Annotated in this window: 54 protein-coding genes and 1 rRNA gene (1 of these 55 only partly in view); 20 read left to right on the top strand and 35 right to left on the bottom strand. The window is 54.5% G+C overall.

The features are described from left to right. The 5 genes from AC6T8Q_RS04620 to fliW all read right to left on the bottom strand — a co-directional run. On the bottom strand, nt 1-443 hold the 5' portion of the coding sequence (locus tag AC6T8Q_RS04620; protein WP_500677963.1) for a flagellar export chaperone FliS. It extends 16 nt beyond the left edge of the window; the window shows 443 of its 459 coding nt (coding positions 1-443); it begins with the start codon at nt 441-443; its stop codon lies beyond the left edge, outside the window. Between the two features lie 33 nt (nt 444-476). Further along, the gene (fliD, locus tag AC6T8Q_RS04615) at nt 477-3,242 is read right to left on the bottom strand and encodes a flagellar filament capping protein FliD (protein WP_500677962.1); all 2,766 of its coding nucleotides are present in this window, start codon (nt 3,240-3,242) and stop codon (nt 477-479) included. A 162-nt stretch (nt 3,243-3,404) separates the two neighbouring features. Continuing rightward, nucleotides 3,405-5,528 (bottom strand): flagellin N-terminal helical domain-containing protein, encoded by a 2,124-nt coding sequence (locus AC6T8Q_RS04610; protein ID WP_500677961.1) that lies wholly within the window; start codon nt 5,526-5,528, stop codon nt 3,405-3,407. Between the two features lie 545 nt (nt 5,529-6,073). Then, entirely contained in the window at nt 6,074-6,313 is a 240-nt protein-coding gene (csrA, locus tag AC6T8Q_RS04605; RefSeq protein ID WP_496919229.1) for a carbon storage regulator CsrA, read from the bottom strand. 169 nt (nt 6,314-6,482) lie between these two features. Continuing rightward, nucleotides 6,483-6,923, bottom strand: coding sequence for a flagellar assembly protein FliW (gene fliW / locus AC6T8Q_RS04600; RefSeq protein WP_500677960.1), 441 nt, complete (start codon nt 6,921-6,923; stop codon nt 6,483-6,485). Between the two features lie 430 nt (nt 6,924-7,353). Between fliW and AC6T8Q_RS04595 the strand changes: the two genes are divergently transcribed. From AC6T8Q_RS04595 to AC6T8Q_RS04565, 7 genes are all read left to right on the top strand, one after another. Further along, entirely contained in the window at nt 7,354-8,466 is a 1,113-nt protein-coding gene (locus AC6T8Q_RS04595; protein WP_500677959.1) for a BBP7 family outer membrane beta-barrel protein, read from the top strand. 167 nt (nt 8,467-8,633) lie between these two features. Continuing rightward, nucleotides 8,634-8,960: an ArsR/SmtB family transcription factor gene (locus AC6T8Q_RS04590; RefSeq protein ID WP_500677958.1), complete on the top strand. Its 327-nt coding sequence runs from the start codon at nt 8,634-8,636 to the stop codon at nt 8,958-8,960. Between the two features lie 202 nt (nt 8,961-9,162). Further along, the gene (locus AC6T8Q_RS04585) at nt 9,163-10,467 is read left to right on the top strand and encodes a permease (protein WP_500677957.1); all 1,305 of its coding nucleotides are present in this window, start codon (nt 9,163-9,165) and stop codon (nt 10,465-10,467) included. A gap of 18 nt (nt 10,468-10,485) precedes the next feature. Further along, nucleotides 10,486-10,722 carry a thioredoxin family protein gene (locus AC6T8Q_RS04580; protein ID WP_500677956.1) on the top strand — a complete coding sequence of 79 codons (237 nt, stop codon included), beginning with the start codon at nt 10,486-10,488 and terminating at the stop codon, nt 10,720-10,722. Nucleotides 10,723-10,771: 49 nt separating this feature from the next. After that, nucleotides 10,772-11,245 carry a nitrophenyl compound nitroreductase subunit ArsF family protein gene (locus AC6T8Q_RS04575; RefSeq protein ID WP_500677955.1) on the top strand — a complete coding sequence of 158 codons (474 nt, stop codon included), beginning with the start codon at nt 10,772-10,774 and terminating at the stop codon, nt 11,243-11,245. Nucleotides 11,246-11,284: 39 nt separating this feature from the next. Next, nucleotides 11,285-11,737 (top strand): nitrophenyl compound nitroreductase subunit ArsF family protein, encoded by a 453-nt coding sequence (locus tag AC6T8Q_RS04570; RefSeq protein ID WP_500677954.1) that lies wholly within the window; start codon nt 11,285-11,287, stop codon nt 11,735-11,737. Then, nucleotides 11,734-12,414 (top strand): aromatic aminobenezylarsenical efflux permease ArsG family transporter, encoded by a 681-nt coding sequence (locus AC6T8Q_RS04565; RefSeq protein WP_500677953.1) that lies wholly within the window; start codon nt 11,734-11,736, stop codon nt 12,412-12,414. Before AC6T8Q_RS04570 ends, AC6T8Q_RS04565 begins: the two co-directional genes overlap by 4 nt. A 39-nt stretch (nt 12,415-12,453) precedes the next feature. On the opposite strand, the gene AC6T8Q_RS04560 is transcribed toward AC6T8Q_RS04565, so the two are convergent. From AC6T8Q_RS04560 to AC6T8Q_RS04500, 13 genes are all read right to left on the bottom strand, one after another. Then, nucleotides 12,454-15,396 carry a flagellin N-terminal helical domain-containing protein gene (locus AC6T8Q_RS04560; protein WP_500677952.1) on the bottom strand — a complete coding sequence of 981 codons (2,943 nt, stop codon included), beginning with the start codon at nt 15,394-15,396 and terminating at the stop codon, nt 12,454-12,456. 17 nt (nt 15,397-15,413) lie between these two features. Further along, the gene (flgK, locus tag AC6T8Q_RS04555) at nt 15,414-17,132 is read right to left on the bottom strand and encodes a flagellar hook-associated protein FlgK (protein ID WP_500677951.1); all 1,719 of its coding nucleotides are present in this window, start codon (nt 17,130-17,132) and stop codon (nt 15,414-15,416) included. A 65-nt stretch (nt 17,133-17,197) separates the two neighbouring features. After that, complete coding sequence (gene flgN, locus AC6T8Q_RS04550; protein WP_500677950.1) at nt 17,198-17,683, bottom strand: flagellar export chaperone FlgN; 486 nt, start codon at nt 17,681-17,683, stop codon at nt 17,198-17,200. Nucleotides 17,684-17,710: 27 nt separating this feature from the next. Continuing rightward, nucleotides 17,711-18,091 (bottom strand): rod-binding protein, encoded by a 381-nt coding sequence (locus tag AC6T8Q_RS04545; protein WP_500677949.1) that lies wholly within the window; start codon nt 18,089-18,091, stop codon nt 17,711-17,713. A 29-nt stretch (nt 18,092-18,120) separates the two neighbouring features. Further along, nucleotides 18,121-19,191 carry a flagellar basal body P-ring protein FlgI gene (locus tag AC6T8Q_RS04540; protein ID WP_500677948.1) on the bottom strand — a complete coding sequence of 357 codons (1,071 nt, stop codon included), beginning with the start codon at nt 19,189-19,191 and terminating at the stop codon, nt 18,121-18,123. Between the two features lie 76 nt (nt 19,192-19,267). Then, entirely contained in the window at nt 19,268-19,903 is a 636-nt protein-coding gene (locus AC6T8Q_RS04535) for a flagellar basal body L-ring protein FlgH (protein ID WP_500677947.1), read from the bottom strand. 53 nt (nt 19,904-19,956) lie between these two features. Beyond that, on the bottom strand, nt 19,957-21,021 hold the full coding sequence (gene flgA, locus AC6T8Q_RS04530; protein WP_500677946.1) for a flagellar basal body P-ring formation chaperone FlgA: 1,065 nt from the start codon (nt 21,019-21,021) through the stop codon (nt 19,957-19,959). 17 nt (nt 21,022-21,038) lie between these two features. Continuing rightward, a complete protein-coding gene (flgG, locus tag AC6T8Q_RS04525; RefSeq protein WP_496919246.1) occupies nt 21,039-21,842 on the bottom strand; it encodes a flagellar basal-body rod protein FlgG in 804 nt (267 codons plus the stop codon). Nucleotides 21,843-21,869: 27 nt separating this feature from the next. After that, nucleotides 21,870-22,625, bottom strand: coding sequence for a flagellar hook-basal body protein (locus AC6T8Q_RS04520; protein ID WP_500677945.1), 756 nt, complete (start codon nt 22,623-22,625; stop codon nt 21,870-21,872). Between the two features lie 285 nt (nt 22,626-22,910). After that, entirely contained in the window at nt 22,911-23,285 is a 375-nt protein-coding gene (locus tag AC6T8Q_RS04515; protein ID WP_500677944.1) for a hypothetical protein, read from the bottom strand. Between the two features lie 679 nt (nt 23,286-23,964). Further along, nucleotides 23,965-24,888 (bottom strand): hydroxymethylbilane synthase, encoded by a 924-nt coding sequence (hemC, locus tag AC6T8Q_RS04510; RefSeq protein ID WP_500677943.1) that lies wholly within the window; start codon nt 24,886-24,888, stop codon nt 23,965-23,967. Next, entirely contained in the window at nt 24,885-25,781 is an 897-nt protein-coding gene (locus AC6T8Q_RS04505; RefSeq protein WP_500677942.1) for a DUF502 domain-containing protein, read from the bottom strand. The genes hemC and AC6T8Q_RS04505 overlap by 4 nt, the downstream gene beginning before the upstream one ends. An 85-nt stretch (nt 25,782-25,866) precedes the next feature. Next, complete coding sequence (locus AC6T8Q_RS04500) at nt 25,867-26,655, bottom strand: ComF family protein (RefSeq protein WP_500677941.1); 789 nt, start codon at nt 26,653-26,655, stop codon at nt 25,867-25,869. Between the two features lie 98 nt (nt 26,656-26,753). Here AC6T8Q_RS04500 and AC6T8Q_RS04495 point away from each other — a divergent pair, with 98 nt between their 5' ends. Further along, nucleotides 26,754-27,887 carry an LptF/LptG family permease gene (locus tag AC6T8Q_RS04495; protein WP_500677940.1) on the top strand — a complete coding sequence of 378 codons (1,134 nt, stop codon included), beginning with the start codon at nt 26,754-26,756 and terminating at the stop codon, nt 27,885-27,887. A gap of 99 nt (nt 27,888-27,986) precedes the next feature. Then, nucleotides 27,987-28,424, top strand: a complete 438-nt coding sequence (locus AC6T8Q_RS04490; RefSeq protein ID WP_496919250.1) for a peptidylprolyl isomerase — start codon at nt 27,987-27,989, stop codon at nt 28,422-28,424. 726 nt (nt 28,425-29,150) lie between these two features. Here AC6T8Q_RS04490 and AC6T8Q_RS04485 read toward each other — a convergent pair. Together AC6T8Q_RS04485 and AC6T8Q_RS04480 are read right to left on the bottom strand one after the other, a co-directional pair. Then, the gene (locus tag AC6T8Q_RS04485; protein WP_500677939.1) at nt 29,151-29,678 is read right to left on the bottom strand and encodes a hypothetical protein; all 528 of its coding nucleotides are present in this window, start codon (nt 29,676-29,678) and stop codon (nt 29,151-29,153) included. Between the two features lie 5 nt (nt 29,679-29,683). Continuing rightward, nucleotides 29,684-31,018 carry an FG-GAP repeat domain-containing protein gene (locus AC6T8Q_RS04480; protein ID WP_500677938.1) on the bottom strand — a complete coding sequence of 445 codons (1,335 nt, stop codon included), beginning with the start codon at nt 31,016-31,018 and terminating at the stop codon, nt 29,684-29,686. 399 nt (nt 31,019-31,417) lie between these two features. Between AC6T8Q_RS04480 and AC6T8Q_RS04475 the strand changes: the two genes are divergently transcribed. Both AC6T8Q_RS04475 and AC6T8Q_RS04470 read left to right on the top strand, forming a co-directional pair. Further along, nucleotides 31,418-31,942, top strand: a complete 525-nt coding sequence (locus tag AC6T8Q_RS04475; RefSeq protein ID WP_500677937.1) for a hypothetical protein — start codon at nt 31,418-31,420, stop codon at nt 31,940-31,942. Nucleotides 31,943-32,075: 133 nt separating this feature from the next. Further along, nucleotides 32,076-33,380, top strand: coding sequence for an amidohydrolase (locus tag AC6T8Q_RS04470; RefSeq protein ID WP_500677936.1), 1,305 nt, complete (start codon nt 32,076-32,078; stop codon nt 33,378-33,380). 76 nt (nt 33,381-33,456) lie between these two features. On the opposite strand, the gene AC6T8Q_RS04465 is transcribed toward AC6T8Q_RS04470, so the two are convergent. From AC6T8Q_RS04465 to AC6T8Q_RS04410, 12 genes are all read right to left on the bottom strand, one after another. Beyond that, complete coding sequence (locus AC6T8Q_RS04465) at nt 33,457-33,636, bottom strand: hypothetical protein (protein ID WP_500677935.1); 180 nt, start codon at nt 33,634-33,636, stop codon at nt 33,457-33,459. A gap of 28 nt (nt 33,637-33,664) precedes the next feature. Then, complete coding sequence (locus AC6T8Q_RS04460; RefSeq protein WP_500677934.1) at nt 33,665-35,599, bottom strand: type II secretion system protein GspD; 1,935 nt, start codon at nt 35,597-35,599, stop codon at nt 33,665-33,667. A 98-nt stretch (nt 35,600-35,697) separates the two neighbouring features. Beyond that, nucleotides 35,698-36,225: a hypothetical protein gene (locus AC6T8Q_RS04455; protein ID WP_500677933.1), complete on the bottom strand. Its 528-nt coding sequence runs from the start codon at nt 36,223-36,225 to the stop codon at nt 35,698-35,700. After that, nucleotides 36,222-36,812 carry a type IV pilus inner membrane component PilO gene (locus AC6T8Q_RS04450; protein WP_500677932.1) on the bottom strand — a complete coding sequence of 197 codons (591 nt, stop codon included), beginning with the start codon at nt 36,810-36,812 and terminating at the stop codon, nt 36,222-36,224. The genes AC6T8Q_RS04455 and AC6T8Q_RS04450 overlap by 4 nt, the downstream gene beginning before the upstream one ends. Nucleotides 36,813-36,827: 15 nt before the next feature. Continuing rightward, nucleotides 36,828-37,400 carry a PilN domain-containing protein gene (locus AC6T8Q_RS04445; RefSeq protein ID WP_500677931.1) on the bottom strand — a complete coding sequence of 191 codons (573 nt, stop codon included), beginning with the start codon at nt 37,398-37,400 and terminating at the stop codon, nt 36,828-36,830. Further along, a complete protein-coding gene (gene pilM, locus AC6T8Q_RS04440) occupies nt 37,397-38,446 on the bottom strand; it encodes a pilus assembly protein PilM (protein WP_500677930.1) in 1,050 nt (349 codons plus the stop codon). Before pilM ends, AC6T8Q_RS04445 begins: the two co-directional genes overlap by 4 nt. 4 nt (nt 38,447-38,450) lie before the next feature. Further along, on the bottom strand, nt 38,451-39,644 hold the full coding sequence (locus AC6T8Q_RS04435; protein ID WP_500677929.1) for a type II secretion system F family protein: 1,194 nt from the start codon (nt 39,642-39,644) through the stop codon (nt 38,451-38,453). 18 nt (nt 39,645-39,662) lie between these two features. Then, entirely contained in the window at nt 39,663-41,450 is a 1,788-nt protein-coding gene (locus AC6T8Q_RS04430) for a GspE/PulE family protein (protein ID WP_500677928.1), read from the bottom strand. Then, nucleotides 41,447-41,782 carry an STAS domain-containing protein gene (locus AC6T8Q_RS04425; protein WP_496919328.1) on the bottom strand — a complete coding sequence of 112 codons (336 nt, stop codon included), beginning with the start codon at nt 41,780-41,782 and terminating at the stop codon, nt 41,447-41,449. Before AC6T8Q_RS04425 ends, AC6T8Q_RS04430 begins: the two co-directional genes overlap by 4 nt. 8 nt (nt 41,783-41,790) lie before the next feature. Then, nucleotides 41,791-43,605: a PAS domain-containing sensor histidine kinase gene (locus AC6T8Q_RS04420; protein WP_500677927.1), complete on the bottom strand. Its 1,815-nt coding sequence runs from the start codon at nt 43,603-43,605 to the stop codon at nt 41,791-41,793. 84 nt (nt 43,606-43,689) lie between these two features. After that, complete coding sequence (locus AC6T8Q_RS04415) at nt 43,690-44,067, bottom strand: response regulator (protein WP_496919326.1); 378 nt, start codon at nt 44,065-44,067, stop codon at nt 43,690-43,692. 53 nt (nt 44,068-44,120) lie between these two features. Then, on the bottom strand, nt 44,121-44,558 hold the full coding sequence (locus AC6T8Q_RS04410; RefSeq protein ID WP_496919325.1) for a type II secretion system protein: 438 nt from the start codon (nt 44,556-44,558) through the stop codon (nt 44,121-44,123). A gap of 357 nt (nt 44,559-44,915) precedes the next feature. On the opposite strand from AC6T8Q_RS04410, the gene AC6T8Q_RS04405 reads away from it, so the two are divergent. The 5 genes from AC6T8Q_RS04405 to AC6T8Q_RS04385 are packed head-to-tail and all read left to right on the top strand — an operon-like array spanning nt 44,916 to nt 50,104. After that, nucleotides 44,916-46,535, top strand: coding sequence for an HD-GYP domain-containing protein (locus tag AC6T8Q_RS04405; RefSeq protein WP_500677926.1), 1,620 nt, complete (start codon nt 44,916-44,918; stop codon nt 46,533-46,535). A 21-nt stretch (nt 46,536-46,556) separates the two neighbouring features. Next, nucleotides 46,557-47,054 carry a pilus assembly FimT family protein gene (locus AC6T8Q_RS04400; RefSeq protein WP_500677925.1) on the top strand — a complete coding sequence of 166 codons (498 nt, stop codon included), beginning with the start codon at nt 46,557-46,559 and terminating at the stop codon, nt 47,052-47,054. Nucleotides 47,055-47,105: 51 nt separating this feature from the next. Continuing rightward, a complete protein-coding gene (locus AC6T8Q_RS04395) occupies nt 47,106-48,161 on the top strand; it encodes a hypothetical protein (protein ID WP_500677924.1) in 1,056 nt (351 codons plus the stop codon). A 3-nt stretch (nt 48,162-48,164) separates the two neighbouring features. After that, nucleotides 48,165-48,809: a type IV pilus modification PilV family protein gene (locus AC6T8Q_RS04390; RefSeq protein WP_500677923.1), complete on the top strand. Its 645-nt coding sequence runs from the start codon at nt 48,165-48,167 to the stop codon at nt 48,807-48,809. 23 nt (nt 48,810-48,832) lie between these two features. Beyond that, nucleotides 48,833-50,104, top strand: coding sequence for a hypothetical protein (locus AC6T8Q_RS04385; protein WP_500677922.1), 1,272 nt, complete (start codon nt 48,833-48,835; stop codon nt 50,102-50,104). 2 nt (nt 50,105-50,106) lie between these two features. Here the strand turns inward: AC6T8Q_RS04385 and AC6T8Q_RS04380 are convergent, their stop codons facing one another. Together AC6T8Q_RS04380 and AC6T8Q_RS04375 are read right to left on the bottom strand one after the other, a co-directional pair. Next, complete coding sequence (locus AC6T8Q_RS04380) at nt 50,107-50,910, bottom strand: enoyl-CoA hydratase/isomerase family protein (RefSeq protein ID WP_500677921.1); 804 nt, start codon at nt 50,908-50,910, stop codon at nt 50,107-50,109. Between the two features lie 7 nt (nt 50,911-50,917). Beyond that, nucleotides 50,918-52,054, bottom strand: coding sequence for an acyclic terpene utilization AtuA family protein (locus tag AC6T8Q_RS04375; protein ID WP_500677920.1), 1,137 nt, complete (start codon nt 52,052-52,054; stop codon nt 50,918-50,920). Between the two features lie 62 nt (nt 52,055-52,116). Between AC6T8Q_RS04375 and AC6T8Q_RS04370 the strand changes: the two genes are divergently transcribed. The 3 genes from AC6T8Q_RS04370 (at nt 52,117) to AC6T8Q_RS04360 (ending at nt 55,315) form a co-directional block, all read left to right on the top strand. Then, nucleotides 52,117-53,235 (top strand): formylglycine-generating enzyme family protein, encoded by a 1,119-nt coding sequence (locus AC6T8Q_RS04370; protein ID WP_500677919.1) that lies wholly within the window; start codon nt 52,117-52,119, stop codon nt 53,233-53,235. Nucleotides 53,236-53,555: 320 nt separating this feature from the next. Beyond that, entirely contained in the window at nt 53,556-54,383 is an 828-nt protein-coding gene (locus AC6T8Q_RS04365; RefSeq protein WP_500677918.1) for a hypothetical protein, read from the top strand. 119 nt (nt 54,384-54,502) lie between these two features. Continuing rightward, nucleotides 54,503-55,315, top strand: a complete 813-nt coding sequence (locus AC6T8Q_RS04360) for a hypothetical protein (protein WP_500677917.1) — start codon at nt 54,503-54,505, stop codon at nt 55,313-55,315. 166 nt (nt 55,316-55,481) lie between these two features. Here AC6T8Q_RS04360 and aroH read toward each other — a convergent pair whose 3' ends face one another. After that, on the bottom strand, nt 55,482-55,907 hold the full coding sequence (aroH, locus tag AC6T8Q_RS04355; RefSeq protein WP_500677916.1) for a chorismate mutase: 426 nt from the start codon (nt 55,905-55,907) through the stop codon (nt 55,482-55,484). 548 nt (nt 55,908-56,455) lie between these two features. Between aroH and AC6T8Q_RS04350 the strand changes: the two genes are divergently transcribed. Beyond that, a 16S ribosomal RNA gene (locus tag AC6T8Q_RS04350) occupies nt 56,456-56,844 on the top strand; the annotation flags it as partial.

Here is a 56,844-nt window from a genome sequence, read left to right as displayed (position 1 = left end):
AAACTCTCACCGGAATAGGCCGTATCGAGATTCAAGTTGGGCGCAATCACCGCCTGCCGACTGACCGGCGCCAAGTTGTTTTTCTCACAGACCAGTTTCCAAGTGTCGCGCTCGAAATCGAGCAATTTCGCACAGGTCGCCAACTTTGGCAGATCGAGCGAAAATCGCGCGGCGGCCAACTCGCGATACAAAAAGGCATATTGCTCTTCGAGCTTTTCGGAAATCTCGTTTTTCGTGCTGCTGACGCTGCGGGCTAGTTCTTCGACGATATCGAGCGCCTTGTCGATTGCGGCGTAAAATTCTCCCCAATACTCGGCACGGCCCGCTTGCTCGGCAACGCGGCATTGACGCGAAGCGCCCTCTATTAGCATCAAATGTAAGCGGGGCTGTGAGGCCGTCGTGATCTTGCTTTGCAAATATTGGGCGTTTGAATGTTCAGCCATGACTTCCGACTCCATTACTCGATAACTGGTGCATTAATTATTTGATTGCGTCGCCAAAGGCGGCACAGGCGAGAACGATGCCAGCGCAGATTGGGTCGATTGAAAATCAGCCAGAATCGATTCCAGCTGAGCGTATTGCAGCAACAGACGTTCGCGTTCACGCTCTAGGAAAGAATCCAAATCGTCGATGCGGTCGTTATTGGCATCGATGGTCGACTGCAAACTCTCAGTGCGATTGGTCAGTAAGCCGCCATCCACGCCAGCGAGTCTCTTTACGGTATTATCGAACCGTGAAACTACGCCGTTGCTTTTGTCGTCGCCAAAGAATTTTTTTAACCCTTCAGGGTCTTCCGCAAAGGCATCCTGAAACACGGCTTTATCGAGAGCAAGTTTCCCATCGTCGTCGACCGTTATCCCAACTTGTGCGAGCGATTGAAACGACCCGAGCCCGAAAAACTTGTCGGTCACCAAACGCGACATTTCGGTATCGACTCGCAACGCTTCGTTCGTTCCGAAGAGCAAACCGGTTGTGAGCGCGTCGGGATCGAAGTCGGTGAGCTTTGCCAAATCGTCGCGCAACGAATTGTAAGCTTTGACAAATTCTTCGGCGGCGGCTACGAGGCCTGAATCGTTCGACGTAATGGCGACGTTCACCGCCGTGGTGCTGGCCTTTTGCACCGTGAGACTCACGCCGCTCACGACTTCGCGGAACGTGTTGCTGGCGGAGCTGACCAGAATGCCACCGCCCGACTGTTGCAGTGAACCGAATTGCAGCAGGGCATCTTGAGCGGCCGTGGTTTCTTGAAACTGGAAGTTGGCTTCGTCGAGATCGAGCAAAATGGCGTTCGCTGCACCGGTTTTGTTCACTGTAAGCGACAATCGGGCCCCTTGCCCGTCATTGAGAATCGAAGCCGTCACGCCGGCATTCATCGCGTTGATCTTGCTGACAACGTCGGCCAACGTATCGTCTGCATCGATCTCTAATTCATTGATTGTCGAGCCGTCGATCACCTGCTTGGGCGTGCCATTGATCTCGACCGCGGTACTCGTGCCGACGAGATTCAGATCCGTGCCGACCGTGCCACTGGCATCGGCCACGGTGATTTTCCCCGCGCCGCCGGCGGTATCGATGAGAATAATGCCGTCGCCGGAGTCATTGATTTTGGCTTCCACGCCTATGTTCGCAGAATTAATGCGGTCGATGACGTCCCCCACGGTCTTCGCGTGGTTGTCCTTGGGATCGAGATCGATCGTTCGCTTCACGCCCGCGGTGTCGGTGATCGTAATATCACCCAGAGTGGTGATGCCTTGACCACCCTTGATGTCCGAAAGCAGCGTTGCCCGGCTGAGCGTCTGGCGATTTAACGAACCGCTGCCGATTTGAGTTGTCGCAGCGTTGGTCGCAATTCCCAAATCTGCCGCAACGGTCGCACCACTGACACTTTCGACGATGAAGTTACTTGCCGTCCCGCCGCTGGCATCGTTCAGCACAATACCGCTGTGACTGGAATTGATCGAGGCCTTAACTTCGGTCGCTTGCGAATTGATCGCCGTAACCAATTCCTTGAGCGTTTCCACGCCCGTTAAATCGATCGCCGACAGCACACCATCGCGGTTGGTGATGTTGAGATTGCCGAAAGTTTGAATCCCAGCACCGCCATTGACCGACCGCAACAGCGTATCATTGAGTCCCGACGTTAACCGTGCCCCGGTGAGCGTGCTGCCCACGGCACTCACGGTAAGACCTAAATCGTCGGCAGCCGTGCCCAGCAGCCCATTGGCCACCGAGAGTGTTTCCGCGCCCGAGGTAAAATCGGTCAGCACCAGCCGATTGCCGTCGCTAGAAATCGCTGCAGTCACTTTGCCGGCGAGTGCCTGCGACGAGTTGATCTTATCGACAACATCGCCCAGCGTTGTCGATCCCGAGAGATCGACCCCGATGGGCCCCGAGCCATCCGCAAACTCAAAGATCAAATCGTCGATGGCCGTGGTGCTATTGTTGAAATCGACACCGTTGCCGTCGTTGAGTTTGCTGAGCTGTGTTCCCGCATGGAGCCGGAAGATATCGCTGCCCGTACCGGAAGTGGTGACCCCCGCGGCGGTGACCGACAGGATTCCCAAATCGGCGGCGGTGTTGCTGTTGTTGACTTCCTGCACCGAGAGCGTGCCGCTTTGGCCCGTGTTGTCGGTGAGCTTGATCGAATCGCCTACGACTTCGGCGGAGACGTTGATCGTGGTGTTTGTGTTGATGGCGTTGAGCACGTCATCGATGGTCGTCGCAAAGCGCAGGTCGATCACCGCGTCTTCGCCGCTCTTATCGGTGATACGAATCTCACCGAGCCGGACTCCCAAGCCACCGTTGAGATCTTCAAGAGAGATTCCCTTGTCGACAAAGCCCCCCGTACGAAATGAAAAGCTTTGCGCTCCCATGACGGAATCTTTGCTCGCGAAGCGCTGGCTGACCAGTTGCTGCGCGCTGGCCGTGCGGACGGGCGTGAAAGAATAGTTGGAATTGACGGCAGTCGTTGAGTTGGTGATCGCAGCCGTGAGAACGCTCGTGTCGCTGGAAGTCGATTTCTTGGAGGCATAAAGTGCATTGCCACCCAGCTTGCCCATTTCAAATTGAATGCTGAGCAACTTGGCCGACAGCGCACCGATGGCGGTCTGCTGCGACTGTAAATCTTTCGTGCGCGTGACGAGCGTATCGCGCGGAATCGCCGCGATGTCGATCAGTTGATCGACGATCTCGGTGATGTTCAGGCCGCTGATGAGGCCGACGCCGCTGGTGATTCTGCCCATGGTGGGGACGTTCTCGAAGCCCTGGGTTGCCTCGGGCGCATAGTGCTAGCAACGCGAGGAAAACTCTACCGGTAATATCGGTCAGAAAAGAGAACGCGAACCAACAAAAAAAGCCGGCTTGGCCGCAAGGGCCAAACCGGCTCGTTATTTTCACCGTCAGAATTAACGTTGGAGCAGAGCCAACACATTCTGCGGATTCGAGTTGGCAATCTGGAGAACCGTCGTGCCCGACTGCACCAAGATTTGAGCCCGGGTCAACGCGGCCGTTTCTGAAGCGAAGTCGGCGTCGAGGATGGCGCTTTCGGCATCGGTCAGATTGGTCAAGGTATCGCTCAAAGCGTTCTTGTTCGTTTCCAAGCTCGTGCGTTGGAAAGCACCCAACCGACCGCGAAGCGAAGTCACTTGGTTGATCGCTTCTTCGACGATCGCGGCAGCGACGTCTAGGTTGTCGGTCGACAGCGAAGCATCACCACCCGTGCCGAGTTGGTACAACTTGCCGCTGGAACCACCAAGGCGAGCGGTGTTCACGCTGCCGATGCCCAAGCGAGCTTGTTGGTTCGAGACCACGTCGGGTCCGAGTTGGAACAAGGCCCCACCACCGGTGATCGTGAAGGAAACCGTGCCTTCAAAGTCGGCGGCGACTGTGGTGCTGAGGTCCAAGGTAGCGGTGTTGATCGTGAGATTGTTACCGTCACCTGTGGCGGCCACACCATTAATCGTGGCTTCCACGTCGGCACCTTCTTCGCGAGCACCGACACCGTCCAAAGCGGTAGTGAATGTTCCGGCAGGAGTGCTGCCTGAACCTTCTCCAATGATCTTAACGTCCACGAAGGCATTCGAGCCGTAAGCGACCGAAGTCAGTTCAAGCGTCGTGCCATTGGCCGTCGCGGAGACCCCTGTGGCGTCGGACACCGAATTGATGCCGCTCACCAAGTCAGCCAGCGAAGTTCCAGCTTGGAAGGAGAGAACTTCACCCCCCGTCGCACCGGCCAGCTCGATGACCAAGTCGGCCGAGATACCACCTGTGGCCGCGGCACCGTTCGCCAAAGTCGCAGCCGTAGGTGGCGCGTCCGCAGAAGCAATGTAGTTCGTGTTACCAGAAGTTCCGCTCAGTACAGACGTATAGCCAGCCAATCCATCAATCGCACTATTGATGGCACTGTAGGCAACCGTACCGCGGACCCGAACTTCAATATTGGCACCATTGAAGGCTGCTGAAGCTGTGTTATTCGTGATCGTGTTGTCTTCGATCAATGTCACAGTCACACCATTAGCAGTTGTACCGGCCTCATCAGCCGTGACTGTAATAGTACCTGCACCTGCCGATTGGCCAATGGTAGCTTGGGTTTCGGTCGCGGTGAGAGCACCAGCGACGATCGTCTCAGCACCACCACCATTGGTTGTGACGTTGAAATCGGAACCCGCATTGATCGCGGCGGCCAAGTCGGCCACAGTGTTATCACCACCGGTGATATCCACTGTAACAGAAAGGACGCCCGTGCTGTCGTCGTAGCTTGTACCAGCAACCGCACCGTCAATTATTGTGATACCTGTAAACCCATTACCAAGGTGGCCAGCTGCATCTCCTGCCGCTTCCGCAGTGAGATCAAGATCAGCGGCAGTACCAAAAGTGAGGTTCCATTCAGCTTGGGTCACCGTGTTGCTTAGGTCGAGTGTGTCGGAAGCTGCAATCGCGTCAACAGCAACCGGGATATTCGCAACGTCGACCTGAGCTTGGGTCGCAGCGGTGCTGATGCTGATATCCACCGCCACGCTGCCGGTCGAGCCGAGGTTGGCCTGGTCGATCTTCAAGTTCGACAGGTTCGCAAAATCGTCGTCGGTCGTGGTGGTGATGAAGCCCAAGCTGCCGTCCAGCAACTTGCGACCTTGGAATGTCGTGGTTTGAGCGATACGATTCAAAGCTTCCAGCGAGGAGTCAATCTGAAGCTGGTTCGCGGCAAGCTGATCGTCACTCAGGGCACCCGTGTTGGCCGATTCGGTCACCAGACCGCGAATGTCATTGAGCAGCGAGCTTACCTGACCGAGGGCCGAGTCAGCCGTGGCAATCACCTGATTAGCACGCTCGGTGTTCGTGATCGCTTTCTTCACGCTGGTGATGTCGCTACGAAGGTTTTCGCTGGCGATCAAACCCGCGGGATCGTCCTTACCCGTGTTGATCCGCAAACCGGTGCTCAAACGGGTCAAGGCTTGGTTCAAGCTCGCATTGGAGCGACCCAATGTATTTTGGGCAACGAGCGAGCTCACGTTTGTGTTAATACGAGTCATTGCAAACACCCCTGTCTAAATAAAACCAGTTCTTTTTTTCGGAAGACCGGATCTGGGGAGTCAGACGACTCCGGCCATAACATGTCGTCGCACGGCGCCGAGGTATCCACCTCGCCATCCACACCGCTGTCAATTCTGTTGACGGTCTCGGCATCCCTATCGATTTGTCCTGTGGTATTCGCCACGGCGAATTAACCAACTCTAGGACATGTTCCGTGCAACGCGCTACTTTTTTCCTACTCGCTCCGTTGGCGGTCCGTCTAAGGAAGGGTATCGTCGTGGGAATTTTGGGCGCTTTAAGGTCAAAACCTCATTTTCTGGTTGTTTTAGAGTCAGTTCATCTCAGCGGAAGCTTCAACCAATACACGCGCTACATTCGTTAGCCGATTTCATGGAATAATTGCTACAACCCAACTAATAGGAAGAATCTGTCGTGGCGAATGCCTCGAACAGAGCTGGAACTGCACAAGAATGGAGCGCAACAAATGGACGGATTGGCTTAGGTTAATAAGCGCAAATACGACAATAGGCGTGAAATGGCGTAATTAAACGCGGTCGCTAGACATGCCCTGAGGACCCAAGAGTTGGGTGTCGTCGGGCTTGAGCAGAGTGGCTTGCCGGTTCTCGCGAAGAATGGCTTCGTAAACTTCCCGCCGGTGAACCGAGATTTCGCGGGGGGCTTCGATACCCAGTTTGACTTTATCGCCGCGCACGTCAACGACGGTAATAACGACGTTGTCGCCGATGATAATGCTTTCGTCACGTTGTCTGGACAAAACCAACATCGCACTCTCCTCGGCGTTCGCACGTCGTTCCCACACAGTTGGGAAACGATTTGACTTCCGTCAGTCTCGACTGATTCGTCATTCCCGCGCACGCGGGAATCCAGTTCTTTGCTGTCTTCCCTTAGTACGGGAATTCTGTTTCGTTTCTCGGCGTTCTCCCTGCTAGCTCTTAAGCAATGCGTCGCAATTTCAGGTTCTGCAAGTCGAGCGGATATTGCACGGGGTGCTCGTCCTTGGCAATCACCTGGCAACCGAGCCGCTTTTCGACGTTGATCACCAGCGGGGCCCGCAAGTTCAGCGTCATTCCCTCGGTCTGGCGGCTGGCAATGACCACCACTTCGGCATCGCGAATCGTCACCAATCCCAGGGTCCGCAAATCGCTGCGATCGACGCGAAGCTGATAGTTGGGCACGAACCGGCGAGGGCTCACCACGCCAACGGCGATGTGGCCTTGCTCGAGGTTTTGCAGCCAGCCGAGCGCGCCGTTGTTGGAATCGGTCAGGACGACCCAACGCTTACAATCTTCCAACCCAATGAGGCCGTTCTCGAAAACGATTTCGTCGTGGGGCTGAATGGAGAGAACTCCAAAGCGCGTGGTAAATACGTCCATTGGTCTGCCACCTTCCTTGACCAAGCCAGTTTTCGCGTCCTAAAGCAAATTGCGAGTTCGCGTTTTTTGAGTGCCGCGGGTGGCTTGCCCATCCGTGTTTCAAGGACACTGCTGGACAAGCCAGCCGTGGCACCCAGGCGCATAGCATGGCAATACGCCTGGAAGATGTATCGTCGCCGGAGGAATGGCAAAATCAGCAAAACTGGTGTCTTTGGTAAAACGGCGCAGAAATGATTTACAACAAACCTACTCAATGCTCTCTGGTGGCTGTTTGGCAAACTTTACTGTTTACACCGCGGGTGAGTAGTACAGTGAGGTTTATGCCATGGATTCTCAGCGCAATTTTTCATGTGGGTCGCCACCGATAGCAAATCTTAGTGAGAACGGCTTCTCACTTACGCAGTAAATGACACGGCGAAGGGACTCGGCAATGGCTAGCACTATGCGGGCATTCTACGTACTCACGCTTGTGAGCGTGTTAAATCATGCTGGACTTGCTGCCGCTCCCGTAAAGTCGCCGTGGTTTCAAAGTCCCGATATCGCTTGGATGGACCAGGGAACGCTCCCCAGCGTGACACACTCAGCTAAGTTCATTCACGACGAGCAGATGCAAGTCATGGGTGAACTTCCCGCCCCAACATCCTTAAGCGGTCCTGCATCGGCAGATGATTGCGAGCTTTGCTCTTTCCACTCCGGAAGCTATGCCCCACGATGGAGCGTCTCGGTCGGTGCAATCTTTTTGCATCGTGCACGCCCCGACTCCGCAGCCATCGTAACGCCACCCACTGGTACGCCAGGTGTTGTCATCAACGGCACCGATTTTGGCTTCGACTGGAATGTGGGCCCTGATCTGACCTTGATGCATCGCTCGGCCAGTGGCCTGATTTGGGAAGGTCGTTACTTTGGCGATTACGATGCCGACGCGATCACAACGATTCCCAATATCACGACGTTTCGCGTGGCTGGCATCGGAGTGACGATCCTGGGCGGCGGCTCGATCAACGGCTTTTATGACACCCAACTCAACAGTTCTGAGATTAATATTCACAAGCCGATTACCGACCGAATCACAATTCTGGGCGGCTTCCGCTGGGTCGAAGTTGAAGATAAATTGCGACTCAACATTGCCACACCCGCGACGTTTGTCTCATGGGAAGAGCAAAATCGCATGTATGGCGGGCAATTGGGAACAAATCTGGCCTTTACCGACAGCGCGAATCCATTTCGCTTGAACCTTTCCGCCAAAGCAGGAGCCTACGGCAATGTGATCGAAAACCGTATGACGTCGACAATTGTTGCCAGTGCCTCCGACGATGCGACTGAATTAGCTTTCGTAGGAGAGCTGAATCTCTCTGCCAATTACACATTGACCGAACACATCGCGATTCGCGGCGGCTATCAGGTGATGTGGCTCGACAAAGTCTCGCTCGCCAGTGACGCAGCGGCCATCACGACTCAAGTGCCGGGAGGCACATCGAGTCCAGTTTCCGAGAGCGATCTGTTTTACAATGGTGCCACGGCCGCGATTGAGTTTATGTGGTAGTGCAAGATTGATACGGCATACTCACGCATTACGGTGGAGCCGATTCCATTTCCGTGGTTGGGGTCCCGTGAGAGTGAGCCTATTTTGCGCAGAAATACGACCGCATACTTGACTTAATCGCATATTTGGCTAAACTTACAAATAAGCAAATATCGATAGAGGAATCTATGAACGCTAAAGATCGAGCCAAATACCAAGCCCGCACTAAGATCATGAAAGCCCTGGCCCATCCGGCCCGGTTGTTAATTGTGGATGTGTTGGCGGCCGAGGGAGAACGATGCGTCTGCGACCTCACGGAATTGGTGGGGAGCGATATGTCGACCGTTTCGCGGCACTTGGCTCAACTTAAAGGGGCGGGCATCGTGGAGGACGATAAGCGAGGCCAAATGGTCTTTTACAAGTTACGCGTGAAATGCCTGACGGGACTGTTCAATTGCATTGAGTCTGTCGTGAAGTGTAACGCGAATCATTCGTTGGCGGTTTTATCGAACTGAGTTGGATTGCCGGTTAATTTTTTGATGCCACCGCAGGGTGGTATTTTTCTCAAACATATATTTGCATAAATAGCCAAATACGAAAATGCGAGGCTGACTATGTCACTCGAATACAAGATTTTTGCCGCCTTTCTTGCGATCTTTCTGGTAGCGTATTTCTACGCCGCAGTTCCCAAACGACGCCGACCCGGCTGCAGCGAAGGTGACTGGGGCCATTGTCGAGGCCTTCATTCTGCTGCAATGGTATGTTCGCAACCATACCTTGGCGTGTGTCGTTCCGGCATTATTCATCGCCGGGGCGATCACAACGTTTCTCTCGAAAGAATCTGTCCTCAAACATCTGGGTCCCAAGGCAAACAAGGTCGAGGCCTACACCGTTGCGTCCGTTTCCGGCACCGTATTGGCTGTCTGTTCGTGCAGCGTGCTGCCGATGTTCGCGGGCATCTATCGTGTAGGAGCGGGTCTCGGACCGGCTTCTGCTTTTCTGTACTCCGGCCCTGCAATCAACGTGCTCGCAATATTTCTCACCGCCCGCGTCCTGGGAATTGAACTCGGCGTCGCCCGAGTGATCGGGACGATCGTGTTTGGCGTGGTGATCGGCATATTGATGGCCGTCATCTTCCGCCGCAGTGAAGAAACTCGCACTCAAGCCACGCTCGCACTTCCTGATCCGCCAGCGTCGCGTCGTCCACTTTGGCAAAATGCCGCCATGCTTGCTGCCATGCTTGCGTTTCTCGTGTTTAGCGACTGGTTCAACCCCGGAGATAAGCATGTTGAGCTTGCCAACGGCACGCAATTCGAAGCCACGCTTCAATACGAAACAGAGGGAGCCTACGATCTGCGTTTGAAACAAGCTGCACTCGGGCGTGAATCGGCCGAGGTCGTGCGACTTGCCAAGTCGGAGATTATGAGCATTGTCGATGTGGATACCTGGGTCACTCAGATTCATCACGTCCGGTGGTATCTGGCGGGGGTGATGGGATTGGCGGTGGTCGTCATGGGTTTGCTCTGGCTCAACAAGCAAGATTTCACGGAATGGATGGGGAACACTTGGGAATTTTCCAAGCTCTTGATTCCACTGTTATTCGGCGGCGTGTTTGTCGTTGGCTTTCTAGGTGCGCTCATCCCTGAAAAACAGGTCGCCGCGTGGGTGGGAGACAACAGCTTCGCCAGCAACCTCATTTCCTCGGTAATCGGCAGCTTGATGTATTTCGCCACGCTGACCGAAGTGCCGATACTCGAAGCCCTCATGCGCAATGGCATGGCAAGTGGCCCCGCGCTGGCATTGCTGTTAGCCGGTCCCGCGTTATCGCTGCCAAGCATCCTGGTGATTCGCTCGGTCGTTGGAAACGCCAAGACGGCCGTCTTCGTGGGGCTGGTCGTAGGGATGTCGACCATTGCGGGAATGGGATACGGCGCTTTGTATCCCGAGAACCCCATGTCGCAGCCAAGTTCATCTCCCACTGCAACAGTTGCTGCGGAGCCAAACTCAGTCAACATCAATTAACTTTGGAGGATTTCTATCATGACCACGATTCAAGTTTTAGGCACCGACTGCAAGAAGTGCATTGCCCTCAAAGAAAACACCGAAGCAGCGCTCAAAGAATTGGGCATCGATGTGGAAGTAAAAAAAGTGGAGGACATCAATGAAATTGTCAAGTATGGCGTAATGATGACACCCGCCCTGGTGGTCAACGGCGAAGTCAAATTCGTGGGGCGTGTTGCCTCGCCACAAGAGATTGTCAATGTGTTACCCAAATAGGAACAAGTTAGGACATGTTGGTCCCACTAAGTCTGTAAGGAGCTTTCCTATGAATGTGAAAATTGTCCTCAAATACGGTCTGCTTGCGTTCCTGGCCGTGGCTGTTGTGGTCATAGCAGGCAAAGAGATGCAGCGAAGTGCCGTCAAGGAGACAGAAGCGGAGTCGACGACCGAAGCATTGCCTCAAGACGGACTCGTCGTTTACTACTTTCATAGCAATATTCGATGTGCAACGTGCCAGAAGATTGAGTCCAATGCCGAGGAGGCGATCGTTTCGCAATTTGCGGACGAGTTGGCTAGCGGTGCCCTCTCATGGCGAGTCGTCAATTACGAAGCCCCTGAGAACGCTCATTTCGTTTTGGAGTACGAAATTGCTGCCCCGACGGTAGTGCTGGTTCGTCGTGAAGCTGGACAAAACTTTCAATGGCGCAATTTATCGCGCGTGTGGGAGTTGGTAGGCGACAAATCCGCGTTTGCCGACTACGTCGTCCAGGAGGCCGATGTGCTGTTGTCCGTCAACTAACGCTCAGACGTTCCTGCAGAAACCAAGGGAGAAAGTTAAATGTTATCTCAACTAATTGTTGCGATCGCTATGGCTGTCAGTGGAACGGGTGAATCGACCGGCGAAGCGCTGCGTGCGGACAAGGTGCCGCCCCATCAAGTTGTCGCCATCTATTTCCATCGCACGGTCCGGTGCCCGACATGCAAAAGAATCGGGACTCTTGCCGAAGAGGCCGTGAAGAAGAGTTTCAGCGAAGAAATGAAAGCAGGCAGAGTTGAATTCCGATATGTGGACTTCCAGTCCGCTAAAAATGCAGACATCACAAAGGCCTACAAGATTGATGACCCGACCCTGTTGCTGCAAAGCATCGTTGATGGCAAAGTCTTGAAGTGGTCACCCCTGCCAAAAGTCTGGTCACTTGCCGCCAAACCGGTGGAACTTCAGGCCTATGTTCAGCAAGGTGTCAGCAGCTACTTGAAACAAGCGAAGCAAGAATCGGAGTCCACTGAATGACCGAGTTCATACTGCCTGCAGCCTCAGCCTTGTGGTTGGGTGTTCTCACATCGATCAGTCCATGTCCGCTCGCCACGAACATCGCGGCCATCAGCTATATCGGCCGACGCGTCGATAGCCCTCGCGCCGTGCTGATGTCTGGACTGCTGTATACGCTCGGACGCATGGTAGCCTACTTGGGTCTGGCGTTTGTGCTTGTCAAGACGGCCCTTTCGATCCCGCAGGTGTCATTGTTCCTGCAAAAGTACATGCATTTGCTTTTGGGCCCGACGCTCGTGATTGTGGGCATGTTCTTATTGGGCCTCTTGCAGCTGAACATCGCCGGTGGGGGATTCTCGGAATCCCTTAAGAAGCGTGTCGATACCTTGGGCATTTGGGGGGCGATGCTCTTAGGGGTCGTCTTTGCCTTGGCCTTCTGCCCTACATCAGCGGCGTTATTCTTCGGAAACGTGATGAACTCGCTCAAGGCGGGATCGAGCATCATGTTGCCACTGCTTTACGGTGTAGGCACAGCTTTGCCAGTGCTAATTTTTGCGGTCATTATTGCGTTAAGCGCTCATTCGGTGGGTAAAGCCTTCAATGTCATCCACAAAATCGAATGGTGGGCACGGATCGCCACAGGCTGGGCAATACTACTCATAGGCCTAGGGCTGATAGCGAACGTGATATTCAGATAGAATCGCGTACATTCGCTTGTCACAACAGCCATCGTCTAACTAAATGAAATCCAGCAGCGACAACTGCAAGATGTTCGCCGTCACTTGGAGATTCGCCTGCATTGCGATCTGGCGGGCGGTGAGTTCTGAGATCGCTTGAACGAGATCGACGTCAATTTCTTCGGACAACGCTGTTTTGAGTTGGATCTGCTCGTCTTCGAGCGTGATTTGCGACAGCTCCAGGCCCTTGGCGACCGCTCCGACTTCGGCCCGGGCGAACGTCACGCGGTCGACGTCGGCATTCACATCGGCCAACGCTCGCTCGATGGCGTTCACGTCATTGTCTGTGAGCGCATCGCGTAAACGAATGAGCGTGCTGAAGACGCTGTCGTTTTCCAGAAAGTTTTGATCGGTGCTGGTAAGTTCATCGTTGGCCGTGATCGTGGTCTGTCCTTTAGGAATCAAACCCAAGAGTTCGGCTGTTTCGCTTTCGCCTTGCCGGGTCACGGTAATCGGCCCAGCGCCGGAAAGCGTAATGCCGTTCCCTGTTTCAGAAAGTTGGGCCGTGACACCCACGGTAATGGCATTGATGCGGTCGATCACGTCACCCACCGTCTTGGCACCGCTAAGATCGATACCGTAATCTTGCCCGCCGAAGGTGATTGTGAAATCGGTATAGCTGTCATCGTTGCCGACCATTGTGTTTGTGGAAGTGCTCACCGATGTTTGGCCATCAGGAACCAAGCCAAGATACTGAGCAGCAAGGCTTCCCTCGGCGCGTGTGATCGTAAAGTCGTCCGCACCCGCCGTATTGTCGACTATCTGGAGGACGTTTCCAGGCACGGCCAGCGATGCCGTGATGTCACCGCCGGTCGCATTGTTGATCGCGGTCACCACTTGGGCCAACGTTTCGCTGCCCGTGAGATCGATCGCGAATTCCTGACCATCGCTGGTGCGGATGGTGAAGTCGGTCCCCGTGATCGTTGGTACTTGGAAGCCTTCACCCGAGGTTACACCAACGCCGTAGTTGAAATCACTAAGACTCGTGTCGCGTCCATAGGTGCGCACGCCGAGTTGCGTGGCGGTGTCGCCGCCGTTCTCGCCGATCTGGAAATCACTGCCATTCAAACGCGAGCGAATGTTGATGCCAGTTCCCTCGGCATTGATTTCCGCCAGAACATTGGCTTCCGACGTGTTGAGGACATTGAGCATATCTTCAACCGTCTCGGCATTCTCGAACGAAACGTTATAGGTCTTGCCGCCATTGACGATCCGCAGTCCAGAAGCTTGATCGAGCGTCTCCCCTGCCCCGCCGGCAGTGAGTGAAACGGGTGCCGTAAGGCTTACAACGCCCGTACCAGCACGGTCTGCGGACGAGGAATCGTTCAGGTCGACCGTTGCCGTGAAAGTCCCTTCGGCGTTAATCGCTTCGATGACCTGATTGGCCGTGGTGGTGCCGGGATCGATGCGCACATAGAGCGTTCTTGCCGCACCGCCGGTATTGCCGGTGTTGCCTTGAATCACGCCAGCATCGGCCGCGTCAATAGTCGCGGCGGCGTTGTAGGTTTCGACCGTGGTATCGGGCTGGGCGGTGAAGGTTCCCTCGGCGTTGATCGCGAGGCGGATGTCTTCCACCGTCGTGGAACCATCGCTAGCCACGGAGACAGTCAAACGGTTTGCACCGGAATCGTAAACCACGCTCTCGTTACCCGGCGTAACGCTTGTCACAACAATCTGCACGTTATTCAAACTCGTTCCGGTGGTGGAACCGGTGAGAATAAGATCGTTGCCGATGCCGGAAAAACTCAAGGCTGCGCTGGCTGCGCGGGCATTAGCGTCGTATTGGGCGACTTCGTCGCCGGCAATCAGTCCCCCTCCGGCGGTCAACAATTCATCGTCGACGAATTGAACCGTCACGCCGTTGAACGACGTGCCGTTGGCAGAGGCTTCCAGCAAAATGTTATTATCATTGCCTGCGGATTGAATCGTCGTGCGAGCCTTGGCTCCCAGGAGGTCATCAAGCTGAGTTGTTTTCAATATCTTGGGGCTAAGGTCCTCGCCCGTGAGCTGAGCGGTCCCCACACCCGTGGTGTTCAGAATGCCGAGTTCACGCGCCGTCGTGCCGCTGCCCACTTCGCTGACAATCAGATTCGCAGTCGTCGTGTTGCCTACAAATTGCAGCGTCAAACCGGTGGGAGTAATATTGACTTCAATCTCGCGACCCGTCGGTGGTTTCTCTTGAATCAGACGAGCTACGTCGCCAATCGTTTTGGCACCACTGATATCGATCGTGGAAACATTGTTCCCATCGGAAATCTGAATCGCGCCGCCGGGAGCAATTCCGCGCCCATTGCGCAAGCTGCTTAAACTGGTGCTCATTTCCAGTTGAGGATTCAAATCGACCGAACCGGCGACCTGAGCCGATGTTCCACCAAACACGTCTTGCCCCGAAATGCTCGCATCAAACAACACGCCCAAGTCGGCATAGTTTTGTATGTTTTGTGAATCGCCGTTGTAAACGACGTAACCATCAACGTACGAATAGGGCTGCGTTGACGACAGAGAACCCGAAAACAGATAACGCCCTTGATACTGGCGGTTGGCGATGTTCACCAGCGATTCGAGATACGTATTGATTTCCTCGATGGCCGTTGTGCGCTGTTCGTCAGTGGTAAGCGTTCCCGCCACGCCGAGAGTCGAACCTTTGAGTTTTGACAATTCGGTCGCAACATCTTGCAGCGCCGTATCACTGGCCGCCAAATACTGTTGTCCAATACGCACGTTCGAAGTGAGTTGCGCCTTACGGTCGATCAAGCGCTGCAGCGAGATCGCGCGGAGTGCAGCGGGCCCATCGTCGCTGGGAAGCACGATCCGTTGGCCCGTGGCGATTTGTTCCTGCAAGCGAAACAAATCGAGCTGATCGGTTTGAAACTGCTGCGTCAAACGCGAGCGGAGCAAATAACCGCTCACTCGGTTGCTCGAAATGGGGATGACGCCTGCCATGAATAGATTGCTTTCGCTTACAGGTTGACCAAGATATCCAGCAAGTCCGACAATGTGCTGATAAACCGCGCTGACGCTTGATAAGTTCGTTGCAACATCATCATGTCGATCGCTTCTTCATCGAGATTGACACCACTGACACCCTGGGAAGCCGCTTCCAAGCTTCCTGAAAACACCCGCTGGCCATCGGCAACGGCCTGTGCAATGGAAGCCCCTTGCGTCGTGGTGTTGATGATGCTGTCGTAAATGCCGCGTATCGAGCTGCCTTCAAGGCCGGTCAGTGATTGGTCGTACATCGCCACAAGCCTTAAGACATTGCCCGTGCCGTCGTTGATCCCTTGGGTGCTGCCGGCAAACTTCGCGCTCGCCCGATCTCCTTGAGTCAGTTGTGGATTAACTCCCAGATTGCCTGATTCGGAACCGGTAAAAAACGTGTTGATTCCCAGTGCCGCGAGCACACCACTTTCATCGCTGGGCGATTCGACCTCAAAGCTGAAGTCGATGCCCGAGGTCTCGGTACTCAGAACGAGCCGATTGTCGATGTTGATCGCAGCATTGAGTCCTGGGATGGTATTGAGCTGCGCGGCGAGCGAATTGAGCGTCGTGTCGTTGCCGTCCAGTCCATTGAGATCGATATTGATCTCATGACTTTTGGTCGTGCCGTCTTGTTTATTACGGATCAATACGGTGAATTTCCCGCTTGTGGGCGTAAAGTCCAGCCCCGCTTTATTCAGCGCTGCCGAAGGATCAAGTACGCTCGAGGCGCTTGTGAGTTGTGTGAAGCCGTCGATCCCCTGCCCTTGGCTGTAAATTTTGTTGAATTCGAATGCTAGGTTCGAGGCGAGATTGTCGAGGTCATCCAGAAAACCCGCATAAACCTCATCGCGTGCTTCATAAATGCCATGCAGCTCGCCGCCGCTCACGTCCAGCGTGCTCTTGTTGTCGACGAACTGAATCCGTGCGGCGTTGATGCCGTTCACTTCGGTAACTTGCGATTCAACGTTACGTTTTGTTCCTTCAAAGACCAGAATCTGACCGTTGACCGAGATATTCACCGAACCGGTGATCGTTTCGGTGGCGGTGATGTTCATCAAACCAGCCAGGTCTTTGAGGGCCTCGGATCTTTGAATCCGTAACCCACCGGCATCGCTCGCCGAAGCACCGCCGGCTTCCATCGCAACGATCTGCAAATTCAGCTTGCTGATTTTGTCGGTCAGCGTGTTGATTTCCGGGGCAATGCCCTGCACGCGTGTGCTCAGATCGGCGTGCAGTCGTTCGACACTGCGATCCAGCGTGTTGAAGGCTTGCGCGAGATTAATCCCGTCTTTGATGATGAGATCGCGCACGCCCAAATTGTTGTTCGTGGCGATGTCATCGAGGCCGTTGAAAAATTTGGTGATCAGCGAGCCGATGTTCGCTTCACCGAGTGCATCGAACTGAGCTTCTAAATCGGCGTAAGCTTTTTCGAGGGCTTCAGCGCTGGCGAGATCGCTGCCAGAGTCGCGCAGGCGATCTTCGATGAATTTATCGATGACCTGCACGATGCCATCGACTTCCACGCCGAGGCCAAGATTAAGGTTGCCCAGCTTCTGCACGGGCGCGGGGGAATAGATGGCCCGCTCGCGGATGTAACCCGGCGTATTGGCGTTGGCAATGTTATTGCCCACGACATGCAGACCAATTTGCATGGCGTTGAGCGTATTGCCCGCCATTTGAAGTGAGCTGAAAAGCGACATGGAAGAGCGCCAGTAACTGAAGATAAGTGCTCAGTCGCCGACGAAAATCCCTCTTCCCGCGGCAACTAAACGGCCTGATCCATCAGGGCACCACTACTTGTAGCCGCGCCCCCTTTTCCATATGTCGGCTTTAATTGGCCGCCAGTAGCAATAATCTCGACCATGTGGGAAAGATGCAGCATGGTTCGCTGGACGGCAACCCATTGGGCCACGCATTGATGCCGCAATAAACGCGAGCGTTTGCTCGCCTCATCTAGCGACTGTTTAAGACTTTGCGACTCGCCGCGTGGCAACGATTGAGCCAACGAGCGAATGCTATCAGCTGGCATTCCGTCGGCGGCCGCTTGCTCCAAAAGTTGCTGGCGTCGATCGTGACATGCTTGCAGTTCGGTGCACAAATGTTCTTCCTCGGGTAGCAGTGCCGACAACGCCGTGTGATCGCGCGTGAGCAACATCTCGCGTTTGCGATCCAGCAGCCCCAACAAGCTTTGCTGCGTATCGCTGAGCCGATTCAAAAGTTGCGCTAACTCAGTTTCCCAGTGCAAGTCCATCGTGCGTGCTTTCCGGTGATTGGTGGTCTACATTCTGCGGAGCGAACTCAAGTCATTCAGGCTCAGCGTTTCTTTCTTTTCACTTTGGGCCAAAATCTCGGCTTCTTTCGGAAATTGCCGGCGGAACATGGGGTCGGCAATTTTGTCGGCGCTGGCTGCGGTCATTTCTTCGGAGAGCACCTGATCGAGCTGACCTTGAAAGGCTTCTTCGGCTTGTCCGCCATGAAAGTAGGCCGGCTTATCGAGCGTGCTCCGCATCGACTTGAGCATCTGTCCGAAGAACGACTCGCCGACGAATTGACGAAAGGTGTCGCGAGCTTCCTTGGCTCCTTCGACTTGTTCCTCGAAGGTCGCCACGTGACCGCGAAGTGGCCTGATGCCATTCAAGTTGTTCATGTCGATCTTCATGATCAAGTTCCTTAGCCACGCGGCATGTCTTATTGTTCGATAATCAACCGGGCATGAAGCTTGCCGCTGCGGTCGATCCCTTTGATGATCTCAATCGCATCGGCATTGGGAACTTTCAGAGCGTTCAGTGCATCGACAAGCGCTTTGAGTTTGGCCGATTCTTGCTGCTGTTGATCAACCGCCACGAATGGAGGGATCGGCTCGACCGTGTCGATTACAATGTTCTTGTGCGAGATAACCACGTCGCCGATCTGCACGTCGCCGTCGATCACAATGCTCCCCGCGCGTTGATTGATCACAACCCGGGATTCCGGTTCCGGCTGATAGACTTGCGATTCCAACAGGTTGGAAATGAACAGCACCGGGTCTTCTTTGTAGGCATCGGGAACGCGTACGACGATATTCGAAGCATTAACCGCTTTCACGGCCGTTTCGTCGTTCTGGAAATGCGTTTGGCTGATGGCCAACGCGATTTCCGAAACCGTTTGGAAGTTCGCATGATTGCTGTCGAGGATCAGCGTGATGTAGCCGTCTTGAACGAACGGCGTGAACACGTCCTCTTCCATCTGGCAGCCACCGCTGATTGTTCCGATCAGGGGTTGCTCCTCGGATTGCACGAAAATCGAACCCTCGGCGAGGGCATACACGCGGCGATCCTGTGTGTTAGGACCCTGCAACGCGGCGGAAACCAAACGCCCGCCGATGAGGCTCTTGCCGTTGATCGCGCTAACGTCGACGTCGAGCCTATCGCCGCGGCGGGCACCCGTGGCTGGAATCCGTGCAGACACCCAAACCAACGAAACATTCTTCACCTTGCTCAACTCGTCAAACGTGGCTGATCCCGGCATGCCGAACTGAGGAATCGGGTTCCCCATGATATCGAGGGCTCGTGCCAACGCACGCATGGTTTGGGGATCGTTGATTTCACCCGTGCCATTGAGACCTACGACCAAACCCAGACCGCGCAGAACGTTTTCTTCCTGGCCCTTCACGCGGCAGATGTTCCGCAAAATCGTGCGGGCCTGAACCTCGCTCGAGCTCAGACACATGAGTTGAGCAATGACCAGAACCAGGCTCAGAATTTTTCTTGTGCGGAACATAGGATTTATCAGTTGAGTTTGCATGAGCCGTAACGCGCTAGCGTCGGGTGAATTAGTGATACGTTAAGATCGCTTTTTAGAACGGCTTGTACTTGTCATACCACTTCAGCAACCAGCCGCGGGCATAACCATCGCGGACCTGGCCGATTTCTTCTTTGTCGATGTTCAGATCATAGATCGCGTCGCTGCTCACGGTACGATCCGGTTGAATCGACTCACGGCGGACAATGCCGGTGAGCGAAATCCGCCAACGCTCGTCGTTGTTGCGGAGCGTTTGATGGCCTTCGATCACCAAGTTGCCATTAGGCTGAATGTCGACAATCTCGGCAGCGATGCGGAACGACATCGTATCGCGAAGTTCCAAGTCGGATTGCGAACGGTTTTGGCTATTGTTCTGCGCGGCAATCCCGGGCTCGCCGTCGTTCATGAGTGCCGGCTTCAAGTCGCCGTTGTCGAGCCGCACCCACTCTTGCAGGATTGCTTGAATGTTTTGTGTCTTACGGGCCTGGCCGTTGCCTTCACTCAAAAATCGCGAGCGATAGTCAACCACAATCGTGACAATATCATGAATCTTCAACTGGCGAGGAAGCGACTCAGGAGGCAGTTGCTGGAACATGAACGAACTGTTTTCCAGCGTCAGGCCATTGGGGGTTTGCGCGGGACGCAGGAACAAGCTGCCATCCTGGGCTCGCACGGCGTTGGCCGTGGCCATTACTACAGTCAGTGTGATTAGGCGTAAAAGCTTCATAGTATTTTTGGAGAGGCTTAACGTCGTTGTGAGGAAGGTTGATTGGCCGTCGTAATATCATTCACTGTGGCACCGGTGGGGGTGACTTCCAGTTGCTTCCACCCCGAGACCCGCGCGATGAAGCGATCTTTCTTGTCCAAAGTTTGCACTTGCACGAGATCGCCCAGCGAGCCATTTTGCTGGACCACGGCGTAGGTGCTGACGGTGACACCCGCGGTGCGAGCAAACACCTTGACGGTCTCGCCGCGTTGAACTTGCAACGGAGCCCGCACGAAATTCGTTTCGACTACTTCGTCGGCTTTGAGCGATCGCAAGGCTTCTTTGCCGACGATTTGATCAATTGATTGAGCAGAGTTTGCAGAAATCTTGCCGGGTTGCAAACGAAGTTCCACGTCGGCGGCACCGACGAGATTGCCCTGTTGAATCGGCCGCAGGGCCACCACCACGTAGCTCATACGTTCGACGTGCGCCAGCACGGGCACGCTGCCCGGCACACCAATTCGAGCAACGGCAAAACGCTGCGTACCGGTCCAAGGTGAGCGGCCTTCCGTGGCTTTCAGTTCGATGCCCAGCGGAGCGAGTTTCGCGAGTTCTTCGGTGTTCAAATCAACTTTGATTTCCCAATCTTGATTCCCGGTGGCTTCGATCAAATGCTGTTTGATCGCCCCGATGACAGCTTCCTGCGACTCTTCGGCGGTGACAAGTGGCAGCGGTGTAGGAATGGGCTGAACGACTGCAATCTTCTGTGCTGCAGCAGCCTTGCCGACTTCAACCGTTCTCGCCCCCCGAATCGATAACGTGGTGACGTCGATCCCACGACTGGCGAGCAAATCACGCACGCGTGTTGCATCGAGAAATTGTTGCGTGCCCTCGGCCGGAGCGGCAATCAAAGGAGTCGTCAGCAAGTCTTGCATTTCCAATTCGTCGGCCGCAGAAACATCAGCCACGTCGCCCAAGTAAACGACCGAGCCATTGTGCGTAGCATGCGCGCGCAACAAAATGTTGGCGGCTGGGGCCGACACGGCGAACCCAGCGACCGCAAATGTTGAGGCGATCCAGAGATTGAGTAATCTTGCGAGCATGATGATTAACGAGTTCATTAAGAGAAACGACGGAGATTCGCGGCGATTTGCATAATCTGGTCACCGGCTTGCACGACCTGCGAGTTCAATTCAAAGGCCCGCTGCGTGGTGATCAAGTCGATCAGTTCCTGCACGGGTTCGACGTTGCTGGCTTCCAACGAACCTTGGCGAACCGTACCAAAACCCAAGTCGCCCGGCGTTCCTTCAAACGGCACGCCCGAGGCATCGGTTTCTTGATAAAGATTGTCACCCATCTTCTTGAGGCCATCAGGATTGATGAACGTTGTCAGCAACATCTGGCCCGCGGGAATGAGTTGGTTCTGGTCGGCGACGCTGTAGCTCACTTCCCCGTTGGTGGAAATCACAATGCCCGTGGCTTCTTGGGGAATCACGATTTCCGGATCGAGTACCCAACCTTGTGTGGCCGATCCCATCACGATTTGGCCAACGTCGTTGAGATTGAAGTTACCCGACCGGGTATAGTAGTTGCCGTTTTGCGTGTTGACCTTAAAAAATCCTTGACCTTCGATGGCCACGTCCAACGGTTTGTTGGTGACCTCGAAGGCCCCTTGTTCATAGTTGGTTTGCGTGCTGGAAACCCGAGTACCAAGACCGACTTCAATGCCGGTCGCCGTGCGGTTGCCGTCGGCATCCATCGCACCAGGCAGACGATATTGGCGGTAGAACAAATCTTCGAAGTTCGCCCGGTCGCGTTTGAATGCCGTGGTATTCACGTTCGCCATATTATTGGCGATCACGTCGAGCTTGGTTTCGAGGGCTTGCATGCCCGTCGCGGCGGTATAAAGGGTTTGAACGCTCATGGCTCATGTCCTAACGATTTCAGTGAATTAAGCGGTCAGCACTTTGCTAATCAGCGAGCCGACCATGCTGTCTTGATGTTGGATAAGATTTGTGTTCGCTTCAAACGCACGCGAGGTTTCGATCATTGCGTTCATCTCGCGAATTGTGCTCACGCCCGACTTTTCGAGCATCCCTTGGTGAATGTCGCGTTGGGGCGTGGGAATCACCGTCGTCGGACCCAAGGCACGGAAGGCGTTGTTGCCGACTTTGACCAAATCGCCGAGCGATTCCGGTTTGGCGAGCCCCATCGGGATCAGCGCGCCCCCTTGTTCGAGGTTGCCACCCGTGCCCAACGTCCAAGGCATGATGGGGTTGAGCGTGATCGGTTTGCCGTTGTTGTCGAGAACCGCGAATTGGCCCCCTTCGGTCAGCATGTGGCCGACCGAGTCGAGCTCGAAGTTGCCGGCACGGGTGAGGTATTCTTTGCCGTTGGCATCGGCCACGCGGAAGAAGCCGTCGCCGTTGATGGCAAAGTCGGTAGGAACGTCGGTCTTCTCAAACGTGGAACGCGAGAAGTCGACGTTCACGTCGATCAGCTTCACGCCGCCGCCGACGTCGTTGATGGATTGGTCGCCGGGCACGGCCTTGCCTTGTTGAATCGCTTCGGCAAAGCGGGCTTGAAAAGTGGGGATGTCGCGCTTGAAGCCGGGCGTCTCGACGTTCGCCAAATTATTGGCAACGAACTCGAGCCGCTTCGCTTGAGCATTAGCCCCTTCGGCTGACATGTACAGGCCGTACATCATGGCAGTATGGATTGCAGGTACGCCCCCCTGCGTCCGGCGATTTCACTATGCACCCCGTGTGCCGAAATCCACCAAACGAGTTTTACTCAAGAATTGCCGAGGAATTGTGAACTGTGCATCGAACACGCGGGAGACTGCTAGCGGCGGAGATTGCCGATTCAAAGATTGGAGACGGCAAGAATTGCTGCTATCGCGCAGGATGTGCCGGTGTGGGGGGTTAAGTTTTCTGAGCCGCAAGGCGTTAGCCGCGGATGATGGATTGCGGCCAAATGCAACTTTTCCAAGTCATAGTTCTACATGCCCCTCGATCAGTTGAGCTTCCACTTCAATTTGCTCAGACATTCTCCAGTTGTGACTCGACATGTGCTCGACGAACTGCTCAGGCAAATCAATGTGATACGTTTGAACAAAATACGTTAATGATGTCGGCCAAATCCATTCACCATCTGAGACGAGCACGATTTCACCCAATGATTTCGGTGGATCTATTTGATTGTCAAACTGTGTTAGCGGAACAACACCGAAATTCTTACCGGCTGACAGGTATGCAACGATATCTTGTTCACGAGAGTGCGGAACTGTACGCATGAGCGATTCCAGTTGAGAACGGTGAGCATCGGCTGAGAACTCGAAGAAAAAACCAACTTTCTTTAGTGCCATGGTATCGGGTTCCTGAAGTGCAATCACTCGACACTGTATCCTCTGGCACGGTAATCTTGCAACTAGTGGGGTAGCACCGACACGACATCCGCAAATCGGACCGACGACGTGAAAACTCGACCGGATTCGTGTCGGTGTGCGCAGCACAAGAGGTTTTCGACACGTATTACCTCTTGTCGCAGGCGACACTGATACTTGTCCTACACAGCCTGCCGGTAGTCACCGCGTTTTCAGGACGAAGTATCAGTGCTACCCCACTCGCCGATTCGATTCGTGTGATTCGTGGTTGCTCTTCCTCCGTGCTCTCTGTGGCCTCTGTGGTTTAACATTTCACCCCGGCCAAAAATTGTTGTGGCAAAGCGCCTCGCAATCGCAATAATGGAGTTCGCCCTTGAGTAGGCATGCTCTTTGAAAACTGAAACCCACGAACGTAGTTTTGGAACGCGCTCTTCGTGCGTTTTGACCAAAAGTCGGCTCGTTTTGTCACGTGCGAATGTCGCAAGGACTTGAACGTTCAGCACTTGCAACGTCGCCAAGTGACAAAACCCAGGAGTTTCGTCACCAAAGTTGGGACCCCAGCGCAGGCGAAAAATTGAGGTTTGCGTGCTGTGGGGGGCTGCAAACCAAGCAAAGCTCGCAAACCAGGCAAAGCTGAGGGGGGCATGCCCACGCGCTGAAGTCAGACGCTCCGGGCTTGCTCGATGATTTCTTGAGCACCTTGGGCCAACAACGCTTCGGCAACCTGCCGGCCAATTTGCATGGCCGTGGAAGATGGTCCGCTGGCGGAGGCTCGCAAGACATGCTTGCCATCGAGGCTTGCGACCAGGCCGTCGAGTTTCAGCTCGCCTTGTTCGGTTCGGCCCCACGCTCCCACGGGGGCGGAGCAGCCGGCATGCAAGAGCGCCAACATCAACCGCTCGGCATCGACCGCAGCACGAGTCGGGGGATGTTCGAGTTGACTGACGAGCTTGAGTACTTCCTGAGCCTCGCGATGGCATTCGATCCCCAGCGCACCCTGCCCCGGCGCGGGGAGCATCCGCGGTGGTGAGAGTTCTTCAACAATGTTGGCCGTCAGTTCGAGCCGTTTCAATCCGGCGGCTGCTAGGATGATCGCATCGTAATCGCCGCTGGCCAGCTTTCGCAGACGGGTATCGACATTGCCGCGGATGCCGATGATTTGCAGATCATCGCGCAAAGCCTGCAACTGGGCCTGCCGGCGTAAACTGCCGGTGCCAACTTTCGCGCCACTGGGAAGATCGGCCAGCGAAGATGCTTGGCGAGTAATCAGCACGTCGAAACATACTTCCCGCGCGGGGACAGCCGCGAGTAATAACCCTTCGGCAGTGGCCGTGGGCAAATCTTTGAGGCTGTGCACCGCCAGATCGGCATCGCCGTTGAGAACCGCTGCTTGAATTTCTTTGGTGAAGACACCTTGCTGGTTCATCTCCAGCACGGGATCGCGTTGATCTCGGTCCCCCGCGGTGACCACTTCGACCAGTTCCACGGTCGCGCCCAATTCACGCAAACGGTCGGCAACCCAATTGGCTTGCCAAAGGGCCAGCTGACTCCCACGAGTGGCGATACGTAGATGATGAGCGGTCACGGGAGTTCTTTTTTGGCCTGAGCTTCCAGCACAAGTTGACGCGGCGCGACCACGCCGCAACTCACCAGGAATTGAAACGCCTGATCGAGCGTGATGTTGAGATCGAGCACTTCGCTTTTCTTCATCGTCACCGTGAAACCGGTAAACGGCATGGGTGAGGTAGGAATCAAAAGCGACACCACCGGCTCACCCGCGGCCGTGCGAATATCTTCCAAGCTTTCGCCCGTCACGAAGGCGAGTGCCCAAATACCCTGACGGGGATACTCAACCGCAACGACGCGGGTGTATTCAAGATTCTGGTCACTAAACATGAAATCAGTGACTTGCTTCACCGACGAATAGACGTTCCGCACAAGTGGTAGGCGGTCGATGACCTTCTCGATCTGCAACCAGAAAAACCGCCCAATCCCTGCTGCCAAAAACTTTCCGAGTAAATACAGAACGAGAATGAAGACGCATAAAAATGTGGGGACCACGACATGTGGCGAAAGGAAGCGGAATTCCACATACGTGCGAATCAGTTCCTCAGCCCGTTGGGGCATCGGTTGAACCTGATTCTCTTCCAAATAGTCATAAAACTCGGCGGGGACGACCTGATCATCGGCCATTCGTTGATAAGGACGCAGCGCCGTGGAATCGGTGCCGTCACGAATCAGTTCTGGAGAAACGGCATTCTCGGGGCGAATGTCACCACGAAAGTGCCGCACGAGGACTTGCCGGGTGGTGGAGACCATTGGCTCCAACAGGTAGACGTTCACCGTGTTGGCAACCCACAGAATGATCACGATCGTGAGCAGCGGAGGTAGCAATACACCCAAACCGCTCATCACGGCGCGCCGAAAAGGATCGAGCGCGCTACGTTTTTTTTCAGGCAAGTTGGGGTTGGCTTCCATGAACCTCCATTGTCGATATCCCTAGCCAACTGACAAGCCACGCTAAACTTTGCGGACTGCGTGAATTGTCCGGCGTCCGCCTGTGTCAATTGTTCGGTGTCCGCGCGACAACCAGCACCGTCACCCGTGCCACGCCGTTGCGTTTAAGAATGCGGGCAATCTCGCTGCAAGTGGCTCCGGTGGTCATGACATCGTCGACCAGTAGCACATGGGGCGAGTCAATTTTGTATCCCTTGCGAAGCCGGTAGCCGCCATGAACATTGCGGAATCGCCCAGCCGCCGAGAGGCCGCGTTGCGGTGAGAGACTCATGCTCCGTTGCAGCAAACGGCGGAACAGAGGAATGCCGAGTTCACGGCTGATGCCAGCGGCAAGCGCTCCCTGGGGGTTGGTCTTCTGTTTCAAGCGATTCACGAGGGTCATCGGAACCGGCACAACCGCGTCGAGATTTAGACTCCGGAGTTCATCGCCGTATCTTTCACAGATGAGATTCGTGAAAATCTGGGCGAGTTGTTCGTGTCGGTCGGTTTTCATCCGTAGGATCATTTCGCGGAGCAAACCTTCGTAGTGGCCCAGACTAAATGTGGCATCGAACCGTAATTTGTGAGATTCACAACGGAAACAACTGGGAACATCCCCAGGATACGGTGGCACTTCGGCGGCACAACGTCGGCAGACGGGCCAATCGACCGGCGGAATCTCAGCCAAGCAATCCTCGCACAGGGGTTGCCCTTCGTGGTCCTCAGGAAGCGCAGCCCGACACGCGAAGCATTGACCTGAAAACAAGAGATCGAGCGCATGGCTGCGCGCGGTTTTCCAAATTTGTGCGGCCCAAGTTCGCATAGCCCCTCGCAAAGTTGGCGATAGCAGTGCCATCAATTATGGCCACCTGATTCTCTTGACGCTAGCAAATTGGGCAGCTAATCTTCGCCGCCTGAAAACTGCTCGCCCCTGCTTAGTCCTCGCGTTCGCCCATGACCATTCTCGACCGCTATATGCTCAGGCATTTTGTGCAGATCTTCGTGATCTGTTTTTTGAGCCTCGCCGGGCTGTACGTCGTGATCGATGCCTTTCAGCATCTCGACAGTTTCACCTCCTACGCAGACGAAAATGGCAGCTTGGTGAACGTCATGGCGGAGTTCTACGCCTATCAATCGTTTGACCTGTTCGAGCGAACCAGCGGCATGTTGGCGATGGTCGCGGCGATGTTCACGGTCACTTGGCTCCAGCGTCATCAAGAAATGACGGCTATGATGGCGGCTGGGATCTCGAAGTTTCGTATCGTGAAACCCATCATCCTCGCGGCGATTACGTTGAGCGTTCTTGCCGCGTTGAATCGTGAATTCGTGATCCCCCAAGTTCGTGATCAAATCACGCGCGACACCAAGAACTTGGGCGGCACACAATACCGCGACCTCGAAGCACGCTACGACGGGCAAACAGATATTTTGATTGGCGGCGAGAAGACCGTTGCGGTCGAGAAACGGGTTGTTAAGCCAACCTTCGTCTTGCCCAACCTGCTGTCCAAATACGGCAAGCAGCTCGTGGCCGAGAGTGCTTATTACATGGATGCCAACGAGGACCACGCCGCCGGCTATCTGCTTCATAATGTTTCGATCCCCTCGAACATCGATAAATTGAAATCCCTCAAGCAAGGTGACCGAGAAATCATCATCACGAGCAAGGAAGCCCCCTGGCTCAATCCCAAGCAAGCGTTCGTTGTTTCGCAACTCCGATTTGAACTCTTGGCAAACGGTTCTTCCTACCGCCGACTGGCAGCAATTACCGAATTGGTCGACGAGCTCAATCAGCCCAGCACCGAACCTGGCGCCGATCTGCGCGTGGCGATTCACTCGCGGATCATGCAGCCCTTTATGGACGCGACCATGCTGATGCTCGGGCTGCCGCTGATGTTCTCGCGTCGTCATCGGAATGTCTTCTTGTCGATTGGCATTTGCTTGGCCGCGGCCTTGTCGTTTTCGATGGTGAGTCTCGCTTGCCAATCGCTGGGGGGCTTGAGTCTCCTGCGACCCACGCTGGCCGCTTGGGTGCCACTGATGGTGTTTGTGCCCATCGCGGTGGCCATGGGCCATACGTTCCGCACGTGATTGCCGGAAATCCTGGCCGGGGGTTGCGAAATTGGCCGCTCAGTGGCATTCTGGTGTTTTATCCGATGTCAATCCGCACCAGCTTGAGGGAGTTTTTCGATGAAGGTGGCCACAATCACAACCAACAAGGGTGATATCCGTCTCGAACTTTTTGAAGACAAGGTCCCCAAGACGGTTGCCAATTTCGAGAAACTCACCAAGGACGGATATTACGACGGCCTGAAGTTCCATCGCGTGATCGAAGACTTCATGGTTCAAACCGGCTGCCCCAAGGGAACCGGCACGGGCGGACCTGGCTACACGTTCGCCGACGAATTCCACAAAGACCTCAAGCACGACAAGCCCGGCATTTTGTCGATGGCCAACGCGGGCCCCAACACCAACGGTTCGCAATTCTTCATCACGCACGTCCCCACGCCTTGGCTGGATGGCAAGCATTCGGTGTTTGGCCGCGTGCTCGACGATTGCCAAAAAGTGGTCGACGCGATCGAGCAGGGCGACAAAATGGAAAAAGTCGTCATCACCGAAGAAGCGTAAAGCCGGCGCGGTTTCTAATCAGCGGGCATGCCGCCTCAGCTTTGCGAGGTTTGCGAGCTTTGCTTGGTTTGCGGCCCCCTGAGCACGCAAACCTGAATTTTCTCGCCTACGCTGGGGTCCCAACTTTCGCGCCGAAAGTCTTGGGTTTTGTCACTTGGTGATGTTGCAAGTGCTGGTCGTTCAAGCCCTTGCGACATTCGCACGTGACAAAACGAGCCGACTTTTGGTCAAAACGTACGTTGAGCGCGTTCCAAAATCTCACTCTGCGGTTTCAATTGTCAAAGAGCACGGGCCTTAGTGGCGAACGTGTATTTTAACCAATTGGTGCGGCCAAATCTTGGCAATATTTGGCCACGCGGAAGATGTTTGAGCCACAGAGATCACAGAGAGCACGGAGGAAAGGCAACCACGAATCACACGAATCGAATCAGCGAGTGGGGTAGCACTGATACTTCGTCCTGAAGACGTATTGATTACCGACAGGCTGTGCAGGACAAGTATCAGTGTCGCTTGCGACAAGAAGTGATTCGTGTCGAAAACCTCTTGTGCTGCGCACACCGACACGTGTCCGGCATCATCAACACCTATGGAGCGCGTTTTACGGACAAAGTGTCGGTGCTACCCTGCTGATAAGAAATAGTCTTTAATGCCGGAGGCATTGCAGCTATTAGCCAGGCGGTTGAGGAGCCTTAGCGACGACACCCCTGGTAGTCTTCAAATCCCCGGTTACTCACGAACCATCAACGGCACGCTGAGTGTCAACGTCTCCGGCTTCAAGCATTGCTGTTCGTTGCACACTTGGTAGCCAACTTTGCAAATGATCTCGTGTTCGCCCACGGCCATGGAATCGACAGCCAGAGATCGCTTGAACACAGCCTTGCCCATGTGAACAGGCTGCCCGCTCGCACCCATGGAACGGGCCGTCTTCGGTTCGATCCATTCACTCTCCGCGCGAATCCCTTCTGGCGTGATCAAATTAAGTTTCGTGGCCGTTTCGGCAGGCAGCGCAGCGAGCGGATGAATCTCCCACATCGGTGCGATTTTCATCTCGACTGCGACTTCAAATTTGTCGCCAGGCCGCACGACAGCTTCCGATAGTCGCAAGGTCACGGAAACTTGTGTGCCGTTCGCGCGCTGCTCGATGGGTTTGACTGTGGACTTCGCTGGCTGTGAGGGTTGAACAGATGTCTCGATCTTCGCATCGCAGCCGACGATCGTCACGACAACACCACAAAGTAGTACGCATTTCCACATGACGTTCATTTCCGCAGGTACACCCACACAAATCCATGTGGTATCGCCAGATCGTGCGACTCGTTGCCGTCGCCATGCGTTTCGGCCAAAAAGGGCCGCACTTTATCGACAAACTTCGCATCGGTGGCTTCTAACTCCTTGGCCTCGGGACTCTCCCTCAGAGCCTGATACTCCGTCTGCCAGGCCTCGGTGGCCTCGTCGCTGTAGACTTCGTCGCCTGGATAACGCTTGGAGAAATCTTCACGGAGCTTGTTCATCTTTTCCACGTAGCCGCTGGTTCTGTTTGCGGCTTCCTCGATGGTTGTCGTGAACTCGTCCTTCTCTTCCTGGGTCAAATCAGGCCGAGGGGCATACGCCGTCGAGAAGTCGCCCACTAACAGGTCGGGCTTGCCGTCGTTGTTGAAATCATTGACCTCGACCTGCGATCGAATCCCAGGCGGCAATTCATTGACATTCCAGCGGAGCAGGTTGTAACCCGATCCATCGTGCTTCGCGACCAGTTCGATCCCTTTCTCAAACCTCGGCTCGCCCTTGTTGCCTCCGTTGCGATACCAGTTGACGCTTCCATCGCCCGATCCCACCACCAGGTCCCACAAGCCGTCGCCATCCCAGTCGGCCACCACGGGGCAGCAGTGGGCCGACACCTTCAATGGCTCGTCCCCCGCATTCACCACCACGTTCTCGCCGGCAAAGGAATAATTCTCCGCATCGCCTTCGTTGATCCGCAACTTCAAGTCGCCACTAAAGCAACCGATCAAGAGATCGCTGTCGCCATCGTCATCCCAATCCACCGGCATGTAAAAGCTGCCGAAGGATTGGAAGTTCTGCTTCTGCTCGGGCGAACTTCGCACTGGAACGTCGTTTTTGTCCACGATCTCGACGGGCTTCTCAAACTTGCCGTCACCGAGCCCGCGGAAGTAGTAGCAATGTCCCGGGTCATACGAGTTGCTGATGAAATCTCGCACGCCATCGTTATCAAAATCGACGAATCGCGGCTGCCCGCCGATGCAGCAGTAGATCCTCACCTCGGCCGGTGCGTCACTTGCTTGCAGTTGGTCTTGCTTTTCAAAGGCGGGTTCTGACTTGGAACCGACATTTTTATAAACGCGGAACTTACCGCCGTAGTCACCGAGCACAAGGTCCGCCAGACCATCGCCATCGAGGTCTTCGATGGCCGGGCTGCTGTGTCCCCAGGCCGGCCCGGTGTCGATAACCCCTTCAGAATCTTCGAGTCGAACGGGTGGAGCCAACTCGGTGTCGGCCACAGCCCAGCCGGCCGCAGCGAAAGGAATCGCCCAGATCGACGAGAGAGCAATCAGAAACGTTTTCGCGTAAGACATTGCAGAATGTTCCTTTCTCTCAGAGAAGTGCTTTCCGTACACAGTCGACATTCCAGCCTTTCTCGAAGAGATGCACAAGAGGGGGTGATTTGTCTGGGGAATCGCCCGCTTTAATGAAAGCCCAAACGCGATAGCGTGGGGTTCTGTGTTGCTGGGGCAAATCGTGAATTCCCAAAAGTAGGCCAGAACGAGTTCTACGAAGTTCCGGCAATGTTGTGGTGTTGCGAAAGACAATGAGTCGTCAGTTTAAACAATAGCTCCAGCCCCCTTTTAACTGCAGAAGTTGATCTTGCCCGAATTCACACGGGCAGCTTCAATTGTCCGGTTAATGCACACTATTCGAGCATCCGACGCTCGTGTCGACTAACGAGCTTTTAGATATTTCAAGGTGAAGATGAAATGAGCATGCGATTGTCATGGTTGGTGATGGGTTTGTTGGTTGTCGCGACAGTTGGCCTGATGCCCGGACGCTGTTGCGCGGTTTTTAATATGCTTCCTCCGTCGAACGATGAATGGGGGTTGAAGTACGATTTGGAGGTGACCGCCGTCGATGAAGGCAAGCTGAACGTGCGATTCACACTTGCTGACGCGGGAAGATTGAAGCCCATTTATTCGGCCACGGTGGTTGCTTTCAGCAGGCCGGACCCGATGGGCGGCCAATCGTATCTCGTGAAGTCGCGGATTAAGTTGCAACCGACCAAGGATGGCAAGGCCGCTGGGGAAGTGCAGATACCCAGAGAATTTTTCAACATCGCCATGGTTCGGATCCTCACCCTGACGGTCGACCGGCGGCGACAGACAGATGGTGCCGCCTACTATGACATTCCGATTAGAAGGTTCTTAGACAGAAAAGCCCTGGCGACGGCTTCGGCCAAAGCAGCACCGGCCCTGGCGGCACCCGCAACATCAAAAGTGATAAAGTAATGAATTGCGTGTGCTCCGTGCTAAAAGCCTAAACAAGAGGCCCTCCCCTAGCCCCTCCCGGAGTACCGGGAGGGGGATTTCAGATAGGCTCTATGTGGCTTGAACTCTTCGGTCACGAACCTACACTGAGTTCATGCTCACTCCTCGCTCATTTCTGATGCTCTGTTTAATCTTCGCCGCTGCCAACTCGCACGCTCAGGAGCGTGAATCGGTCGCCGAATTCTTGCGCGAGAATCTTCCGCGCTACTCGACCATGTATCGCGAGTTGCACGCCGCGCCCGAGCTTTCGTTTGAGGAAAAGGAAACCTCAAGAAAGATGGCGGCACAGCTGCGCGAATTAGGCTTTGATGTCACCGAGCGGATTGGCGGCTACGGCGTGGTGGGGGTGTTGAAGAATGGGGCTGGGCCGACGCTGTTGTTGCGGTCGGATTTGGATGCGCTGCCGGTGGTCGAGGAAACCGGCTTGCCATATGCCTCGGAGGTTCGCACCACCACCTCACGCGGCGAGACCGTGGGGGTGATGCACGCCTGTGGGCACGACATGCATATGACGATGCTCACGGCTGCGCTCGATTATTTGGCCCACCACCGCGATGAGTGGCAAGGCACGTTGATCGCTATGTTTCAACCGGCCGAGGAACTTGGCGCGGGGGCCAAGGCGATGATTGCCGATGGATTGCTGACCAAGTTTGGCCGTCCCGACTTTGCGCTTGCGCTGCACGTGGCGGCTGATAAGCCAGTCGGTCAAGTTTTCTTGCGCGGCGGTTTTGTTTTTGCCAATGTCGACAGCGTGGATATCACAATCCACGGGCGGGGCGGACATGGGGCGTTCCCGCACATGACTTGCGATCCGATTGTGATCGCCGCGAAGTTGATCGTTGATTTGCAAACGATTGCCAGCCGTGAAACGAAGCCCACGGATCCGGTCGTGGTCACCGTGGGCGCGATTCAAGGGGGGACGAAGCACAACATCATCCCCGACGATTGCCAGCTGCAATTGACGGTGCGGAGCTATGGCGAGAAATCTCGCGAGCAGGTGCTCTCAGCCATCAAACGCAAAGCCGAGGCCGCGGCGGCAAGTGCGGACGCGTCCGAGCCGACGGTGGAATTTTCGGAGGGGACGCCGGCGCTCTACAACGATCCCGAATTGGTGGCGCGACTACAAGACGTGCTGAGCACTTCCCTGGGCAAAGACAATGTCATCGAATCAGAACCCACGATGGGCGGGGAAGATTTTGGCCGCATCGGTGGCGAAGGCGTGCCAATCGTCATGATTTCGGTCGGAACCTTGGAACCGGAACGATTGAAATCGTATCAGGAGGCAGGAGAAATTCCGTCGCTGCATTCGGCTAAGTTTTATCCCCACATCGAATCGACGATCACGACGGGAACCAACGTGTTGACGGCGGCTGCGTTGGATTTGCTGGGGAAGGATTAGTGTGTTCGGTCACGCGCTCCGCGTCGCTTCGCGACACGTCGCGGCTATCAACTATATTTTGAAATTATCGAGACAACTAGGAACGGTCTTCTTTGCGGCGGCCTTTGCTGCTGCGGCGCTCTTTGGGAACTTCCATCCGTCGGCTGGCAGACTCGGTGCGTGTCTCGGTCTTATCCTTCTTCTTGCGGCGATCTTCTTGCTCGCGTTTTTCGATGAGTTGGGCGAGATCCTCGGGGACATTCAAGCGATTGGCCATGGCTAACTCCTTGGGGAGCAAAACTCTATTAACGGGTTTGAATCGGTGCGGAATACGATGATTGCTCGATGGGAAACTCGATCATCGATTCCCCTTCAACTTCGGGGAGCATCTCGAGTTCCATATTCTCATCTACGGGCGGAAATTCGATCATGCCGTCCATCTCCATTGGCATGCCTTCCATCGGTATCGTTTCCATGGGCATGGCGTAAGTTCCATCAACCTTGGCACGATGTATGGCGGCCAGATTCGCAATCGGCCGGCGGGGATTGGTAAACGTGTCGTACAAACGGGCTTCGTAGGGCCGTGGCACGCGAACCAAAGGACCTTCCGTCAGACGTTCTTGCGTCCGCATGAATTCCCCATGCTCGCGCTGGTCAATCATCGGTGAATAGGGCATGACACGCGGTATGAGCGTAACCACGATTTCGGCCCGCTCTTTCACGACGTTCCGTTTTTGAAAAAGCACGCCGACATAGGGCAGATCGCCAAACCAAGGAATCTTGTTTTGGGTGTTGATATCGGATTCCTGAATCAAACCACCGATGACCATGCCTTGGCCGTTGTTGAGCAGGAGGTCGGTTTCGACTTCCGTGGTATCTTCCGACGGCAATCCCGTGGTGGGATCGACTTGGCCTTTGGAAACCTTGGGCTTCACTCGCATCAGCACACGGCCGTCGCGGGTAATTCGCGGCGTGACCGTTAAAATTACGCCGACGTCCAAGAACTGGATGCTTTCGAAAGTTCCCGTCTGTGTGGTGGTCGTGACGCGGAAACCCAATTGCGAACCAACTTGAATGTGCGATTGCTGTCCGCTGACGACGAGAATCTTCGGACTGGCCAATGACTTGGCATCGACGGTCGTTTTCAGGAGTTCCACCAACCCATCGAGCGCGCCGCCGTTGACTTCCATAAAGAACGCCGACGAAGCATTCTGATTGGCGTATCCGACCGTGCGGAAGTCGATTGTGTTGCCACTGAAGCTGACCAGGTTGTTAAAGTTAATGCCGTTTTTGCAGTCGTCGCTGAGTTCGACTTGCAGGATATTGGCTTCAATGAGCACTTGCCGGGGGGGTTGGTCCACTTGGCAAATGTAATCGCTAATCCGCGCTAAATTCGCCGGATAGTCGACGACCGCCACCACTTCGCGAGTGCGGCGATTATCTTCGGTGCTGCTTTCCAGAACCCAGCTATTCCCCGCGGGCGAGAGCAGCCCTTTGACGGTTTGGTCGACATCGACGGCCGATGCAAAATCGAGTTCAAACACCTCGACGGATCGCCCACCGGCTTCCGGTGAGACGAAATCCGCGTTTTCAACACTGGTGACGAAGATGATGCCCTCGCTCATCGTCCAGGTGTGGCCTGAAATCGAGAGCAAGGCTTCAATCGCCTGCTGCCAGGGAACTTTATCAAACGACGCCGAAACGGCGACCGTAGCATCCGAAGCAAAGACGATATTGAGTTTCTGAGTTTCGGCCACCAGCGACAAGACCTGACGAAGCGGCGCATCGCGAACCATCAGTGATATCATTCCATTGTCGTCTTTCACGACGATGTCTTTGTCGACCGGTTGTCCCAGCGGCAAGAAGTGCTGCTTCGGTGCGAACGGATCTGCTGGGTTGGTATTAACGGGGTTCAACTCGGAAGGTTGCTGAGGCACGGCAGTGGCCGCAGGCGGAGCTTGGGCAGCTGACTGACCCGGCGGGATCGGCAACGCTTCGGTTTGCTGAGTCGATGTCTGTGGTGCAGGCACTGACAATGCTTCGCGCAAAGCGTTGATGTTTTCTGGCGACAAGGCATTAGGAGCTGATTGCGCTGCGGCGGGCTGTTTGGGGAGGTTCTCCACAACGACCTGCTCCGGATAAACCACCGGCGGGGGAACCATGTACTCAGGATCCGGCTTGGGAACCGTCACCGAACTATATTGCTGTCCCCAGGCAGAGAATAAAAGCAGTGGTGACATAACCACCCAAGCAGCTAGACCAAATGTCCAGCGCCCGAGGTATTTACCACGTTGTTTCCCCCGAAAAGCCATTCTCAGATAAGCAATGCAGAAAAGTGTTAGCGAGCCGTTTCCGTCAGCACGATGCCATTTCTGGTGATCTCGCTAATTTCGAATCCTTCGATCGTGTCGCCCACGCGGAAGCTTTGATCGCCAATCGTGGCGACCCGTTCATCGTTGGTGATAACCACGATCTTCGTCTGTTGTTTCTTCAATTCCTCCAGTACCTGAGCGGAACGAACCAGCGAACCCGCTTGCCCGTCGGTTTCGTCGGCTTTCGCCATCAGATACCACATGGGCATCGCAAACGGATCGGTCTTCGCAATGTCATCCAGCTTCAACTTGGGCCACGTACGAGGCCCAGTCGGCAAGGCTTTCGCTGCTTCCACGGAAACAGGCTTCATCGCCGGCTTGGGCTCGCTTTTGGCCGGAGGGGCCGTTGTCTGACGAGTTTTCTTGGCTGCGATCGGCGCATCACCGGCGAGTTGGCTCCACAAGACGAGACCCAACACCCCAGCGAGGACACCGACGGTTGCTAGCTTGGCGGGAGTCGCACCATTGCGCTCCAACCAATTTCGCTCGGTCATAGAACATCCCCTCTCATGTTTCTATCGTGCGTTGCGCCGCCAAAATACAAGACAAATGTGACTTGGACCGGATAGCGGTTGAAATTGTCTGTCGACTGGATTTGCAGGTTCCTAATCTCAGTAATGCGGGCAAGATGGTCAATTTGATCAAGAAACTTGCAGATGCTGGCAAAGCTGCCTTCGCAGGCGAACGTCAGCTCCGCTTTGGAGTAGCTGGCAAGCTCTTCCACGGTCCCCAATTGGTATTCTCCCAGCTGGATGCCGGTCGATTGGGCAGCGCTACGAACCTGATCGAGAAACTCATGCTCGCGCATCTCGCTTGGTAAACGCTGCTGGGTTTCGGCCACGGATTCTCTTAACTCGGCGAGGGACGCTTTCAATGCTTGATGTTCACGCTGAACCTTGGGAGCACGCGCCAATAACGCTTCGAGCTGGGTGATCCGCTGCTGGGCCACTTGGCGGTTGGCGGCGAGTGGCGAGACCACAAACTTGACGAACGTTCCCACGCAAGCGATGAGGATCACGAGCCCCACGCCGTGCAGGCACCAATTCAGCGTAGCGATCTGTTTGTCGTTTTTTTTGCGCATGAGATCACTCGGTGACTAAAAGGTGCACTGCAAGGAAAAATCCTGAACCGTCTGTTGTTTCAGCCGCTGCTCTTTTGTCGACGTTACACCTAACTTGCCAAACGGAATCGAGCTTTGGAGTGTGTCGGTAAAGTCCTTAACGGCCGATCCGCTGTTGGCGATTCCCGCCAGTTCCAAGGTGGATTGCTGAGTCGCTGCCGAGTTCGATTCGATAGCGTTGTTCAGTTCGATTTTTTGCAGGAACACATGGTTGTCGCTGTCGGCAATCGATTCGCCCAACACCCCTAACAAGGTCACGACCGGCTCGCGGTTGGATAGAGCCAGGACAAACTGTTCTTCTTTGCGAATCGCGTCGATTTGGCGGGTCAACGATTTATTCGACTTTTGAAGGTCGGCTATTGGTTCGTATTTTGCTTCCATACGCAACTGTTTGTGGACCGCGTGGTGGTAAGCCCAGTAGCGTTCCGCGCCGAACAAACACAAACCCGCGGCAGTTACTCCTAGGATGGCGAGCCATTGGCGTAAGCGTGCGCGCAAGCATTCCTGCCGGCGTGTCGCGAGAGACATTAAGTTGAGAGATGATCTCATGAATTCTCCCACGCTAGGGCCGACATCGCTATAGCCACGCCAAACAGACAATCTGTTTTGGCGGCAAGCTGTTCGCCGTTCAAAGACCAGACTTGGGTTTCCAAACGTAATCGCCGCGACAAATGTCGGGGTAAGCCACGCAGCAATGCCCCGCCACCGAAAAGTACCAATCGCTGCGGAGCGATCGCTTTGCGCTGAAAGCTGATGTGTGAGATCGTGCGAGACAATTCTTGTTCGAGTCGACGCAGGGGTTCTGTCGTCAACTCGGCCAGCAGTGCTGTGACTTCATCGACGCCTTCACCCGCGTGTCGACTGATATCGTGTTGTCGCAACAAAAGGTGAGCTTCCTCGTGCGTCACGCACAATTCGTCAGTCACGGCGGCGAGTATGCGCTCCAATCCACAGTCTTTTAAACTGCGTACATAGACCGGGCGACCTTCGGCGATGACGCAGAATGTTGCTTGGCCAAAGCCCAAATCGAGTGCGGCGATCGGGGGCAAAGGTTCTTCCTGGGCCGTTAATCCGATGGCACGTGCCAAGGCTTGGGGCAGGCCATCAATCGTGTGGCAACTTAACCCGCTTCGAACGACGTCGCGATAAACCTGGTCGGACCAGGGTCGTGCCACGGCGAGGACATTCCACCGCTGGGAGGCGGAACTCTCGGCAGGCCAGACATCGTATTCCAGATGGTCGGCCGATTGTTGGGTCGCGATTTCAATCGCTCGACGAATCACAACGTCGACATCGGATTCATCAACCGGAAGGGTGTCAAGCTGGTGAACTTCGCAAAGTCCCATCGGCATGGCGACGGCTGCTTGACTGCCTCGATAGGTGGCCCCCAATGCAAGTGCAGCGGAGATTTCGCCACTGGCCGACCAGAGTTGTTCCGACTCGTTTTCTTCCTCGGCACCTGGTTGCGCGGTGCGCGGCACGATGGTCCGTGCGACCACCTCAAGACCACGATCACTGCGCGCGAGTTGGGCCACCTTCACACTGGCACTGCCAATGTCGATGCCGAGCCAACCTTTTTGTGTTCTGCGAAGCATGGTTTTAGTGTTTTTGTGCCAAGGTCGAAAGATCGAACACGGGAAGCATTACCGCCAACACCACCACGGCGATGACCGCACCCATGCCGACCGTCAGCGCGGGTTCGATGTATCCCACGATCTGCCGCATGCGTGCTTCGGCTTCATCTTCGTAATATTCACCCAATAGTTGGCTCACTTCGGTGATATTCCCCGTCGCTTCGGCGGTCATGAGCATGTCGCGTGCGGAACGAGGGATGATATCCGTTGTTTGCAATACGCTGGCCACGTTACGGCCATTGATGACCGCTTCTTCCACTTTGGTCAGCAGCGCGCGATACAAAGAATTGTGAATCGCATTGCGCGTGAGCCTCACGCCTTCCAAAATTGGCACGCCGTTGGAGAGCATCATTCCCAGCAACCGACAAATACGGCCCGTCAGTCTCGCACGAGTCACGTCGCGGACGATTATTGCGTGGACCCAAAAGGAATCGAGCATCAGTCGGCCCGCGGTCGTTTTGCGCCAAACCAAGCCTCCCAGCACGCTGCCGGCCACCAGCGGTCCCCAGAACCACCAATGAGTGCGCAATTCCGACGCAATGGTTATGAGGATTTGCGTCACAATAGGGAGCGTCATGTCGTATTGCTCGAAGATCTTGGAAAACCGCGGCAACACAAAGATCACCAAACCCAAGACCACCGACGACGACACGACAAACAGCAAGATTGGATAGGTCAACAGCGTGCGCATCGTGCGGCGATTGCGCAGCTCCGACCTTTGCATCTCAGCGAGCTGAATCAACACGTCGGCCAGCGAACCTGACGCTTCGCCCGCGGCGACGGTGGCCACAAAGGCGGCATCAAACACGGCTTCATGCCGGCGCAAAGACTCCGATAGCGTTGTACCGGCCATCACCGATTGATGAACGCTGTTGAGTACTTCGGCCAACGCGGGTCGTTGGCATTGCGACGATAACGAGTTCAACGCCGTTGCCACGTCGATCCCGGAACGGACCATGATTGATAATTGCGATGTAAACTCCGCGATATCTTGCGGTCGAACGCCGCGGCCCGATGTGCGTTTCTTTCCGGCAGTGGCCGCGGCGGGCGACATCCATTCGGTCAACTCGAGCATGTCCTGCGCGGACCGCTTCTCCGGCTGACTCGCGGCAAGCGGTCGCATCGGAAGTTTCGCATTGAGAGTGTTGTAAGTAGCCATAATTTTTCGCTGACCGCGTTATTCGACGAACGCCACGCGGGCCACTTCCTCGAGGCTGGTTTTCTCTTTTTCTGCCAGTTGCAAGCCGCATTGCAGCAAGTCGGGAAGCTGTTCTTTGCGGAACCATTCCCGCACGGTTTCCAAGGACGCCTCTTCACCGATCAACTTCCGCAACTCGGCATTCGACGGTAGTACTTCGTAGATACCAATCCGGCCTTGAAAGCCCGTGTCGAAGCATTCACGACATCCGGTGCCGCGAGAAAAGCTCCGTCGCTTGTCGCCGTGATAGTGCAAGGCTTCCAGATATTCAGCACTCGGAAAGTAAGACGTTTGACAATGCGGGCAGATGGTGCGCACAAGCCGCTGGGCGATCACACCCACCAGGGCAGCGGCGAGCTTGTAGCTTTCGATTCCCATGTCGGTCATACGTGTAATCGCACTCACGCTGTCGTTGGTGTGCAACGTGCTAAGCACCAAGTGGCCGGTAAGTGCCGCCTGGACGGCAACTTTGGCCGTTTCGGCATCGCGGATTTCACCGACCATGATCACGTCGGGGTCTTGGCGGAGAATCGAGCGAAGTGCGGTGGCAAAACTCACGTTTCGTCCCGAATCGACCTGCACCTGGTTGACCAATTCGATCTGATATTCGACCGGGTCTTCGACAGTGACGATGTTGTGGTGGACCGACTTAATCAGTTCGAGCGCGGAATACAGAGTCGTCGTTTTTCCGCTACCCGTGGGACCTGTGACCAGGACCAAACCGTAAGGCTTTTTCAGCAGGTCTTTGACCATCGAAAGCGTGTTAGGCGGAATGCCCAAACGGTCCAAATTAAACGTAAGCCGCTGTTTGTCGAGCACGCGAATCACGATCTTTTCGCCGAGCACCGTGGGCAAAGTCGACACGCGCAAGTCGACTTCCTTGCCATCGGCAACGACCTGACAACGGCCGTCCTGCGGCGTGCGTTGCTCGGCGATATCAAGTTTCGACATCACTTTGATACGAGAAACAATGGCCGGGAAAATATCACGGCGGGGACGCAACATTTCGATCAATTGGCCGTCGATACGGAAACGGACCGTGCCGAATTTGCGGTTGGGTTCGATGTGAATATCGCTCGCCTGCTTGCGGATGGCTTGCAGGATGAGGTAGTTCACCAGGTTGATCACCGGACTGCCGTCGACCAAGTTATGGACCGAGGCCACATCCATTTCCGAAGCATCGACTTGCAACTCGACGGCCGACTCGTCCATGTCGGCGGTCACCGTGTCGACATGGAACCCGTCTTCATAAGCCCGCTGGAGAATGCGGCTGATGGACGCGCGGAACGCAAAGACGGGTCGAACGTCGTAACCTGTAAGCCGTTCGACGCAATCGATTGTGTCGAGATTTGTCGGGTCGTCGGTGGCAACCACCAGTTCATTGCGAACGCGAAACAAAGCCAGCACGCCCAAGCGTTCGGCGACCGGTCGCGGAATGATCTGCACGGCCTCGGGATCGAGAATGCCTTCGCGGAGTCGCACGCCCACCACACCGATTTGGGTTTCGACGAATGGAAGGAGTTGCTCTTCACTGGCAAACCCAAGTTCCAGCAACGATTCGCCGAGCTTTTGGCCTTTCTCGACTTGATTCTTGAGGGCGGCTTCGAGTTCTTCCTCGCGAATCAAGTCGGCACTGAGCAGACGCTGGCCCAGCGGACCGCGCGTGGTCAGCACGTCGATCTGGCGATCGCTGGGGTCCAATCCCAACGGTACGGTCAGATCTTGCAGCGGTTCTTTCTTTTGGTCGACGACCGTGATCGTGCTCATTGAACGAAGCTCCTCACGGCAGCCTTTTCATCAGCAAAGACCTCAAATTGTTGGGCCAGCCCACTCACACGCAAGATGTCGTTTGTCAGCGGGGTGAGCGATGCCAATTTGACCGTCCCACCGCGTTGGGCCACGAGATCGCGGACATCGAGCAACGCTTCGAGCCCGATGCTATCCAAGAGAGGCACATCATGCAGATTCAACACCAGCATGGGCAAACCATCGGGCAAGCAATGTTGTACGGTTTCCATGAGTTCACCCACGTATTCCCCTTTCAGAGGAACGTTGGGAACGATCACTTCGACGGCGCCTTGCGATTTGACGGCAAACATGATGCTTATCACTCCACCGGAATTGTGATCGTAAAGGTGCTGCCTTGATTGAGAATGCTCTCGACGGTGATCTCACCGCCGTGCATCCGTACGACTTCGCAAGCGAGCGACAATCCCAAACCGGTGCCCGTTTCGTTTTGTACGCGCGGATCACTGCTGCGGAAAAATTTCTCGAAGACTTTAGATACTTCCTCGGGAGCAATCCCGACACCCGTGTCTTCCACGTCGACTTGCATGAGGGAATTGTCGAGTTTGACGCGCAAAGTCACGCGGCCGCCGTTGGGGGTGTACTTGGCGGCGTTACCCAACAGGTTCACAAGCACGGCGATGAACTTGTCCTTGTCCAGCCGCACCTCTGGCATCTTCTCCGGCAGTTCGGCCGTGAAGGTGATGCTCTTTTGCTGCATCACGGGATCGACTTTTTCGAGCACTTCTTCCAGCAATCGTGCGGTTTCGACCTTTTGCTTGTCGATGCTCAACGAACCCATTTCCATGCTGCTGATGCTGAGCAGATCGTCGACAAAGCGTGCCAGTCGAGTCACTTCGCTGTTGATGATGTTGCAGAACTCTTTTTGTTCTTCAACGTCGATCTCGTCGCAGGTGACCATTGTCTCGGCGTAAGCCTTGATATTCGACAACGGTGTGCGCAGCTCGTGTGTGGCCGTGTCGATGAACTGATCGCGCATCTTTTCGGCGAGCTTTTGCTGTGTGATATCACGCAGGCACCACACCTGACCTTGAATGCGAGGATTCTTGACCGGCTGCCTAGAGACACGCAGCACGCGGTCGGCATGCTCACCATGACGGTGCAATTCGCACACCGCTGGTCGCGAGGCCAACTGCGGATCAAGCAGCGGCGCGGCTTCGGTCGTGTCGTCGCTGGGGCACAACCACTTTTGCATTTCGGTTCCCTCGGGAACGGTTTCGCCCAGCAACGAGGCCACCGCGCGATTTACGAAAGTTATGCGGCCTTCCATATCGGTGACCGCCACGCCTTCCGGCAGATTTTGCAAGATGTCGGCGTGCTGACTTTCGCGACGCGAGGAGGTCGCCGCCTGGAGACGTTGTTCGAGCGATTGGTTCTCCGGGTTTTCTTGGAGACGAGCCAACGCTTCGACAATGCGATTCCAGCCTAATGAGAACGTGTCATGCACGGGAACTGTTGTGAGCTCGACGCTGGCTTCCTGTGGTAATTCAGCCAGATGTTGGATTTGCTTGCTGATTTCCGAAATCGGTGATGTGACACGGCCAAGCACGACCGCACCCAGAGCGACGACCGCGAGCGGAATCAGAATAGCGATCGGCGCCAAGCGAGCGACCTCGCTAAAAGTGCACCAAAGACTTGGTTCCGACACGGCGACTCTGAGCGAACCGAACGGCTGCCCGTGAGCCATAAGGGTTACGCGATACTCTTGATGCGTCTTGCCAGCTTCGTCAGTAAATCGCACCCCGGTGATGCTCCCCCAACGGAGATGGCTGCCTTCATGTTCTTGAACTTTTTGCCCAATGAACTGGGGATTGCTATGGGCAAGGAATTTGCCTGTGGGGGACTCAATCGAACAATAATGGGCACGAAATTCGGACTTCGCCTGCGAGACCAACGACTGCAAGTTGGTCAAACCACCGCGAATGTATTCGACTTCGAGCGCGGCAGTGAGCTTCCCCAGACGAGATAAGCTGGAATTAACGCCCCGCGTGTTAAGAACGCTGTGAGACGTGACGAGCACACCTACCGAAAGCCATGCCACTGCAATAACGCAGAATAGCAGATAGTAGGCAACCACTCTGCGGGGCAAACCCAGATTGGGACGGCGAAAAAACATGATTGGTCTGCGTTGGAAACACGGTCGGTGAATGCCTAGGGCTTTGCCAAAGATCCAATATCAAGAGCTGTCAAAGCCCTCGAGTTAGACGTACGTGTTGAGCAAGTCCTCAACCGCGCGGACCACCGCCGCGGGGCTAAAGGGCTTGGAAAACACGCCGCTGATTCCCAGCTCCTCGCGCAAGCGCGGGAGCTCTAATTCCAATCCCTTGGCCGTCAACAAAATGATCGGACAATCCTGATAGCCGGGCAGCTTACGCAATTCACTACACAACTCGATACCCGTCAGTTCCGGCATTTGTTGGTCGGTCACGACCACGTCGAACTGCATCAACTGGGCGGCTTCGAGCGCTAATCGTCCGTTCCTGGCGGTTTGAGTTTCAAAGCCCGCCCGGTCCAGGGCGAACTGTGTCACTCTGGCCAAGGCCAGGTTATCGTCGACGATTAGCGCTTTCTTTGCCATGTGTTGCCGATTCTTAGGTGGTCAATTCTTTCGATTCAAACTGCGAGCGTTTCTTATAGATCGCTGTATTGACCGGAACCAGAAGGAGTTGCATCTGTACTATTGCTGATGAATTCGCCCGTGGTTGGGTTGTACATCCAACCAGTTGTTCCATCTGGCACCAAAGGATCAGCACTCGATGGCTTCACCAAGTTGTCTTGTGAGCCAACAGGGCTGTCTGGAAAATCCCCACGAACGTAATCACTCATAAATTCGTGAAAATTACCCGCTCCCGTGCCGTCGCCCGTGCAGGCGGGAAATTGACCGCCATTGTCGGCGGCATACAGCTCGATTCCGTCACGCACGATGGACAGCGTTTGCCGCGTGCCATTTTCGGTAGCCAAGCCCGACGTGGAGAACAGCTTGGGAGCTCCCACGCCAGCCAGAATGCCGAGAATCAAAATCACGACAACAAGTTCGATCAAAGTGAAACCATTACGGCGTCGAGACATTTTGCAGCCCTCTTACAAAGTAGTAGAGACGATATCGATATTGAGCATTCCTTAAAAATGGTAGCTCGCTCTCAACAAAGAGTTCCGTTTTTCAAGATTCTTACAACGAAAAACTTGACGGACTAGAAAATAGATAGCTTGCGAACGATACATGATGCATACGGTTTTCCGAATCACAAAGCCAACTATCCGCTACATCACTCACAGACCCTACCCACCGTCTGGCAGGGACCGGAAATACCGCAAGGACTGTTTACTAAGCTATTCTTCTCAGTAGTCACGTCAAACGACTGATGTGCTTTTGCCACATGGGTTGGGTGAGCGTGCTCATGTATTGAAATGATTGAGGAAGCGAAGATGACGACTCCCTTAGCCAATCCCGACGTGGAACAATTCCGCCGCGTAAAAAGCATCGTGGAGTTAGAGAATACGCTCGAAATCCAATTCGATGTGTGGGCTCGCGTGGATGGTTCGTGGGAGTTGTTAACTGACGACGATTCATCGAAGTATGAGGCGGTTCTTGAAAACGAGATTCTTGAAAATGCCTGGAAGTCGCAACAACCGTCGATCGAAGAAACAGACTCCGGTCACTATCTCATAGTCATTCCCAAACGCGATTTGAATCGCCGCCAGAGTTTTGCTTTGACATGTCTCGTAGAGACAGATAATCCCAAAGTGCTGCTTTACGCCTTGCAACAAAACGAACAAGTTAGCCAGCATGAAGAAGAGTTGGGACGGCTCCGCGAAGAGAACTCAGCGTTCTTGCGGCAGGTGAGCGAAGACTTCGAGGAACTCACTTTTTTGCGTTCGATGGCCGAGCACTTGACGCTTGAAGAAAGCAATCAGGCACTTACGCGGTTGACCGATTATACACTGTCGCTACTGGGCCAGATCGTGGGCGTCGAGCACTTGTACTTCCTTGATGGCCGCGAAGATCAGCCCCACGTCAAAGCCGCATGGAGTGAAACGGCGAGCGAAATCCCTGCGTTTGAGCCCTGGCAACTCGAATCACTTACACGGGATCTTTCGCAAGTCATGGGTGACCGACCGTTGGTGCGCAACTCGATCAATCCAGAAGATTTGGGCTATGGCCTGACTGGCATTAAAGAACTGGCGATCGTGCCGGTTTCGTCGACCATTGCCCAGATTGGTTGGCTGCTGGCAATCAATCGCAGCGGACGGCAAGCTGCCCTGTGTGCCGAGGTGGGTTGGAAATTAAGCCAACACGAACTAGGCACCCGTGAGGCATCGCTGCTCTGTACCGCCGCGGCGATGTTGGCGTCCCATGCCAACAACTTGGCGTTGCTGGAAGAACGCGAAAATTTGCTCGTGAGCGTGGTGCGAACGCTTGTTTCCGCCGTTGATTCGCGTGATCCGTATACATGTGGTCATAGTGAACGAGTGGCGTTGTATGCCAAGCGACTTGCCCAAGAAATTGGACTCGCCGACGACGAATGCGAAAAAATTTACCTGACCGGCCTGCTGCACGACTTGGGCAAAATCGGTATCAGCGATTCGGTTTTGAAAAAATGCGGCCCGCTTACTGATGAAGAGTTTGCCGAGATTCAGCAGCATCCCGATCTGGGCTGGGCGATCCTGCAAGAACTCGAGCAGTTTGCCTATGTCCTGCCAGGCGTGCTTCATCATCACGAGCGTTACGATGGCAAAGGCTATCCCGACAATCTTCAAGGCGAGGAGACGCCGCTAGAAGGTCGGCTGTTGGCCGTGGTGGATTCGTTCGATGCGATGACTTCGGACCGCCCCTATCGTGCAGGTATGCCCGTCGAGAAAGCCATCGAAATTCTCGGCGATGGCGCGGGAACTCAATGGGACTCACGGTTGATCGATGCGTTCCTGCGTATCCTGCCGGAAATCATGGAGATTCGCGGCGAGTATCGTCGGCCACCGTTGCCAAGCCGCAAGTCCTCCGCTGCGAATGCCTGGCAATTGAGCCTTGCTGGCAGCGCCGCTGAATAACTTTGCGATGAGGGAAGTTTTATGTCCCCGTCGAACGTTGGCAAATCGTGGCGGCTCGCGAATCAAGAATCTGTGCGGCACGCGTTTACGTTGATCGAACTGATGATCGTACTTTTAATCGTGGCCATTATGGCGGCAGTGGCGGCCCCCAAATATGCAGAAAGCTTGTCCAGCTTCCGGCTGCAAGGCATCTCGCAACGGATCGCCGCCGATATCCGCCAAGCCCGTCGTTATGCTCAGCAAAACAGCTCAATACAAACGATCAATTTTGACGTCGCGACGAATTCCTACACGCTCACTGGAATCAATGATGTCGACAGACGTTCGCAGAACTACCAGTTTTCGCTTGCCAGTCCCGAATATGAATGCGAATTGGTTTCCGCGAATTTCAATAGCACGGCAATCTTGAGCTTCGACATTTACGGCCGGCCCGTGAACGCCGGAACGATTGTCGTGCGTTGTGGCAACTTGACTCAAACCCTCAACGTCGATGAATTGGGCCAAGCCACGGTTTTGTAGTAACGCTTGATGAACAGAAACGGTTTAACACTGCTTGAGTTAGTCGTTGCCATGGCCTCCAGCGTCATTTTGGTCGCTGGCTTGGCGGGTTCGCTGTACATCTCGAGTCAGGCCCTTCCGACCGCGGACAATCCAGCACGGCAATCAGCCCAAGCCGCAACCATCATTCGCGATATGATGGCTGACGTGGGGATGGCACTCTCATTCACGGAACGAACCGATAAGGCGATGACGTTCACGGTACCCGATCGCGATGGCGACAACGCCCCCGAAACGATTCGCTATGCGTGGTCAGGGACCGCAGGCGATCCGCTCACCTATCAATACAACGCGGGCAGCGTCATCAACATTGCGGCGAACGTTCAAAACTTCAATCTGGAAGGTGTCACACGGTTGATGGAAGCCGAGGCCATGTCGGCACCTGTGGCGGCGAATGTCGTTTTTGAAAGCTTCGAAGAACGCAAATTAACATCCGGCACAACTGCCGCAGTAACAAAACCCGCCGGAACGCTGGAAGGCGACCTACTGATTGCGGCCGTCTCGTTGGATGGAGAAGCACGTAGTTCTTTGAATGCGCCCAGTGGCTGGACTTTGATATACAAAGGTCCGGGCAGTCACATTTCGGGAAATGCGGCTCAAACATTTGGCGTCTGGTGGAAACTTGCGTCAAGTTCCGAACCATCAAACTATCCATTCACCTGGACCAGTAGTCGGCAATCTTATTCGTGGGTCATGCGTTTTACTGGCCACGACGCTAACTCAAATAGCACAATTCATGGCTTTGCAGTCGATTCCGTCGGTGGAACCTTAGGAGTTTTGACGCCGCTATCGCCGGCTGTCACGACAACCGTACCAAATGCCATGATTCTCCGACTGGGGGGGTTCGACAGTAGTCGCTTCGCATTGACCGACGTGCCCGGACTTTTAGGCCATACCGTGATTACAGCGGACGGGAGTAGTGGCTCCACCCTGAGCAGCAGTTCGGGTGCGGCGGCCTACATGGTGCAGTCAACACCGGGGACTTCCGGCACTTCGCTGTTTGTACTCACGGGCACCGAGCAATACACCTCAGTGACAATTGCCATTGCGCCCGAGCAAACGGAGTAGTGAATGCCCCAACTTAATTTGTTACGCAATCGATCAAGGCGTGCATTGACTTTGCTCGAAGTCGTCGTGGCCACACTGGTCACGGGCGCCATGCTGGTCGCGGCACTCGAATCCGTGGGTGCTGTTTTTCATACGAATCGGCAAAACGCCGACCGGCTGCGCGGCATGAGTTTAACCCATGAACTAATGGCCGAGATCATGGCGATGCCCTACAAAAATCCCACGGCCACAACCAGCCTTCTCGGCACGGAAAGTGGCGAATCGACTGCTAATCGAGCCACCTTTGATGACGTCGACGACTACAACGGCTTGAATGTTGTGGGGCTGCGAACCAAAAGTGGTACCATTCGGCCAGTTTTCGCCGGTTGGCGTACACAGGCCCAAGTCGAATGGATCGAGGTATCCACAGGACTGGTTTGGATCTTGGGCGACACGGGACTCAAGCGTATCACAGTGACCGTGACATCCCCTACGGGTGATGCCACGCAACTCGTGGGTTACCGTTTCCAGGAAGGAGTACTGGAAAAGTCCCCCGCTGTGGATACTTCGGCTGTGACTTGGATCGGTGCGGAGCTTCAGCTGGGGCCTGATTCAAATCCCTCCCGAATGGGTGTGAATCTCCTGAACCATACCCCCGACGCAGAATAAGCATGAATCGCAATTTCACAACAATGCGAAAAAGCCGAGCGGGGAGCGTGTACGTCGCGGTCCTTGGCGTAGCCATCATCGTGGCGGTGATTGGGATTTCGTCGGTTCACGTTGCACGAGTGGAAACGCGGCAAGCGGTGGCGCTCGACGAAATGGCAAGGGCCCGTCTTGCAGCCATTTCGGGCGTGGAATGCGTTCTAGCGAAAATCAAAAGCGACCCTCAATGGCGAGAAAACTACAGTAACGGAGCCACCAATGTTGTCGGCAATCTCACAGCTGCGCTTGGCCTTTCGGGCATGAGCAGCCAATCCTTCGATTTCACTTTGACGGATACCGACGGCGACCTCGACGATGATGATGAAGATACAGTGACCATTCGCTGCGTTGGCACCGCGGGTAATGCACGGCATGTGATCGAGGTCATGTTGCAACCCAACGGCGAAGGATTGAGTTGTTTGGGAGCATCGCTCCACGCCGGGGGGGACATAGTTCCACAAGGAAGTATCACTACGAATCAGGTCATTAGCTCGAACAGCAATATCAACGCGACCAACGGTAGTGCTGCCGTGACAGGCAATGCCCAGGCCGTGGGAACAGTTTCAGGCAACGTATCCGGCACACGAACGAACGGCATGAATCCCGCGCTGGAAATGCCGGATCCCGACAGCGTGTTTGAGTATTACATCGCCAACGGCACCCCAATTAATATCTGGCAGTTGCCGGGACAAAAAATCGAACAGGTCGTCTTAAGTTCGACAAATAATCCCTACGGCTCAAAAATTCCCAATGCTCAGGGGATCTATGTCATAAACTGTTATGGCTACAAAGTTACTCTGCTGGACTGTCGCATCCAAGGTACGCTTGTCTTTCTCAATGCATCAGCTGGAATCGAGATTGAGAAAAGTATCGTTTGGCAGCCGGCTGTAACGAATTTTCCCGCCTTGATGGTCGAGGGGGACGTTGTCATGAAATGGGAACAAAACATCACCTTAAAAGAATCCCTTTTGGGCGTGAATTTCAATCCTAGTCACACGCCATATCAGAATGGCTCGGATTCGGACATGAGCGATAATTATCCCAGCACGATTTCGGGCATCGTCTACATTTCCGATGATCTCGTCACCGATAAACAAACCAAAATCGAAGGCTCGCTCATTGTGGGAGACGACGTGTCGACACAAGGTTCGTTAACCCTACTGTACAAGTCGACCTATTTCTTGAACGCGCCGCCCGGGTTTGCTTCGGGGACGGAAATGGAATTGGCTCCCGGGACGTGGAAGCAAGCCGCTTATTGACGTTATTTCCATTCGGGTTTGCGCTGGGCAAGAAAAGCCGCGATTCCTTCTTGGGCGGCCTCGGTGGTAAAAGCCGTGGCTTGCATCACGGCTCCCGCGGTAAGCTGTGTTTCGAGTTGCTCGCCAATCGTTTCGTTGAGCAGTCGCTTGGTGAGTTGCAAGGCCTCGGGGGCTCCTTCAGCACATTCCCGCGCGATTTCGACTGCACGAGCCCAGATTTTGTCCGAGGCCACGACTTCGTGAAAAATTCCCAAACGTACCGCTTCCTGTGATGAAATTGTTGCAGACGATAGCAACAAACGGGCCGCGTGCCCGGCACTTAGCCTGTGGCAAACGAGCGGAGCAACAACGCCAGCCACCAATCCGCGGCGAGGATCGGGCAGGCCGAATGTCGCCTCGGGGGCCGCTACGACGATATCGCTCGCCATCACGAGACCAACTCCGCTCGACAAGGCTGGCCCATTCACAGCAGCGATGATCGGCTTAGTGAGTTCCAGCATACGAAGCAGCAAATCGCGATAGTCGGCGGCATCTTCTCCCCAACGATCTTCGGAATCAGCCCAATCCGCACGCTGTTGTGAGGAATCGCTAATTTCTTCGAGATCGGGACCACTGCAGAAAGACTCCCCTGCCCCGGTGAGAATGATCGCTCGGACGCGCTTTTCGCGATAGAGATCGTCGAACGCCTCGGTCAACTGATGGACCATCACACGTACGAGGGCATTGCCATGATCCGGACGGTTGAGAATAACCGTGCCGACTTCGCCTGTAATTTTGACTTCCACCAAGGAACTTTGCATATACATCGCAGTCTCACAACCATTCACGTGCCGGGCGGGTCTCCACCGCCAGAGTCGTTTCATCGCGTGGTATCGGGTGCCACTGAGTTTCCTGAATCATTTCGATAGTTGGGCGCGGCTCGACGATGGCGCCCCAGCCGTTCCCGCTCAAGAAGAATTCTATCGCAGATAAGACTTGCTGGCATTCTGCCATGTTTGCCCCTCGGAAGGAAAGTTTTTCCAGATATTCATGCGGGTCCGATCCATCGGTAGATGCATACGACTTCAAACTGAATTTTTCTGACGATATTTCTTGTTCGCAAAACTGCGACAGTTGTGCATGCTGGTCACCATGGGTCGAAATCAAGCTTTCGAGCTGATAACCTCGATCAACAGTCAGTCTGAGATTCCACGCACCGGAGTGCGACTCAACTTCGACATTGGAAATGGTCATGCCTCCACGGCTTGGCGTCAGTTCCAAATGGCTATAATCACAAGCTAAATCTGCGTGTCGAACTCTTCCTAATTTCTGGACAAAACTAAGTTGGCTATTTGCAGTAGATTCAATTCTGATTGTTCGTTCGGAAAACGTCTCCGCCACAACTTCTGAAAACTGACTCGCGGCGGCAAGATGGCCAAGTTGGCGAATGTCTTCCCAAGTGCAAAACCCTTCGCTAACGCCTGCTGCGAGAAACGGAGCGGTTGGATCATAGTCACCGCACACGACAATCCGAGCCCCTTCGGCCAGTGACGTGGCAATCGGCCCCGCGCCGATTTCGACCTGGGCCGCAAGAACATTATGATCATTGTTTATAAGGTCGGGGGGAACGAACTGTTCCAGGGAGTTTATTAAATTACTGCCGCGAATCGCAGCAATCGGCATGTCGACACTGCCATGTTCCGCCAGAAACTCGGCCAACGCTTCCATGAGTGCCACCACATGATCTGCACCGGCGTTAGTGACGACTTGAAGCGTTGGGCTTAAATACAAGGCTTTATGGATATCCCGCCAATAGGACCTGAAGTCACCAGCAAATATGCTAGACGTAGGCTTTGTTTGCTCAGAGCACCGCGAAAAATCCAACTGCAGAAAATCTATGTCGTTCTGGGTCAGACAGTCTCCCAGACGGGTCGTATAATCGTTGGGTAAAGTGAATCGAATCAGCTTCATCTGTTAGGCCTGCCGATCGCCAGGCTTTCCTTAGCTTTGCTTTCTACAATCCGAGATTGTCCATGAATCACGTTGATAAGCCAACCGCGTTCAGAAACCCCTATTTCGCTGCGTTATTCGCAGGTGGACTATTGTTGGGAATTTTTCTGGGGGTTTATAAGTTTGGCTTTGCTTCTCGTAACGAACTAGTACAAGCCGCCCCAACAGCGACGCTCGCCGCGCAAACAGAAGCTAAGAAAGCACCTCCGGGAATGGTCTGGATTCCTGGTGGCGATTTTCAGATGGGTACCAATTCGGAAATCGGCTGGCCCGATGAACGCCCCGCTCACAAAGTGCGGGTGAGCGGTTTTTTTCTCGATGAAACCGAAGTTACAAACGCGCAGTTTGCGAAATTCGTGAAAGAAACCGGCTACGTCACCACGGCAGAGAAAGCTCCTACGCTGGAAGAAATCATGAGCCAAGTTCCACCCGGCACTCCTCCGCCGTCTGAGGACATGCTGGTGGCAGCTTCGATGGTTTTCTCACCTCCCAAAGCTAAAGTGCCTCTCGACGACTTCAGCCAATGGTGGCAATGGGTCGAGGGTGCCGATTGGCGGCATCCCGAAGGACCGGGAAGTTCGATCAAAGGGCGCGAAGATCATCCCGTGGTCCACATTTCTTGGTTTGACGCCGAGGCCTATGCCAAATGGGCGGGAAAGCGGTTGCCCACGGAGGCTGAGTGGGAATACGCCGCGCGGGGCGGGCTTAAACAACAAGATTTCACTTGGGGCAACAAACCGCCGACTGACAAATTTATCATGGCCAATATCTGGCAAGGTGAATTCCCACAAAACAACACAGAGATCGATGGCTTTGCCAGGACAGCTCCCGTCAAATCTTTTCCGGTCAATGGCTTCGGTCTCTACGACACGGCGGGCAATGTGTGGGAGTGGTGCGACGATTGGTATGACCGCGATTTGCATCCGCGATTGGCCGCCGCAGAATTGGTCGTGGACCCCAAAAGCCCTGAAAAGACGAACGATCCTCAACAACCGTTCGCCAAGCTGAAAGTGCAAAAAGGTGGGTCATTTTTATGCCACGAGTCGTATTGCTTGAGGTATCGGCCTAGTGCTCGCCACGGAGGGGCGCCGGACACGGGCATGTCTCATGTGGGTTTTCGCTGTGCGCAAAGTGCTGAATGACCCTCCCGCGCCCGATTTGTCCCACCTATCGGCAATTTTTATCTATCACCCCCCTCCTTCCGGTGGGTAAGAAGCGTTATCTGGAGAAATTCGAAAGAAAATTCGGTCCTGTTGATTGACACGGTATTGACTGCTGGTACATTCACGAGAGTTGGAGCAGATTCTGCGGTTTTCTGCCGAACTGCGAATTCGCTAACTTATCGGTGCAGTTGCTACTTCGTAATGGGGTGACTGCAAGATCGCATCTTGTCTAACGTATACGATCGATCGGTCATTAAAATCAGCATTAGATAAGCACACCTTTTGAGAGGGGTCCGCTAATGTTAGGGAAAATCGCTGCGGCTTTAAGCAGCACATACTCACCCTTATTCTTTCTTTCTCTTGGCATAGCCTCTACCTGTCTAACGGTAGGGACCGTCTTTGCTACTCCGATCAATCGTGGCACTTTTGTCGGCGACACTGTTATCTACGTCGATGTCACTGAAGATAGTGCGACTGACCCCTCCTTGATCACTCCTGGCCCTCTTGGTGGTCTCTTTGGCGAGCCTACGATTGCTGGCGATTCACTCGACTTTAATCCGAAGAATTTTGCGGCTTTTGCTTCAGGTGCTGGCGGAACCGACCATACAGATGCCAATTTGCAGTTCATGGTTGAGGCTAAACCCGGCAAGGGCATTAGCGGACTCGGCCTTTCTGAGGCCGGAGATACCACAATTGCTGGCTTCACCAACGATGCTTTCACTGCGGTGACAGCCACTATTTTCGTTGAAATTAATGAGCTCAATGGTGTTGCGATCAGCCCTATTAATGTTCCTGGAACTTCAATGACTTTCACTCCTTCGGCTGGTGATTACCAGCTGAGCGTGGATGGGTCGGGTCCGGGTAAGCTACACATTCGATTTAGCGGTAGCGTCTTCATTGACTTAGGCCCCTATGTGCCATTTGGTGCAACCGCAACGAAAATCAGTGTCAGTCTCGACAACACGTTAGTAGCTTTGTCAGAAGCCGGAACAACCGCTTTTATTCAGAAAAAAGACTTTGATGGCATCAGTGTGACCATTGATACGTTCAATGTTCCCGAGCCAGCAACAATTTCGCTATGCCTTCTGATTGCCGGGGCATTAAGCGTGACTAGACGCCTTGCATAAGTTGACCTTTTGACCCTATGTGGGTGAGGTCCTTTACAATTAGAAGTTATACATCAAGGATTCTCGACAGGAATGTCGAGGTTTCGAAGGACACTACTTCAGAAAGTGCAGCAAGTATCATGAAGAAGAATACAGCAAACGTGTCCCGGATCTTGCCAGGGGCCAAATTTGGCATGTTTGCCTTTGCCTTGCTCGTTTTACAAGTCAGTTTCGCGTCGGCCACCCCCATCAATCGTGGCTCATTTGTCGGCACCAATGTGATTTACGCCGATGTGATTGAGGACAGTGCCACCGACCCCGCCTTAGTTCAACCCGGTCCATTAGGAGGTCTCTTCGGCGAGCCCACCGTCTCTGGGGACTCTTTGGATTTCAACCCCAAAGGCTTCGCTGCGACTGCGACGAATGGTGGTGTTGATCAAACGGATTCCAATCTGCAATTTATGGTTGTCGCCAAACCTGGCAAAGCCGTCAGTTCCATTGCTTTCACAGAAAGAGGCGATACCACGCTATCAGGATTTAGTGGAGACGCTTTTACTTCGGTGTCGGCAACTATCTTCGTGGAAATTAGTGAAGTCGACGGCGTGCCCGCGGATATTAATATCCCTTCTGTCTCGATGCTTTTCACGCCTTCCGGCGGCACTTATTTACTTTCAGTAGATGGCAGTGGTCCCCTCTATCAAACTGACTGGCAGGGCTCTGCATTTATCGACATCGGGCCATTTCTGCCCGTCGGAGCCAATGCAACCAAGGTTTCTGTAAGTTTGGATAACACTCTGATTGCTTTATCGCAAACAGGCACCACCGCATTTATCCAAAAGAAGGATTTCGATGGCGTGACAATTACCGTTGAAACCAACGATATTCCCGAGCCAACTAGCATTGCTCTCGCGGTGCTGTGCCTTAGCTTGATGACTACTCAACGCCGCCGTTAGTAATAGGTAAAGTGGCTGGCGAATTAAACGAATAAACGAGAGCGGCCGACAAATTCTTGTCGGCCGCTTTTTTGTTTACTTGCAGCTTCAATGCCGGCAGAACTTCCTAGATGCGATATGATCTACTCTGCCGCCTAAAGCAAGGCCGCCTGGAACAAGATTGGCGCTAGTTACCGCACTTCATTTTTTCTCTAATCCAGGTCTCTAGTTCCTCGAGGTCCACCGGCGGTAGCGACTGGATATCTGGACGCAAGCGCTTCGCTTCACGCTCGTAGACGTGCTTAATCTCGGTTTGAGGCTTGTCGGTGTTCCAGTGGATCAGAATTCTCACGCAGAGCGGCAAGCTCCCTGGAACGGCCATCTCGTGCCCACAGAGCAGCGGCACGTCGGACAGGCCCAATTGCCGAGCTGCCAGAGCCGGGAATTCGGCATCGATGTCGGGCGTGGTGGTAAAAATGGCGCTAGCAACATCCGCCGCTTCGATGCCGTTTTGCCGCAACATCAGCGCCAGCAACTGGCGAGTCGCTTTCAAGAGCTCCTCGCGATCGTTTTTCTCAACCGTGGTCGCGCCGCGAACACCTCGACAAGCCATTTTTGCATCCTGATATTGCGATTAGCGGGAAACTGCGTCGTTACAGACAAGATCGGCCAACGAGACTCAGCTTAGTCTGGCGATTCACGAAAGTTAAGCTGTCAGGTTTGTTTCGATAAATTCATAAGCTGATGAAACAACCTTCAACTCGGCATAGTCGTAAAACTCCCTTGTTTTGCTGCACTTTCTGCGTCGAGCTAAAAATATTTGAAAGTTATTTTGTGACCTGTTGACAGCTAACAGTCGATTGGTAGAATCACGAGTCTCACATGCAATCGCAGGCATCGCCTGGGAAACCCATGAGAGACCTTTCAGGCGGTTATTAGCTTGAAAGTAATTTTGCTCTTTGACAATTCGGTAAGTGACTTCTATTCAATTTCTGAAGACCGCAAGGTCTTCGAGAGTTGTTTGCCAGCACAAGATTGTACATGCAACACTGCGGATTAATTCCCCGCAACTGTTGTTTTCAAACGCTGAAAATTAAGGCTCTTAAACTTGCCTAGCCCCGATTCATCGAATCGCACGGCGACAGCGAGCTAAGTATACATTAATTGAAGGGTTTGATCCTGGCTCAGAATGAACGTTGGCGGCATGGATTAGGCATGCAAGTCGAGCGAGAAGAGTTTTGAAGCTTGCTTTGAAACTCGGAAAGCGGCGAAAGGGAGAGTAACGAGTAGTTATCTACCCCAAGGCCCGGAATAGCTGCGGGAAACTGCAGGTAATGCCGGATAATATCCCCGGATCAAAGGTGTGATTCCGCCTTGGGAGGAGACTGCTTTGTACTAGCTTGTTGGTAGGGTAATGGCCTACCAAGGCTACGATGCATAGCGGGCGTGAGAGCGTGGCCCGTCTCACTGGGACTGAAACACTGCCCAGACACCTACGGGTGGCTGCAGTCGAGAATCTTCGGCAATGGGCGAAAGCCTGACCGAGCAAT

The sequence above is a fragment of the Bythopirellula sp. genome (assembly GCF_041737835.1).
GTDB lineage: Bacteria > Planctomycetota > Planctomycetia > Pirellulales > Lacipirellulaceae > Bythopirellula.
Note: the sequence above shows the minus strand (reverse complement) of the source record. Positions and strands in the feature narration are given on the sequence as shown.

Excerpts from the sequence above, each read along its gene's own strand:
- fliD (WP_500677962.1), bottom strand. The coding sequence starts at position 3,242 with ATGGGCAGAATCACCAGCGGCGTCGGCCTCATCAGCGGCCTGAACATC.
- AC6T8Q_RS04610 (WP_500677961.1), bottom strand. The coding sequence starts at position 5,528 with ATGACTCGTATTAACACAAACGTGAGCTCGCTCGTTGCCCAAAATACA.
- csrA (WP_496919229.1), bottom strand. The coding sequence starts at position 6,313 with ATGTTGGTTTTGTCCAGACAACGTGACGAAAGCATTATCATCGGCGAC.
- fliW (WP_500677960.1), bottom strand. The coding sequence starts at position 6,923 with ATGGACGTATTTACCACGCGCTTTGGAGTTCTCTCCATTCAGCCCCAC.
- AC6T8Q_RS04595 (WP_500677959.1), top strand. The coding sequence starts at position 7,354 with ATGGCTAGCACTATGCGGGCATTCTACGTACTCACGCTTGTGAGCGTG.
- AC6T8Q_RS04590 (WP_500677958.1), top strand. The coding sequence starts at position 8,634 with ATGAACGCTAAAGATCGAGCCAAATACCAAGCCCGCACTAAGATCATG.
- AC6T8Q_RS04580 (WP_500677956.1), top strand. The coding sequence starts at position 10,486 with ATGACCACGATTCAAGTTTTAGGCACCGACTGCAAGAAGTGCATTGCC.
- AC6T8Q_RS04575 (WP_500677955.1), top strand. The coding sequence starts at position 10,772 with ATGAATGTGAAAATTGTCCTCAAATACGGTCTGCTTGCGTTCCTGGCC.
- AC6T8Q_RS04570 (WP_500677954.1), top strand. The coding sequence starts at position 11,285 with ATGTTATCTCAACTAATTGTTGCGATCGCTATGGCTGTCAGTGGAACG.
- AC6T8Q_RS04565 (WP_500677953.1), top strand. The coding sequence starts at position 11,734 with ATGACCGAGTTCATACTGCCTGCAGCCTCAGCCTTGTGGTTGGGTGTT.
- AC6T8Q_RS04560 (WP_500677952.1), bottom strand. The coding sequence starts at position 15,396 with ATGGCAGGCGTCATCCCCATTTCGAGCAACCGAGTGAGCGGTTATTTG.
- flgK (WP_500677951.1), bottom strand. The coding sequence starts at position 17,132 with ATGTCGCTTTTCAGCTCACTTCAAATGGCGGGCAATACGCTCAACGCC.
- flgN (WP_500677950.1), bottom strand. The coding sequence starts at position 17,683 with ATGGACTTGCACTGGGAAACTGAGTTAGCGCAACTTTTGAATCGGCTC.
- AC6T8Q_RS04545 (WP_500677949.1), bottom strand. The coding sequence starts at position 18,091 with ATGAAGATCGACATGAACAACTTGAATGGCATCAGGCCACTTCGCGGT.
- AC6T8Q_RS04540 (WP_500677948.1), bottom strand. The coding sequence starts at position 19,191 with ATGTTCCGCACAAGAAAAATTCTGAGCCTGGTTCTGGTCATTGCTCAA.
- AC6T8Q_RS04535 (WP_500677947.1), bottom strand. The coding sequence starts at position 19,903 with ATGGCCACGGCCAACGCCGTGCGAGCCCAGGATGGCAGCTTGTTCCTG.
- flgA (WP_500677946.1), bottom strand. The coding sequence starts at position 21,021 with ATGCTCGCAAGATTACTCAATCTCTGGATCGCCTCAACATTTGCGGTC.
- flgG (WP_496919246.1), bottom strand. The coding sequence starts at position 21,842 with ATGAGCGTTCAAACCCTTTATACCGCCGCGACGGGCATGCAAGCCCTC.
- AC6T8Q_RS04520 (WP_500677945.1), bottom strand. The coding sequence starts at position 22,625 with ATGATGTACGGCCTGTACATGTCAGCCGAAGGGGCTAATGCTCAAGCG.
- AC6T8Q_RS04515 (WP_500677944.1), bottom strand. The coding sequence starts at position 23,285 with ATGGCACTAAAGAAAGTTGGTTTTTTCTTCGAGTTCTCAGCCGATGCT.
- AC6T8Q_RS04505 (WP_500677942.1), bottom strand. The coding sequence starts at position 25,781 with ATGGAAGCCAACCCCAACTTGCCTGAAAAAAAACGTAGCGCGCTCGAT.
- AC6T8Q_RS04500 (WP_500677941.1), bottom strand. The coding sequence starts at position 26,655 with ATGGCACTGCTATCGCCAACTTTGCGAGGGGCTATGCGAACTTGGGCC.
- AC6T8Q_RS04495 (WP_500677940.1), top strand. The coding sequence starts at position 26,754 with ATGACCATTCTCGACCGCTATATGCTCAGGCATTTTGTGCAGATCTTC.
- AC6T8Q_RS04490 (WP_496919250.1), top strand. The coding sequence starts at position 27,987 with ATGAAGGTGGCCACAATCACAACCAACAAGGGTGATATCCGTCTCGAA.
- AC6T8Q_RS04485 (WP_500677939.1), bottom strand. The coding sequence starts at position 29,678 with ATGTGGAAATGCGTACTACTTTGTGGTGTTGTCGTGACGATCGTCGGC.
- AC6T8Q_RS04480 (WP_500677938.1), bottom strand. The coding sequence starts at position 31,018 with ATGTCTTACGCGAAAACGTTTCTGATTGCTCTCTCGTCGATCTGGGCG.
- AC6T8Q_RS04475 (WP_500677937.1), top strand. The coding sequence starts at position 31,418 with ATGAGCATGCGATTGTCATGGTTGGTGATGGGTTTGTTGGTTGTCGCG.
- AC6T8Q_RS04470 (WP_500677936.1), top strand. The coding sequence starts at position 32,076 with ATGCTCACTCCTCGCTCATTTCTGATGCTCTGTTTAATCTTCGCCGCT.
- AC6T8Q_RS04465 (WP_500677935.1), bottom strand. The coding sequence starts at position 33,636 with ATGGCCAATCGCTTGAATGTCCCCGAGGATCTCGCCCAACTCATCGAA.
- AC6T8Q_RS04460 (WP_500677934.1), bottom strand. The coding sequence starts at position 35,599 with ATGTCACCACTGCTTTTATTCTCTGCCTGGGGACAGCAATATAGTTCG.
- AC6T8Q_RS04455 (WP_500677933.1), bottom strand. The coding sequence starts at position 36,225 with ATGACCGAGCGAAATTGGTTGGAGCGCAATGGTGCGACTCCCGCCAAG.
- AC6T8Q_RS04450 (WP_500677932.1), bottom strand. The coding sequence starts at position 36,812 with ATGCGCAAAAAAAACGACAAACAGATCGCTACGCTGAATTGGTGCCTG.
- AC6T8Q_RS04445 (WP_500677931.1), bottom strand. The coding sequence starts at position 37,400 with ATGAGATCATCTCTCAACTTAATGTCTCTCGCGACACGCCGGCAGGAA.
- pilM (WP_500677930.1), bottom strand. The coding sequence starts at position 38,446 with ATGCTTCGCAGAACACAAAAAGGTTGGCTCGGCATCGACATTGGCAGT.
- AC6T8Q_RS04435 (WP_500677929.1), bottom strand. The coding sequence starts at position 39,644 with ATGGCTACTTACAACACTCTCAATGCGAAACTTCCGATGCGACCGCTT.
- AC6T8Q_RS04430 (WP_500677928.1), bottom strand. The coding sequence starts at position 41,450 with ATGAGCACGATCACGGTCGTCGACCAAAAGAAAGAACCGCTGCAAGAT.
- AC6T8Q_RS04425 (WP_496919328.1), bottom strand. The coding sequence starts at position 41,782 with ATGTTTGCCGTCAAATCGCAAGGCGCCGTCGAAGTGATCGTTCCCAAC.
- AC6T8Q_RS04420 (WP_500677927.1), bottom strand. The coding sequence starts at position 43,605 with ATGTTTTTTCGCCGTCCCAATCTGGGTTTGCCCCGCAGAGTGGTTGCC.
- AC6T8Q_RS04415 (WP_496919326.1), bottom strand. The coding sequence starts at position 44,067 with ATGGCAAAGAAAGCGCTAATCGTCGACGATAACCTGGCCTTGGCCAGA.
- AC6T8Q_RS04410 (WP_496919325.1), bottom strand. The coding sequence starts at position 44,558 with ATGTCTCGACGCCGTAATGGTTTCACTTTGATCGAACTTGTTGTCGTG.
- AC6T8Q_RS04405 (WP_500677926.1), top strand. The coding sequence starts at position 44,916 with ATGACGACTCCCTTAGCCAATCCCGACGTGGAACAATTCCGCCGCGTA.
- AC6T8Q_RS04400 (WP_500677925.1), top strand. The coding sequence starts at position 46,557 with ATGTCCCCGTCGAACGTTGGCAAATCGTGGCGGCTCGCGAATCAAGAA.
- AC6T8Q_RS04395 (WP_500677924.1), top strand. The coding sequence starts at position 47,106 with ATGGCCTCCAGCGTCATTTTGGTCGCTGGCTTGGCGGGTTCGCTGTAC.
- AC6T8Q_RS04390 (WP_500677923.1), top strand. The coding sequence starts at position 48,165 with ATGCCCCAACTTAATTTGTTACGCAATCGATCAAGGCGTGCATTGACT.
- AC6T8Q_RS04385 (WP_500677922.1), top strand. The coding sequence starts at position 48,833 with ATGCGAAAAAGCCGAGCGGGGAGCGTGTACGTCGCGGTCCTTGGCGTA.
- AC6T8Q_RS04380 (WP_500677921.1), bottom strand. The coding sequence starts at position 50,910 with ATGTATATGCAAAGTTCCTTGGTGGAAGTCAAAATTACAGGCGAAGTC.
- AC6T8Q_RS04375 (WP_500677920.1), bottom strand. The coding sequence starts at position 52,054 with ATGAAGCTGATTCGATTCACTTTACCCAACGATTATACGACCCGTCTG.
- AC6T8Q_RS04370 (WP_500677919.1), top strand. The coding sequence starts at position 52,117 with ATGAATCACGTTGATAAGCCAACCGCGTTCAGAAACCCCTATTTCGCT.
- AC6T8Q_RS04365 (WP_500677918.1), top strand. The coding sequence starts at position 53,556 with ATGTTAGGGAAAATCGCTGCGGCTTTAAGCAGCACATACTCACCCTTA.
- AC6T8Q_RS04360 (WP_500677917.1), top strand. The coding sequence starts at position 54,503 with ATGAAGAAGAATACAGCAAACGTGTCCCGGATCTTGCCAGGGGCCAAA.
- aroH (WP_500677916.1), bottom strand. The coding sequence starts at position 55,907 with ATGGCTTGTCGAGGTGTTCGCGGCGCGACCACGGTTGAGAAAAACGAT.